Here is a 57,671-nt window from a genome sequence, read left to right on the forward strand (position 1 = left end):
CAATTGCGATTTGGTGCATAGGTTATCTCTTTTTATGGTTGCACCTTAGAGATAACCTTTTTTACTGAAAATTCCAAACTAGCACAATCGGTTGATGTACTATGTCCATATAAGGGTCTGGCACTAAGACAATCTGCTCTAAAATAGCTTGCCTCATTTTTATTTTTTCTTGCATTGCCAGATACGCTGCCTTTGCTGCTTCTAACTCATCATCCCAAAGTTGCTTTGCACCATTTTCAGTATAAAAAACATTTTTTTCTTCTACTAATCCCATAATCTTATCGTTTTTAAAGCTATTCCTAATTTTTGTATTAAGTTTTTGGGTACCTGCTCGTGATAAAGTTTATCTGACTGTATTTTAGAGATTTCATCTTGAAAATAAGCCATTTTGATAGGCTCTTTTTCTTGCTTTATCAGTTGAATAAGTTGTGGTTCATTCCACCCGTCCGAAGGTCTGTGCATTACATATACCTCTTTTTCAGTAACTACTCTCATTTCCTGTAAGTTTCAAGTATGAGCAAACTCTATATCTGTAAGAAAAAACCATTTTTAGGGTGATTATGAGTGAAATATTTGTTTCCAAGCAGGTTCAATTCTTCTTGTGTAAATCTGATAAAATTAACCTCTCCCTGTTTGCTGAATATGAGGTTCTTATCGCTATCAAAGACAAAGCAAACTTCATAAACAAAGGTTTGTATTTGACGTTCTACACTTAATAATAACTCTGGCAATGTCAATTGTTTGTCAATCTTTATTTCACTCATATTGATTGCTTTATTAAAGTAATTCACTCTACATCTAAGGTAAGCAAAAATATGATTCACAACTACTTGCTAATCTGACTTTTTGAAATTAAAATTTCTGTGGCAATGGTACTGTCCATTCCATTGATGCAAGCTACTATCATCTTTCACCACTTAAAAAGCATAATCCTCAAATCTTGCCTCAATTTCTTCATTTTTAATTCACAATCCATTTATTTTGCAGGGTTTTTTAAAAAACGCTACATTCACATTATCTAACTAAACAGCTAACCAAACAAAATGAAAGTATTAAAATTTGGAGGAACTTCCGTAGGGTCTGCGGAAAGAATGAAAGGAGTAAATCAACTCATTAATACAGAAGAACTTAAAAATCAAAAAAGAATCATTGTGCTTTCAGCGATGTCTGGCACGACCAATACCTTGGTGCAGATTTGTGAGCAACTCTATGCACGCAACTACCCCCAAGCGGCATTGATTATTACAGAAATGGAACTCAAATACCGCAAAGTCATAGACGAACTCTATAAAAACGATGAAACCAAAGAGAGGGCAAGTAGTCTTTTAGATAATCAATTCGGGCATATTCGCTCCTTAGCCAAAGAAAAAGAAAAATTTAGCAACTTGAAAGAACGCATTTTACTGGCAAAAGGGGAGCAGCTTTCTACTGCCATGTTCCAGCTATTTTTAGAAGAAAATGGCGTAAAATCTGTGCTGCTCGATGCCTTAGAATTTATGCGTATTGATGAAAACAGCGAGCCTGAATTGGACTTTATCACAGAAAACTTACAAATTGAACTCAGTAAATACCCTGATAATCTATTGTTTATTACACAAGGGTATATTTGCAAAAACTCCTTTGGAGAAATAGACAACCTCAAGCGAGGCGGTAGCGATTACTCCGCTTCTTTGATAGGAGCGGCGGTTGATGCAGAGGAGATTCAAATTTGGACGGATATAGACGGTATGCACAACAACGACCCACGCATAGTAGATAAAACTATTCCCGTAGCACAGCTTTCCTTTGACGAGGCGGCAGAGTTGGCGTATTTTGGGGCAAAAATCCTTCACCCTGCGACTATTACCCCTGCCAAAGCCAAGAATATCCCTGTAAGGTTGCTCAATACCATGGCACCGCAGCTCAAAGGAACGGTCATTGTAGGGGAATCCCAAGGGGCAGACATCAAAGCAGTAGCTGCAAAGGACAATATTACTATGGTCAATATTCGCTCTACGCGTATGTTCTTGGCGTATGGCTTTCTAAGAAAACTTTTTGAAGTGTTTGAAAAGTACAAAACTCCTATAGATATGATTACCACTTCGGAAGTTTGCGTATCTGTTACCATAGACAATACCGCTAACTTAGAGGCAATTACCCAAGAACTAAGCGAGTTTAGTAGCGTAGAAGTCGCACATAACTTAACTATTGTGTGCATTGTTGGCGATTTGATGGGAGAGAAAATAGGCTATGCAAGCAAAATTTTCAATAGCCTTTCTGAGATTTCGCTCAAAATGATTTCTTATGGCGGTAGCAAAAACAATGTTTCTATTTTGATAGATACCAAAGATAAGAAAGCCACTCTCCAAGCCCTTAACAAAGGCTTATTTAACTTGTAAGGGCAAAAGCCTGCTCAAAAGAAAACTCTAAGGATTTTTAAAATTCTTAGAGTTCACTTGCTTTTTTACAAAATCAGAAAACTTTAATCATTGGCGTAGCTTGAATGAGTAAAAACTAAGTTTTCCCCCTTCTCTTGTTGTACGCCGAGTACCCTCGCACCTACATTGTTGATAGGAGAAATATACACGTCGCAATCTATACCTATGACTTTGAGTTCTTTACGCATGGCAGAGGCAATTTCCCCAGCTATTGCCAAAGAATTGCTCAATGCAAAAATGGAAGGACCTGAGCCAGAGATGCTACACCCCAAAGCCCCACTTTCTAATGCTGCTTGCTTTACTTTATCAAAGTTTGGAATCAACAAGGAACGCACAGGCTCTATGATGACATCTTGTAGGGAACGTTTTATCAAATCATAATCTCCTTGAATCAGCCCTGCAATCAGCCCGCCTATGTTGCCCCACTGTTGAATAGCGTCTTTGAGTAAAATGGATTTTTTCAAAATGCTTCTGGCATCTTCGGTGCGAATCTCTATTTGTGGGTGTACTACCGTAGCCACCAAGTCTTTGGGGAAAGGAATACTTACTATATCCAAAGGGTTATAACTACGCACCAGCACAAAGCCTCCTAAAAGGGCAGGAGCGACGTTGTCGGCGTGAGCTGCCCCAGAGGCTATCCGCTCTCCCTCCATAGCAAAAGGTAGGAGTTCTGCTCGCGTCAGAGGTGAGCCTAATAACTCATTGACCGCAAACAAACCCGCTACTGCACTTGCCGCGCTTGACCCCAAGCCACTACCCAAAGGCATTCGCTTATGCAACTGAATGTCTATGCCTTGCCTACTCCCAATGTGTGCCAAGTAGTGCTTAATGACCGCTGCTGCCGTATTTTTACTAACATCGAGAGGGAGCTTTCCGCCGTCGCCTGTGATTTTGCTTAGAGTAACTTCATTGCTGTCAGTGGTTTGTAGTATTACCTCGTCGCCCGGTTCGTTCAGTGCAAACCCCAAGACATCAAATCCGCAAGCCACATTAGCTACAGTAGCAGGTGCAAAAACTTTGATTTGTTTGTTCATTTATAATCCTTCAAAGTTAAAATTATCCAAAAACTTAGTAGTAAACTTGCCAGCACGGAAATTAGGGTCGTCCATCAAGCGAATGTGGAAAGGAATGGTGGTTTTTACTCCTTCTATCACAAACTCTTGTAAAGCACGCTTCATTCTTACGATTACCTCCTCTCTTGTTTGTCCTGAAACGATGAGCTTAGCAATCATAGAATCATAGTTAGGAGGAATGACATAGCCCGCATAAATATGGCTATCTACTCTTACTCCTCTGCCACCGGGAATATGTAAGGTTGTAATCTTTCCGGGGCTTGGTCGGAAATCGCGTGCTGGGTCTTCAGCATTGATGCGACACTCCATAGAGTGAAGTTGGGGATAATAGTTTCTGCCAGAAATATTTTCTCCCATAGCGACTTTGATTTGCTCTTTTATCAAGTCAAAGTCTGTAACTTCTTCTGTGATAGGATGCTCTACTTGGATACGGGTATTCATTTCCATAAAATAGAAGTTCCCGTATTTATCTACTAAAAACTCTATTGTTCCAGCCCCCTCGTAGCCAATGGACTCAGCCCCTTTGATAGCGGCTTGCCCCATTTTATCTCTGAGTTCTTGCGAAACGATAGGAGAGGGTGTTTCCTCTACTAACTTTTGATGACGGCGTTGGATAGAGCAATCTCTTTCTGAAAGGTGGCAGACTTTTCCTCTTTGGTCGCCTACTACCTGAATCTCTACGTGTCGGGGTTCTTCTACAAATTTTTCCAGATACAAGCCATCATTACCAAATGCTGCACCTGCTTCCATTTTAGCATCTTCCCATGCTTTCATAAAACCTTTGTCATCATAGACGATGCGCATTCCTCGCCCTCCACCGCCTGCGGTTGCTTTCAAAATCACAGGGTAGCCAACCTCTTTGGCGATGCTGATGCCTTCTTCTACGCTGGAGAGCAAGCCCTCTGAACCGGGTATAGTAGGTACGCCTGCCGCTTTCATGGTGGCTTTGGCAGTAGCTTTGTCGCCCATAGCATTTATCATTTCAGGGGAAGCCCCTATAAATTTGATGCCATATTCTTGGCAGATGCTTGAAAATTCAGCATTTTCAGATAAAAAACCATATCCTGGGTGTATAGCATCTGCATTGGTAATTTCTGCGGCGGCGATAATTCTTGGAATATTCAAATAGGATTGCTTGCTGACAGGGGGACCGATACAAACTGCCTCGTCTGCAAACTTAACGTGCAGGCTTTCTCTGTCTGCGGTGGAATAGATTGCTACCGTTTTAATGCCCATCTCTCTGCAAGTGCGAATGATACGCAATGCAATTTCTCCTCTATTGGCTATTAATATTTTTCTAAACATCTTTTTAATTATAAATGATGAATTATAAATAATAAATTTTGAAAATGAATTATTTTAACTTGATAATCAAGTAATTCATAACTCATAATTCATAATTCATAATTTAGGCTACTTCTACTAAAAACAATTCTTGGTCGTACTCTACGGGGGAGGCGTTCTCAACTAAAACTTTGACTATTTTTCCAGAAACCTCTGACTCTATTTCATTAAATAGCTTCATGGCTTCTATGATACAAACTACCTTGCCAGCAGTAATCTCATCTCCTACGCTTACAAAAGGAGGCTTATCAGGAGAACTTGCCCTATAAAAAGTACCAATCATGGGCGATTTGATGGCGACTAACTTACTCGAGCCTGCGCTACTGTCTGCTGTTTTCTCTGTCTTAGTTTCTACGGGAGTAGTCACGGGAACAGAAGGAGTAACAGCTACCTGCTGTACAGGAGGCACCACAGGAGCAGTAATTACAGGCTGAGTAATTACTTGCTGTACGTTAGAATGTCTTTTTACCCTTATTTTAAAGTCATTGCCTTCGATGTTTACCTCATCTAAGCCTGAGTTTGCTATAAAGTTTAGCAAGTCTTGAAGTTCTTTTGCACTCATGTTTTTTTAATTATAAATTATCAATATATAATCTGGAATTTAAGAATCTGGAATGAGATATATTCAAATATTTTTAATTCCAAATTAAAATGATTCCAGATTGAAAGATTAGTATGCCCATTTCAAATATGCCGCTCCCCAAGTAAAGCCCCCACCAAAAGCGGCAAGAATAAGGTTATCTCCTTTTTTAAACTTATGCTCAAAATCCCAAAGCAAAAGTGGGATAGTGCCATTAGTCGTATTGCCGTACTTTTCTATATTCATCAGCACCTTGCTTTCGTCTGTGATGCCCATAGACTTTGCTGTAGCGTCTATGATACGCTTATTGGCTTGATGAGGCACGAGATAGTTTACATCGTCCCCTGTCAAATTGTTGCGTTTCATTACTTGCTCTGCGGCATACGCCATATTGGTAACGGCAAACTTAAATACAGTTTTGCCGTCTTGATAAACATAGTGTTGCTTTGCATCTACGGTTTCATGAGAGGCAGGACGCCGGCTTCCACCCGCCATCATGTGCAGGTAAGGCTCGCCGCTTCCGTCCGAACGCAACCAAAAATCTATTAAGCCATTGCCCTCTTCGTTAGCTTCCAATAAGACCGCTCCTGCTCCATCGCCAAAGATAATGCAAGTGGCTCGGTCTTTATAGTCTATGATAGAGGACATTTTGTCTGCTCCAATGACCAATACCTTTTTGAATCTACCTGATTCTATAAATTGACTACCTGTGGTCAGTCCATATAAAAAGCCAGAACAGGCAGCTTGAATATCATAGCCAAAAGCATTTACCGCCCCTACTTGGGTAGCTACGATATTGGCTGTGGCGGGAAAAATCAAGTCAGGGGTAGAGGTACAACAGATAACCATTTCTATCGTTGCGGGGTCGGTGTTAGTTTTTTCTATTAGTCCATTGACCGCTTTTACTACCATGTGCGAGGTGCCTAAACCTTCTCCTTTTAAAATTCTTCTTTCTTTGATGCCTGTGCGGGTTGTAATCCATTCATCATTGGTGTCCACCATTGTTTCTAACTCGGCGTTAGTAAGTACGTAATCGGGAACGTGTCCATGCACACCTTTGATGCTTGCTCTTATCTTGCTCATAAAAATAAATTTAATGACGAATCATTAATGACTAATAAAAAAATTACCAATTACCAATGAGTATTATCAAGGTAAGTTCCTCTAAATGAATGATTAAAAATTAGTAATTCGTAATTAGCTATCAGTGATTAAAAAAAACGTTGCAAGGTATAAAAGACTTAGGCAATTTTCAAATTAATGCAAGGATTTTCAATATTTACGATAAAGAGGGGATAGTTACAGTAAAAGTAGAACCTTTGCGTTCTTGGCTTTCTACTTGGATAGTGCCGTTTAGTTTTTCCAATACATTTTTTACAATATACAATCCTAATCCGCTACCATGATTGAGTTCACTACCTTTGAAAAACATATCAAAAATCTTTTCTTGGACTTCTTCTACCATTCCTTGCCCATTGTCGGAAATGCGAATAGTAACTTGCATAGGATTGCCAATAATAGATACGCCAATAATAGGAGAAATATTGCTACGGCGATAAACAAAAGCATTCTCAATCAAACGGAATAAAATATTGAAAATTAGGTTTTTATCACTAATAAAGTTGCCTTCAATACTTATTTCAGACTCAAAAGCCACTTTGCTAAACTCAGGATTAGAAGAAAGAAAAGTAACAATCTCATCAAGGATACTCTGAAAATCTACCTTAGTAGGTTGAGGCTTGCCTTGCTTTATCTTTGTGATTTCCAGCAAGTTTTCCAAAGTAATCATAAGTTGATTGGCACTTTGGGTAATCAGTCCTAAGTACTTGTTGGTTTCTGGGTGATTGTGTTTATTTTGTGCTTTTGCCAATACGAGTAAGCCATGAATAGATGCCAAAGGTCCCAACAAGTCATGTGAGGCTTTATACATGAAAGTTTCCAACTCCAAGTTCAGTCTTTGTGCTTCTTTGTCAGACTTTTCTAAGGCTTCGTATATCGCTTTGAGTTGTGCTTCTTCCTTTTTCCTTTCTGTAATATCTTTCATCGTACCTACAATGCCTGTCAAACCCCCATAAATATTGAAAAGAGGCTTGAAAAATAGCTGCACTACTATGGTTTCACCGCTTTTGTGGAGAAGTTTTAACTCTGTATCCACAGATTCCCTTTGAGCTATCGCTACATCTATGATTTCAGCAAACTTGGCAAGGTCGGTAGTATGCACAAATTGGAAAAATAATTTTTCCTTAGAGGCTTCTATGCTATACCCTGTTAGAGTAGTCCAGCCTTCGTTCAGATAGGTATAATTCAAATGCTCATCAGTCTGAAAAACTACATCTTTGATATGGCTCAGTATCTCAGCAACCTCAGCTTTGATGACTGAGAGATTTCCTGCACTTGTTGGAATGAATCGCTCTGAATCAAGTGCTTTTTTCTGATTCAATGAAGGATTTTTGGTTTTCAAAGTAACTGACATCTAATATAAAGTGTTAAAAAATTAAGGTAGAATCAATACATAATATTTTGTTTTTATCCTAACAAGTATAACGATAAAAAAAGTGCAAAATTATGAAAGTTGTTTATCTTTAAGTAAATAGTTAGACTTTTTGCATTTTTCGTATAGACAGATGGGTAAACAGAAAGTTAATGACTTAATTTGAAAACAAAAAAAATGTACTTTCTGTTTTCAAGATTAAGAGATATTTGCCTATTTTACAAAATATTTACATTTTTATTTGAGAAAAATAAAAAAAGTGCAATATTATAATTTTAAAATCCAATAAATTTTGTTTTTAACGCATATTTTAGCAAATTCAATCTAAAAATTTACAAGCCTTATGGAAATATTCATTAGCCTATTTCAGCAGATTTTGTTCGGAGCAGTGATTATTATTTTTGGGGTTTTGCTGACTGACCGCATCAATTTTATCAAGACCAATATTCAAATGGGCAAGCCCTTAGACCGCAATGACAGAAAAAGTGAGCGTTTGAAAGCTATGCTCCTGTTTGCGTTTGGGCAGAAAAAAATGTTTGACCGTCCTTTAGTAGGTTTGCTGCATTTTGTCATTTATGCAGGTTTTCTTATCATTAATATTGAGATTTTAGAAATCATCTTAGATGGCTTGTTGGGAACGCATCGCTTATTTGCACCTTTTTTAGGAGGTCTGTACCCTACATTGATTAATTTTTTTGAGTTGTTGGCTTTGGGCGTAGTGCTTACTTGCGTAGTCTTTCTAATTCGCCGCAACTCTCACCTCATTCCAAGATTCTGGTCAAGGGAAATGAAAGGCTTTCCTGTCTTGGACGGAAACTTGATATTGATTTTTGAGATTTTATTGATGTTTTTTCTCTTTACTATGAATGCTACAGACAGCATTCTGCAAACGAGAGGGGCTGAGAGCAAATACGTAAGTGAGCATTATCCTGCCGTAGGTAGTTTTTTAGTAAGTCAAATATTTATTCCTTTGTATAGGGATTGGGACACCACGAGTTTATTTTATTTAGAAAGGATTGCTTGGTGGGTACATATTTTAGGAATTATGGGCTTTGGGATTTATGTAACCTACTCTAAGCACTTGCACATAGCCCTTTCATTTCCCAACACCTATTTTTCTAATTTAGAACCCAAAGGCAAGTTAGAAAATATGCCCGTAGTTACTGCGGAAGTCAAGTCTATGTTAGGTATTGCGGAAGCCACCCCAGCAGCAGTAGAAAATTCAGGAAATATTGGCAGATTTGGGGCAAAAGATGTGGAAGACCTCACTTGGAAAAACTTGATGGAAGCCTACACTTGTACAGAGTGCGGAAGATGTACTTCGGTTTGCCCTGCGAATATTACAGGCAAACTCCTCTCTCCCAGAAAAATAATGATGGATACCAGAGATAGAATGGAGGAGAAAGGAAATAACTTACGCTTTCATGGGAAAGACTACCAAGACGACAAATCACTTTACGGAGATTACATAACCAAAGAAGAAATCATGGCTTGTACAACTTGTAATGCCTGTACGGAGGCTTGTCCTGTCAATATCAATCCTTTGGACATTATCATACAAGTTCGCCAATATATCGCTATGGAAGAATCGGGCACCCCAGCACAATGGAACTCTATGTTTGCCAATATTGAGAATAACTCTGCGCCTTGGGCTTTTTCCCCTTCCGATAGATTCAATTGGGCAGAGGAACTAAAAAGTAAGGAAGTTTAGCAGAAAAGTTTACTTTTTTGCATAATGTACTAATTTCCAAAAAGCAAAGCGATGATATTGGGTGGTATCAAACCACGCTTGGCTTTCTTTCAGAAAAAGAGCTTCCCTATGAGGCATAATAATAATCTGTTCTATGGTATTCTTATCTGCAATCTGTGCCATATCATTGCGGGCATTGGCGATTCGAGTTTGAGAAATTTCTGAATGTTGATACGGAATACTTATGGGGTAATGCTTGATATTTTTTCTTTGGTATAGATTGACAAGGAAACTCTCCAAACTCATAGGAGCAACCACATTCTCCACAGGGTCGCTGACTATCAAAATCAGACTATTAGCTTGGCTTTGGCTTACTACAGATTGCAAAAGCAGTTCAGTCTGTTCCGCAAAGCTCGCATAGTTCTTGGCATAACGAAAAGCTTGGTTTGGGTTATCTGAAATTTTGGGCGACATCTCTACGGCAATATAGAAAACAAGCATAGAAAAATAAAGTGCGTATGTACCATCTGGGGCATATTTTTTTAGGTAATCTAAAACCATAACACAAAAAAAGGCAACCCCTACAAAAGACGGTAAGTAGTACCGCGACTGCCAGCCCGTTTGCGTATAGACTACTGCTTGGGGAAGCAAAATAGCTAAGATAAAAAGGATAAGAATTAAGTTTTTATCAAGAAAAGTAAGCAGATTGCCAAGTATTTGCCCACCTGTTAGAAAAATAACTAAAAGCAAAGCACAAAATAGATAGACATAGACATCGTTGGCTAAGAATAAGGCAAAAAAGTTTTGGACGTAAGCCCATATACTTACGGAAGCAGAAACTCCTGCATACCCTCTGCCTCCTCCCTTCATCACTAACAATACATAAGCAATTTCTGCAATGAAAAGCAAGAAAATAGGAAGAGCAAAAGGCAAAGACTTTAAAAAACCTTTTTTAATATTTTGATTTTCAACAATATAGGAAAAATAAAATTTAAAAATGATGATGGCAGGTAGTACTAAGATGAAACTTTCTTTTGACAGGCTCATCAAAAAGCTACTCAAAATGGCTAATACATCAAAGATAAATCCTTTTTCTGAGGCAATAGCTATCAAATAAAGACTTAAAGACATAAAAAACAAGCCAATAGGTTCTTGACAGTGGATATTGTACCATACCCAGAACTGCTCTCCAAAGAAAGCAAGGGTAGGGAAAAGCAAACTTAGCCTTAGAGAAAAGCCCAACTTTCTGGCAGTGAGGAAAAACAAAAAAGAAGAAAAAATGCCTAAAAGTAAATAAATCAGGCGGGCAGGAAAAATATTAGCTCCGAAGAATTTAGCACAAACTAATTCATAAAATATGCCCACAGGCGCAAGCATATAGGTTTTCATCTGAGTCCACACAGTGAGTAGGTCTTCTGCAATAGGTTTTCCATTGTTGTAGTAGTGAAGCATTATACTGTAAGCATCTATGTCTAAGTGCAAACCTGCAAAAAGTACCCCTGTAAGGAGGAATAAAAGCAACCAAAAAAGGCTAACACCAAAAAATACAAATAGGTGATGCTTTGGCGAATTCATATTTGTTAGAATTTTACTATTTGATTTTCAATAGATTATTTTTTAGGCTTAGATGATTAATTCATCTAAATTGTTTATTAATGTTATGTATAGAACATAGATAATACTGATTTTACTGATAAAACACAGATTTTTGGTAATCTATCAGTGAAAATCCGTAGCATCTGTAAAATCTGTGTTCTAAGGTTATTATGTAAAAAAAGTTATTCAATTAGCTTACTGATTAGAAATAAGCAAAAACTCTATTTAATAAAGCAATGCATTTATGTTCACTTAATACAGTCAAATATAAAATCTTCTTATCGCAAATATTGTTCAGAAATTACTACTACGGATAAATCTAATTGATTTTTCTTTTAAACATTCAAGATTAAGTATAGCTATCAACGATTGATATATTTATGACTTTACTTACATAAATACAAATCTACTTTTATTTTTGTAAAACTTTTAGCCAAATGAAAGTTATTCACTCAACTTAAAAATAAATTTTAAAAACATGACTATCAGATATTTACAAAAAATAGTTTTATTTTTATGGATATTATTTGCTGGATTTGCTGCTTTTGCTCAGCAGAAAAAGTTACCTTCTAAGCAAAAGCCTAAAAAAGATTATTTGCTTACTATCACTACGGAGTTTGGTCAGATTTATCTGGTGCTTTATGATAAAACACCTAAGCACAAAGAAAATTTTATCAAGTTAGTAAAAAATAAATTTTACGACAGTTTGTTATTTCATAGGGTCATAGACGGATTTATGATTCAAGGCGGCGACCCTAACTCTAAAAATGCCCAAGAAGGTGAAATGCTGGGCATGGGAGATGTGGGGTATATGATAGATGCAGAGTTTAATCCTGAGATTTTTCATAAAAGAGGTTCTCTGGCAGCTGCAAGAAACAATAATCCTCAAAAAGCCTCAAGTGGTTGCCAGTTCTACATCGTGCAAAAGAAAGCACTCTCTGATGCAGAATTGGAACAGATAGAAGCAAATATTGGACGGCAAATTCCTGAAAATCAGAAAAAAGTCTATAGAGAAATAGGAGGAACACCTCACTTGGATATGGGCTATACAGTGTTTGGGGAAGTCATACAAGGCATGGAAGTAGTAGATAAAATAGCGAGTGTAGAAAGGGACGAGAACAATCGCCCTTTGAAAGATGTAAGAATGAGCATTAAAGTAGAGGAGCTACCTAAGCAAAAAATTACCCAGCGCTTTGGCTATCAATTCAAAGATTAGTACGTTTAAAGGCGTAGATTTTTAATTTGTCTAAATTGTTAGTGACTACTTGTGGAACACAGATAATACTGATTTTACTGATAAGACACAGATTCAGGATAATTCATCAGTGCAAATCTGCCTAATCAGTTAAATCCGTATTCCAAAATTATTGTAAAGTCATTAGATTAAGGTACTGATTATACATAACTTTGATAGAAGTCCCATAAAAAAATGCGTCTAAGCCAACTCCCTCAAATCCACAGGAACTACCGTAGAAACGCCTTGCTCTAACATCGTTACGCCATAGATTACGTCGGTTGTTGCCATAGTACGCTTGTTGTGTGTAACAATAATAAATTGCGAATAGTCTGCAAAGCGTTTAATGATGTTATTGAACTTGTCGATATTGGCATCATCAAGGGGAGCGTCCACCTCGTCAAAAATACAGAAAGGGGCAGGGCGCAAAAGGTAAATCGCAAAGAGCAGGGAAACTGCGGTTAGCGTTTTTTCTCCACCAGATAACTGATTGATAGTCAGCGGTCTTTTTCCTTTGGGTTTGGCAACGATGTCTATGTCTGCTTCCAAAGGGTTTTCGGGGTCAGAGAGTATGAGGTCGCAGGTATCCTCCTCTGTAAATAGGGAACGGAAAACCTCTATAAAGTTGGTTCTGATTTTTTGGAAAGCTTCTGTAAAGTTCTGCCTTGCTACCGTATCTATTTCTGTAATAGTCTGAATTAGAGAGTTTTTGGCATGTAATAAGTCCTCTTTTTGGCTAATGATGAAGTCATAACGTTGCTTGATTTCGTTGTATGCCTCCATAGCCATCGGGTTGACTTGCCCAATTTTTTCCAAGCGTTCTTTTGCCTTTTTTACTTCCTCTCGCAGATACTCTTCGGTCAGTGGGCTAATCTGCACATCTTCTGCTTGCATAATTGCCTCTAAATCAATTTCAAACTCTACGGATAGGCGTTCCTTTACGGCGGAGAGTTGCAAGCGACTTTCGCTGAGTTTGTTTTGCAGTTCGTTGAGCAGTGCATCGGCAATGTCCTTGCTTCGGCGTAGCTCACGAATTAGTTTTTCTATCTCTACTACCTCCCCTCTTGCATGGTAATAGGCTCGTTCTGATTCTTTTACGCCTGCTTCTATGCTGTCCCTTTCGTCATATAATCTAAGTAAATAATCGTCTTCTTCTGTGGAGAGTATGCTATCCTTCAACTGCAAAATTTCTTTCTCAAATTGGGAAAGTTCTTGGGAAAAAGTATCTATGCGTTTTTGCGTTTTTTCCAATTCTAATTCCTTGTATGCCAATTCTTTGCTAAAAGAATCAACTTTGTTTTTGAGTTGGTAAAAGGCAATATTTTTTTCGTTGTAAATGGTAGATTTTTGAGAAAGCAAGTCATTTTGAGCAAATAAAACTTGATTTTTTTCACTCAATTGATGTTCCATTTCGCTAAGTGCTTGCTGAGTTGCCGTTACCAAAGGCTCGCTGTCAATGATTTCATCTTTCAAAATTGCCAACTGTTCTTGCATTTCCTCTACTTTCATTTTTTGGCGTTTGGACTGCTCATATTGTTGTTCTTGGCGAATTTTGGCAGAAACTAAGGCTTGTTGCACTTTGGCAATTTCTGCTTGTAGCTTTGTAATTGCCTCGTTTTGAGTAGCTTCTTTGAGTTTTTGCAAGTGATAGACTTTGCGTTCTATACTCTGCTCGTGGTTTTGAATCAGTTTTTTGAGTTCACCAATTTCTTTGCTCAAATTTTCCAAATTTTTTACCCTGCCAATGCGCTTGCCTTCAAAAAGTCCAACAGAACCGCCTGAAACACTGTATTTTCTGCGAATGACTTTACCATTGAGGGAGATGAATACGCCCCCCTCTTTCCCCCCAAAGGGAGAGGTAAAATTATTTTCTGAGGAAACGTTCCCCCCCTCAGAAGGAGGGGGCAGGGGGGGGGCTTCATTCACAATATACACATTCTCCAATAACAAACTCATCAAAGGAAAATACTTGTCTTCGCACTCAATCAAGCGAATGGCAGGAATCATACTTCCCTCACTTTCAGCATTTAAAGCATAAAGGATTTTAGACGGATTGTTGTTAAAAATTTTTTCTGCATCTTCCAGCACGAAAAAGTTTGCTTTACCTTGCGAAGCCTCATTCAATAAATTCACTGCTTGGAAAGCCTGTTCTTGGGTTTCCACAATAAAATAGTTCATGCGGGACTGCAAGAAATTTTCAATTGCAATTTTGTACTTTTCCTCGCAAGTAAAAATATCAGAAAGAAAAGGAGCATTTTTGATGTAGCTTACATTTTGCTTTAAAAATTTTACGCCTTCTGGGAAACCTTCAAAGTTGTCTATCAAGGATTTAGTCAGATTATACTCATTTTGTAAGGCATCTAACTTGCGACTATTTTTGGCGAAATCTTCCCTAATTTCTTCTATTTCTGCTTGTAAATCAGTGATTTGCTCTTTGAGTTCTTCTTCCTTTTGCAAAAGATTATTTAATTCATTTTCTTTCTCACTGATTTCTTCTTTCAGTGCTACAATCTCATCAGTAAATCGGTCAATGTTGTCTTGAAACTCGCTGTCCCCTGAAAGGTTTTTTTCTAAGTCTATCCGCAGGCTATTGTATTGTATTTGCTTGATTTCTAAGACTTTTTTTACTTGAAAAACGTTTTCTTGCTTGCTTTTGATTTGTAAGTTTAGTTCGCTGACTTCTTTTTGAATTTCCTGAACTACTTGTTTTTGCTTCTCATAGTCCGCTTTTAAGTTTGCCAAGTGTGCCTCTGCTTCTGCTAATTGGCGATTGGCTGATTTTTCTTCTTGGGAAATTTGCTGAATCTGTAATTGTATTTTTTCAATATTGTCTTTTTCTGTTCTTTGCTGATTTTCTATGTTTTGCTTTCTGTCCTGCAAGTATTTTAATCGCTCTGACTTAATTTTTTTCTCACTTTCGTACTGTCTAATTCTGTTAATATGGTCATTCAGCGTCTTTTGGCGAGAAGAAAAAAGTTTTTCCTTGTTCAGAATATCCAACTGCAAAGCCTCAATTTCTGCTTCTTTGGCTTCTATCTGTATTTGCAAGGCTAATTTCTTATCACTTTCTTGGGTAATTTGCTGATTGAGTGAAATTAATCTTTCCCTTTGTTGGAAAACTACTTTCTTAGCAAGTTCTATGCTCAGATTTTTGTATTCCTCTTTGGTTTTAAAATAGCGTTCCGCCTGTTTTGCCTGTTTTTCAAGGGTTTTGAGGTTTTTGTCTATCTCAAAAAGTAGGTCTTCTACCCTCTCTAAGTCCGCATCTGCCTCTCCCAACTTTTTCATGGTTTCCTTTTTCCTGACCTTGAACTTGGAAATTCCTGCGGCTTCCTCAAACAAACTGCGGCGTTCTCCATGCGTATCGTTTAGGATTTCATCTACCATCTTCAGCTCAATAATTGCATAGCTGTCTGCCCCTATCCCTGTGTCTAAGAACAAGTTATTGATGTCTTTGAGGCGACAAGGTACGCCATTGAGTAGGTATTCACCCTCACCAGTGCGGTAGTAGCGGCGGGTAACAACGATTTCGGAGTATTGGTTGATGGTTGATGATTGTTGATTGTTAGTTGTTAATTGCTCATTGTTTGAGGTTGTTTGAGATTGTTTGAGATTGTTGTTAGTTGTTGGTTGTTGGTTGTTCTTGCCGTTGTCAGTATCTTCACTGACAACTCTTTCTTTATCAATACTATCCATTTTTTGCGTTTTATCACGCAAAAAACTGCCTTTATGATTATTATTAAAAGTTAGGGACACCTCTGCCATTTGGAGGGGTTTGCGATTTTTTGTGCCATTGAAAATGATGTTTTCCATTTTGTCGGAACGCAGGCTTTTGGTACTCTGTTCGCCCAATGCCCAACGGATAGCATCAACTACATTGGATTTGCCGCAACCGTTAGGACCCACAATGCCCGTTACGCCTTCCTCGAAATGAATAGTTACCTTGTCGCCAAAACTTTTGAATCCCCTGATTTCTAATTTGCTTAGTTGCATACGATTACAATACAATAGTTGGATAGTTAAATAGTTGAGTAGTCTGATAGTTATTTTTTTGTATCCAGCTATTTAGCTATTCTAACTATTAAAACTATTTATTTTGCGAAATTACACTTGTTTTGGGAGAAATGGAAATGAGAAAAGTTAGGATGGGGTGGAGTAGTTGAAAATGAGGGAGAAAAAATTTAAAGTTTATACAAGCTATTACGTTTGCTGATGAATTTGCTACATTTGTGCTGTTAAAATTTTTATTAAGTCTAAACAAAGTTTTTGTAGTGGGATTAAATATTTTATCAATACAAAACCTCTCTAAAAAATACTCTCAAAATCAAGTACTTGCTGTAAAAGATTTTAGTTTAGCAATTAAAAAAGGAGAAATTGTAGCGATTACAGGGGAAAGTGGTTGTGGAAAAACTACTTTGCTGAGGCTTATTGCAGGCTTGGAAATCCCTGATGAGGGTACTATTACTATCCACAACCAGATTGTAGCAGACAAAACCACTTGGATAAAACCCGAGAAACGTCATGTAGGCATGGTTTTCCAAGACTATGCGCTTTTCCCACATCTTGATATCAAAGAAAATATCGCTTTTGGACTGAATAGAGTACAAAATAAAAAAGAGATAATCCATGATATACTTGCTTTAGTAGGTTTACAAAGCTATGAAAACCGCTATCCGCATGAGCTTTCTGGCGGACAGCAACAACGTGTAGCTTTAGCAAGAGCTTTAGCCCCTCAACCTGCTTTATTGCTTTTAGATGAACCGTTTAGTAACTTGGACGAGATGCTCAAAGAGCAAGTGCGCGAAGACTTGTTGCGAATTATTCGCCAAACAGCGACCACTACCCTCCTTGTTACTCATGATGTCAAAGATGCACTAGCAATAGCTGATAGGATTGCAGTGATGCAGCAAGGTAAACTCCAGCAATGTAGCTACCCTAAGGATATTTACGAGTATCCTGTAAATACTTATGTTGCCCGTTTTTTTGGTAAAATGAATGTACTGACAGGGAGTATGCAAAATCAAACTTTGCAAACTGCCATAGGGAACTTTCCTGTAAGCAGGGCGCAAGCCAAATCCATAGGTATCAGACCAGAACACATTAATTTGATAGTAAAGAATCTGCAAGTAATTGAAAGTCATAAAGTTAAAGGAATTGTTAGCAAAATACATTTCTTTGGAGCATATTGTGAGGTAACTACTCGGGTAGGTGATGTGGAGATAGTAATTAGAACCGATAACTCTTTTGAGGGTAAAATTGGACAGGAGGTCGGTTTGGAAGTAAACAAGTATTGCGAGTGGTGAAGTTTCTTATGTCATACTCTTGCTCAGGGTTTATCTATTTTTTGTAATACATCAAAACATTTTCCTTAAACTGCATGAATAGCATAGTCTTTTTTTCAAATACAAAGAAGAACTTTCTTTGGGTTAGAGTATCTGGTTTTCTGAAAAAATCTTTTTCAAATAGATAGGGAATAAATATAAGTAAAAAAATAAATTTGTTTAATCTTTCCTTTCCTCTTCGCTATCCTCACTGATTTCTCCCCCTCTTTCCTTGAAAGGCTTGCTCTCATCAAGCATATCCCTGACTATGGCGTGGATGAAGTCCTCAATATAAGGCATAAACTCTTGAATACTTTGGGGTTCGTCTTTGAGTTCGTAGCCTACAAATCCCTTTTTCATTTTGCGGAAAAAATAATAGCCCGAAAGAATAGGAAATTTTACCAGAGCCTCTTTGCCCGAGAGTTTATCGGGTAATTTTTCATCAAAGCGTTTAGAATTTTCCATCTCTTTGATAAGCAAATATTTGTAAAGCATTAGCTGAACAACCTTATCTTTGTCAGGATTTTGGAGCAAGGTTTCTTTGTCCTCGGCTTTGAGGTCTGCTTCGTTAAATGTCCCTGTTTTATAATCTACGATACGGAACTGTTCTTTTACTATGTCTATCCTATCTGTTTTCCCTGTAAGGAATACTCGTACTTTTTTCCCAGAGGGCAGCTCAGTCCAAAGCGTAGTAGATAGGTGATTTTCTTGCTCTACAATGTATAAAGGTGTTTCTTTGTCTGCTTGTTGCTTTACAAAGTTCTTTATCAAATAATTAGCTATTCTTTTTAAAATATAATTCTTCCCTTTTTCTGTAACTATGCCACCTTTTTGGGTTTTGATGATTTCCTCTATGACTTGCAAAATTTGTTCATCTGACTGAATCAATACAATCAATTCCTTTTCCCCTACGCTTTTTCCTTTGAAATTTTCTAAATTTTTCTCTAAAAAATCGTGAATGACAGAGCCAAAAGTATTTGCCATCATCTCCTCCTCTATCTCATTGGGGTCGTTGAGTTGGAGAATTTTCTTTTGGAAAAATTCCAAAGGATTTCGCAAATACATATTAATCACGCTTGGGGTAAGTCCACCTTTTGGCTTTGCGCCCTTTTCATCTTTTTGGTAATTATTGGCTAAAAAGTCCTCAATTTTTTTGATGATTTCGGGGGTTTTCTTGATTTCTGTCTTTCGCTGTGCAGAATCTGGTAGGGAAAGTATCAACTGTTTTTCTTTGATTTCCAAGTTGCTCAACTGCGACATTTCTGCCTGAATCTGAGTGAGATAGCGACTGCGTTCTGCTCCTCCTAAACCTGTCCCAGAGGAAGTCGTATAAATCAAAAAAATCTCTTTGGCGTGGTGAAAAAGTCGGAAAAAGGTATAAGCATACGAAGCATCGCCCTCTATGTGCGTAGGAATCCCAAAACGCACCCGCACATCAAAGGGAATCACCGAGCCAATGAGCTTGCCTTTGGGCAAAATCCCCTCATTGCAGGAGGGAATAATGACCGTTTCAAAGTCCAAAGTACGTGATTCGAGCATACCCATGATTTGTACAGGACTAAGAGGCTCTCCCGTAAAAGGCACAGCTGCATTGCGTATATTTTCATATAAAAACTGCTTAAAAGTCCTGATAGTCAGCTCATTTTTCTTCTCACCCAAAATGTCATTAATCCTATTGAGTAGGGTATAAAACTGCAACAAATATTCATTTTCCAAGACATTGTGTTCGTCGTCAAACAAATCCACCAAGACCGATACCAAGTCGAAAAGGGCTTTGATAGCATTGCTTACCACTTTTTTATCTCCCTCTTTTTTCCAAAAAGTAAAAATCTTTTTGTAAAAAGGCAAAGACTGTCCCCATTCTTCTGTGAGTTCGTAAAGGGGAATATAAATTAGGTTGTCTTTTTGTATTTTTTCAAGATGCTCTTGAATTTGGTCATAATTCCCTTTTTCTACGGCTTGCTTGCTTTGCCGCTCTATTTCACCTACTTCTTTGTCTATTTCACTTAACCTTTCAGTTGTATCTTTGACTATTTCGTAGAGTTTGGCATCTTTACTCTTAGAGTATTGGATAAAAGGGTGGCGCAAAATTTTGATGATGTCTTTGTAATATACATTGACAAATTTTTCTCCATTTTGCTCTATGATTTGCAAATTTTCCTGAAAAGTGAACAGATTATCAATGAGATAGAACAAAGGTGTTTTGTCAATCGACAAGCCCATAGTTACGTTGAGGTGTTCTTTGAGAGAAATAGAATGGGCATTGTTAGGCTTATTTCTATCTACCACAGGGAGGGAGTGCAAAATAGGAAGGAGCATTGTTTCATCAGGAAGTACTATACCTATTTGATTTATAGAAGTTTTAAAGGTTCTCTCCTCTGCATTTTTGCTAATTTCTATGAGTTTTTTTTCTAAAATATCCCCTATTAGCTTGGCTTGAGTAACTTTGTTACTTACACTTAAAATATGAATTTGCTTAGGCTCTGTACTTAACCTTTTGTCCACCCATTTCAAGTTTTCTTCTCCTACCCACTCGGCATATTTTCGCAAGTAAAAACCCGCCTCATGCCCCTTATTTTCAAAGTAATAGCTATCTATCTCCCAGTAAAAATCAGCTCGCTTTTGCTTATAAAATTCCTTCATCAACGCTTCCTCTGCCTTAGTCAATTGGTTGAATCCAACAAAGATAGCTTGCTGAATATCGCTTTCTGTTACGTACTTGCTCACATTGTCAATCACCCTGCGAAATGCCAGCCCCTGATAAGCCATATTTTTGGCTAATAGCTTGTTTTTAAAGTCGTTGTAAGTGTCTTTCAAATATCCCCAAAAGGCGTAATAGTCATGGGCATTTTCGCTTTTAGCGTATTTTTCTTGGATTTTACTTTTGGCTTCCTCGAGTTTTTCCCAATCCTGAATCTCCTCCTCTTCTTCCCAGCCCAAACTTTCCTTTGCCCAGCGTTCTATTGCTTTTGCCTCTGCCAAGTAGTCAAAAAAAGCATCAGGATTGACCAAGTTCATGTCTATCATGTTGAAATCATTGAGCAAAGACGAGCCAAGCGGCACAAATTTTTCCAGATTTCCAGCTTCCTCAGCTTGCACAGTCTTAGAAAAACTTTCAAAAAGCTCGAAAAGCAAAATCACATTGTCAGCGACTTCTACGTCTGCAATTTTCCGCACAAAGTCGTTGATAGACATGATTTCAGGTGAGATAAAAGATGCTTGGGCAACCTCTGCTAAGTAGTGCTTCATATACAAACAAGAGCGGTTGGTAGGCAATACCAAATGGATAGAAGACAAAGTATTTTTATACTTTTCTAATATTTCGTAGGCAACTTTTTTGAGAAAGGGAATTTGCATAGAGCCAAATATGGTCAGTAAAAGTACACGCTTAGTGATGCTAATAATTTGTTATTCAAACGCATAGCATCACATAAGTAATTAAGCAAATTAGCTCGTTGATTACTCAGCATCGTCGTCAGCTTCGTTCTCCAGAGATTTAAGTTCACTCAGGGCAATGAGTTCTACTTCTGCCGCATCTCTAATAAGAGTTTGAATTTTTAAGACAGATTTAAAGGCTTCTTTGGCTAATTTGAGGTCGTTAGCCCCTTTAGCTGCCAGACCTTTCAAAAAGTAAAAACTACCTAAGATAGAAGCAGGAACAGGGATTTTCTTACTAAGGAAATCATCAATATCTGCTATGGCTTCCTTATGATTTCCAATTTTATACTGAGCCAAGCACATCAAAAACCATGTATCAGGGTCAGGACGGCTTGCTCTAATCTTGCCTGCTTTTAGTTTCATGGCTTCGTTAAGAGTATTCAAGCTACCATCATAATCGCCTGCTTCCATTTGGGTCTGGGCAATTTTATCATACCAAGCCAGCTTTTTTACAGGGTCGGGTTGATTATTAGCTGCCATTCTCATGTGTTCTATAGTCGCACTTACATCTTGATTGCGTTTGGAGAGTTCCGCTTTGAGGAGGTGTGCCTTCGTGAAGTCTTTATCTATTCTAAGGGCTTGGTCTAAGTACATCATGCTTATATTTTCCTCATGAAACTTTGCATAGGTGCTTGCTAAGTTATAAAAATATGGGGCGGAGAGTTTATCTACTTTTCTTTTGAAGGGTCCGAATTGGATTTTCTGTAAAATAGGCTTAGCTTCGTCAAATCGCTGGAGTTGGTATAAGGCATATCCCAGTTCATAGTAATACTTGGCACTTTCTCTTAAATCTTTTTTCTGCAAGTCTGGCTCTATTTTTCTTATGCTTTTTTGTGCTTCTTCGTACTGGTTGAAGAAATTACTCATTTTAGCATAGAAAAATGCCACATTATGGTTGGTAGGGGCTACAGCATAAATATCTTTGATTTTATTGTAGGCTTCCTGCATTTTTTTCTCCTTGATGAGTTTCATAATAATGAAACTCTTGTAATCTACTTTCTTATATACATCTTTCTCATACTGAGATGCAAGTTCATAACAAATGGCTGCACTGTCGTTTTTATTAGTAAGTTTCATAATTTTACCCATCAGCGCATAAGCTCCTGCATGAGTAGGTTGCAAGCGGATAGCCTGATGTAAAGAATAAACAGATAACTTAGGTCTTTTCAACAGAAACTCACAATTAGCTTTCCCAAACCAAGCATCTACATCATTCGGATTGTCTTTAATGAGTTTTTCATATTCTTCTAACAATATATCTGTGCGAGTACCAGAACGATTAAAAGCCATCTCTGAACTTGTTTTGGCTGGCTCAGGATTCGCTGGCTTGGGTTTTACACTTTTAGTTTGTGCATTTACGGATTGTAAACCACTAAAAACAAGCATAAATATCAGGTGAATAATCAAAGATTTTCTTTTCATGCGCAAAGAAAAATTCGTCAAACATTTCAAGTATTAAAATAGTAAGTCAAAGTAATTTAAAAAACAGTGTATGCCTCAATAGTATTTGCTTTATAATAATTCATTATCTAACTATAACCTCATCAGCTACAACTAACTGATTTACAATTTTTTTCGCAAAGAAATCTAAAAGTTTCAGCAATATAGAATATTTTTATCTAAAATTGTGATAATTTTAAAAAATATATTACTTGAAAGAAATGAATAATTTATTAAATTTTGAAAAGGCATCAGGACTTATGCCAGCCATCATTCAAGATGCCGCCACAAACAAAGTCCTTATGCTTGGTTATATGAATCAGGAGGCTTTTGAGAAAACCCAAAAAGAACAGATAGTTACCTTTTATAGCCGTTCTAAGCAAAGACTTTGGACAAAAGGCGAAACCTCAGGTAATTTTTTGAAAGTAAAGGAAATACTATTAGACTGCGACGGAGATACCTTGCTCATCAAGGTCAAGCCCACTGGAGTAGTTTGTCATACGGGTAGCGATACTTGCTTTAATGAAGTAAATCAAGGTAAAATTGCTTTCTTACAACACTTGCAAGAGGTGATTCGCGAAAGAAAATTACAACCTTCCGAAAATTCTTACACGAGCAAACTCTTTGGCAAAGGAATTAACAAGATTGCTCAAAAAGTGGGAGAGGAAGCTGTAGAGTTGGTTATAGAAGCGAAAGATGAAAATATGAACCTGTTTAACAACGAAGCGGCAGATTTGCTATTTCATTTCTTAGTACTTTTAGAAGCTAAAGGTAGTAGCTTAGATGAGGTAATTGATGTTTTGCAGGAAAGGCACAAATGAGGAGTTATTAATTAAAGGTTTACTTACTTATAAGCAATATGTTCATTAAATAACTTTTTCATGTAATAATAGTAGAACACGGATTTTACAGATTAGACAGATTTGCTCCGAAAAGTTACTTAAAAATCCGTGTTTTGTCAGTAAAATCAGTATTATCTGTGTTCTATACAATAGTCAGTAACTAATTTAGATGAATTAACCAACTAAGACGGGAAAAGTAGTCTGTTGATAATCAAGCAGTAAAATTCCACAACGAGTCATTAGTAAAAATATAAAAAATCAGATAATTAAAAAATATTCAATCATCAAGATATTTTCACTATTCTCTAACAACAAACTAAATAATGGTAATTATGAAAAAAATAACTATTTATCTTACTTTATTACTTTTTTGGTCAGATAATCAATCGTTTGCTAAGATTATCATGCCCAAGATTTTTGCTGATGGCATGGTTTTGCAGCGAGATATTCCCGTGCCTATCTGGGGGTGGGCTGATGCTAATGAAAAAATTACAGTTACTTTTTTGGGCAAACGCTACACTACTAAGGCAGACAATAATGGAAAATGGACACTCAAATTAGCTGAGATGAAGGCGGGGGGAGCATTTGAGATGACGATACAAGGTAAAGAAAAAGAAGCGATTACGATTAAAAATATCATGATAGGCGAAGTATGGATAGCAAGTGGACAGTCCAATATGGAATGGAAAATAGACTGGCTACCTTACAAAAATACAGAACCTTCCTTAGCTAATTTCTCTCAAATCAGAATGTTTACCGTTCCCAGAGAGTTAAGTGCCAAACCTGAAAAAGACATTACAGGCGGTACATGGCAAGAAGCCGTAGGAAATAATGTAAAAGATTTTTCTGCGGTGGCTTACTTTTTTGCCAAAGAATTATATAAGCATTATAAAATACCTATTGGAATCATCAATACGAGCTGGGGAGGAACTATCGCCGAAACATGGATAAGTGCAGGCGCAGCAAAGCAAATCCCTGATTTTAAGGCAGTAGTAGAAGATTTAGAGAGGACGCCTGATGCTATAGAAAAAGCAAAAAGAGAAGCAGAGGAAGCGAGAAAAAGGTTTGAGGAAATGGTGAATGTAAAAGAAATAGGTTTGGTAGAGAAATGGTGGCAAAACGACTTAAATACAAGTGATTGGAAAGAAATGAAACTCCCTACACTCTGGGAAAGTGCAGGTTTACCTAATTTAGATGGGGTAGTCTGGTTTAGAAAAGAAATAGAAATTCCTGAAAAGTATCTTGGTAAAGATTTAGTACTAAGTTTAGGAGCAGTAGATGATAGTGATGAAACCTACTTCAACGGCGAAAAAATAGGACAAACCATGCAAAAATATGCTGAGGCAAGAGTGTATAAAATTCCTGCTAATAAATTGAAAAACGGTAAAAATACACTTACTATCAGAGTAATAGACACAGGGGGTGGTGGAGGTATTTATGGTAAGTCAGAGGAAATGTTTGTAGGTTTGGGGACAGAAAGAATAGTTGAGTTAGCAGGAAATTGGAAGTACAAAGTAGGTTTAGGAGAAAACATTAGCCTGCCTCAAAGTTTCGGACCCAATAGCCGTCCTACTTTGCTTTACAATGCAATGATTTATCCGCTTGTACCTTATGCTATTCGCGGGGCGATTTGGTATCAAGGCGAGAGCAATGCTGGAAGGGCTTACCAATATCGCACCGTATTCCCAGCCCTTATTCAAGACTGGCGTAACCAGTGGAAACAAGGAGATTTTCCCTTCTTGTTTGTGCAGTTAGCTAATTTTATGAAGTTTGAGGACGAGCCAAAAGAAAGTGATTGGGCTGAGCTAAGAGAAGCACAAACCATGACGCTATCTTTACCCAATACAGGCATGGCTGTCATCACAGACATAGGAGAAGCCAATGACATACACCCTAAAAATAAGCACGATGTAGGGAAAAGATTAGCCTTAGCCGCTAAAAAAGTTGCCTATAAAGAGGACATTATCTATAGCAGCCCTATGTACGAATCTATGCAGGTCAATGGTAATAAAATCGTGATTAGTTTTAAAAACATAGGTTCAGGACTTATGGTCAAAGACCGCTACGGTTACATCAAGGGCTTTGCAATAGCAGGAGAAGATAAAAAATTTTATTGGGCAAAAGCCTATTTTGACGGAAATAAAGTCATTGTAGAAAATGAAAGTATAAACAAACCCGTTGCAGTCCGCTATGCTTGGGCAAACAATCCCGAAGATGCTAACTTATTCAGCAAAGAAGGATTACCCGTCTGTCCCTTCCGCACCGATGACTGGCAAGGTATTACCTACGGCAGAAAATAATTATCTTTTTTCACAAATCGTATCGTATTTTTTATTCTTCCTAAACCGTTTTTTGGCTTATGTTTTTATCGCAAAAGACGGTTTTATTCATTATTAAACCTTACCTTTAATCAAATTTTGTCTTATTTTTGCTTAGAATTAGTACTGTTCAGAATCTATATGTATCTTTTCCCAATACCTATTTATATGAAAGCCAATATCTTGCTTCTATTATTTACCCTTTTAATTAGTCTGAATGTTGTTGCTCAAAAGAAGGGAAAGCCCGATTTGAAACCCTACAAAGACGAAATGAAGCGTGCCAAAAAAGGCGATGTGCAAGCCATGATGAAGATTGCAGATGTATGCAAGGCAGAAATGATGCAGCATGACGAAATCAAAGACTATAAAAAAGCAGTAGAATGGTACATCAAAGTTGCTAACCAAAACAGCAACACTGACCTACAAACTTTGGCAAAATTTCGCCTTTTCCAACTGTACGTGTCAGGAGGATATGGCATAGGGCAGGATATTAATTTAGCTAAGAATTACTTAGAGCAGGTGCTTTCGCAAACAGACTTGCGCATGATTTATGATGACAAGCCCAATTTGGATTTGAAAAACTTTTTTGAAAACTACCTCAAAGCCCAAGAAAGTGGCAATGACCCTAAAATTATAGAGGCAAAAATATATGTAGCACGTTGCTATTTTGAGTACGAAATTAGCCATACTATTGCTTTACAGTGGCTTGCCAAAGTGATAGTAGAAGGAGAAAATCCAGATGCCAGCTTTTTAGAGGAGAAATGGCGCACTTTGTTTTCTGTTTATCGCTACTCGGGGGAAAAGGAAATGACCAAAAACCGCCTTTTTGACTTGTTGGAAAAATACGTACAAAAAAATAGTCTTTTAGCGAAAGTAGAACGCTTGGCAGAATCAGGAAAGACCTCTTTGGCAAATTATAAATATACCGCACAAGCCGCTAATCAATTAGTGGAAACAATCAATACAAGTACTCTTACGCCAGAGATGCGATTGAAAATCTACTACTGGTTGCAAAAGCACGAAAAAGGAATTCCTCATTACGTTACCTTGCGAAAGGTAGCTATTGGAGCGGGTAACTTAGATTCGCTGACTACTAACTTTGCCAAAGATGCTATTGAGGAGTTTAGGACATTTCACTCGAAAATTCAGACCTTCGAGGGCTTCATGCTTGCTTGTAACGAGTATCCTTCGCTCAAAGGTTTAGTAAACACCAACATAGACTTATATAAGGTTCATTTTGAAGGGAATGTGCAGCCCCTGATTGCTCTTTACAAAGAACTACAAAAACCTGAAATTAAAGAATTGGCAGGAGAAATCTTATATACTAAGTACAACAAAGAGTTTATGAACAAAGTAACCCAAGTGATAGATGCAGCAGAAACCCCTCGCAAATTGCTTGATATTCAGAAGGAAATAGACGCTAACGCTTGGCTAAAAGCAGAATATACCTTACAACAGCAAAAAATAGCTAAACGCTTAGAGAGCATGGGTATAGACAGTACTAACAAAGAATTTCTTTACGAAATGGCAACTATCGAGGAAACCAAATTCCGCACTTTTGAGCAGGGAAGATATTTTTTGAGCAGTTTAGAAAAAAAGTACAATGATATGCCTAATAACAGAACCAAAAAGAAAACCAATACACCGACCCCACCAACTAACATTCCCAATCGAGAAGAAATGAAAGCACGTCTTATCTCTCTGACTCGCAATAAAATCATTACTGATGTCGTAGGGGAAAATCCTAACCGAGAGCAGATTCAAAGACACCGACAAACTTTGTTAGAAACTTGGCTACAGCCAGAGGGAATGAGCAAGTATTTTTACTATACTTCTGACAGCAAGTTTTGGTTCTCTGGTGAGATAAAACGACATAATGTGCTTTATTTCTATGAAGTAGTCAAAGTTACAGGGACAGATACTTATACGCTTATTATTAAGTCAGTAGTAAATAATAACTCTTATTTGGCTTATAGTAGTACTTTGAAAGCCAACTTAGATGCTAAAAATGAAGTAATTACAGTAAGTATCTATTATGCCCGCTACAAAGGCTACCAGTGGCTCAGAAATGAGGGAGATGCCTTGAGAGTGATTTACGAAAAAAATGCACCTACCATTACTTGCCAACCTATAGGGGCAGTGAGCCAATTTGAAGATAAAAATCATGGATACAGTGCTGATTTCCCATTTAAAAAACTCAATGTTAGAGAGTTTTCTGAAAAAGCGGCAATCAAAACTGCCGTCCAATGCTTTATTTTGCAGTACAATCGTGCCTTGTTAAACAATTATAATTAGATAGATTTTATATAAGTAATTCGACAATTTTAATCATTCTTTTTATTTAACCTTGTAGAGGTTCTCGCTTTGTAAAATTATATTATGCCAAAGCATTGCATAGTCTTGTAGAAGCGACACAAATATTTGTTAGTAAATTAGTTACGTTTCTATGAAACTCAAAAAGCATTCATGCTATCTTACCTGTTACAAAGCGCAAGTCCTTATAGGACTGACAAATACAAGGATTTTTATTTTTGTCGAATTACTTAAATCGTACAAAACCTATCATTGAATCTCCCTCAATAAGTTCATCGCCCTTTCTATGCTTTTTACCTCCTCAATAATGAGAGTTGCTCCCTTGTTTGTTTCTTTTAACTTACAGATTTTGTTATGTTTTTGCACAAAAGCCAAAACCCTACCAAAAATTTCTGATTGGAAATAGAGGTCGTTTTGAGCAAAGTAACCCTTTAGGGTCTGGTTTTTCAAAACCAATTTCTCCAAGCCTATTTTCTTTGCCAACCAACGCAGTTTCACCGTTTTCAAGAGGTCTTCTACCTGCTCCGGCAATTTCCCAAAGCGGTCAGTCAGCATCTTTTTAAATTTTTCCATCTCTTCCTCATTTTCCAACTTATCTGCTTGTGTATAAAGCTGTAGGCGTTCGGAAATATTGGTAACGTAGCTATCAGGAATCAAAATTTCCAAGTCAGTTTCTATGGCACAGTCCTTCACAAAATCCTCTTTTTTTACTGCATTGACCACATTTTCTAACTCATTCTCAAAGAGGCTTTTAAACTCATTTTCTTTCAAATCTTGAATTGCTTCGTCCAAAATTTGATGATACATTTCAAAGCCCAAATCGCTGATGAATCCACTTTGCTCTGCCCCTAACAAATCTCCCGCTCCTCTGATGTCCAAGTCCCGCATGGAGATTCGGAAGCCATCACCTACCTCTGAAAACTCCTCTAAGGCACTCAAACGCTTACGAGAATCAGCAGTAAGTCCTTGTAACATAGGTGTTAGCAGATAGCAAAATGCCTTGCGATTGGAGCGACCTACCCGCCCTCGCATTTGGTGCAAATCTGCTAAGCCAAAGTGATGGGCATTATTAATGATAATCGTATTGGCATTAGGAATATCTAAACCTGACTCAATGATGTTGGTTGAAATGAGTATATCGTACTCTCCATCTATGAATTTGAGCATGGTTTTTTCTAACAAAGCCCCGTCCATTTGCCCATGTGCTATGCAAATCTTGGCATCAGGAACAAGCCGTAGAACGATATTGGCAATAGAATCTATGTCAGCCACTCGATTATGCACAAAGAAAACTTGCCCTCCTCGTTCCAACTCATAGCGAATAGCATCTCTAATCAACTCATCACTAAAAGTATGAATTTCCGTGCTTACAGGCTGGCGATTGGGTGGAGGGGTAGCGATAATCGACAAATCTCTTGCGCCCATAAGCGAGAAGTGCAAGGTGCGAGGGATTGGTGTAGCTGTCAAAGTCAAGGAATCTACATTCACTTTATGATGTTTGAGTTTTTCCTTTACTTTTACTCCAAACTTCTGCTCTTCGTCTATAATCATCAAGCCCAAATCCTTGAATACTACATCATCATTCACGATTCTATGCGTACCTATCAAAATATCTATTTTCCCTTCTTTTAAGTCTTTGAGAACCTGATTGATTTCTTTGGTTGTTCTAAAACGATTGATGTAGTCGACTTTGCAAGGTAAATCTTTTAAACGTTCTTTAAAAGTCTTGAAATGTTGTATCGCCAGAATCGTTGTAGGAACAAGCACAGCCACTTGCTTAGAATCACATACTGCTTTGAATGCGGCACGAATCGCTACTTCTGTTTTTCCGAAGCCCACATCGCCACATACTAATCTGTCCATAGGGTAGGGCTTTTCCATGTCCGTCTTTACCTCTGCTGTCGCTTTGGCTTGGTCAGGTGTGTCTTCGTAAAGAAAAGAGGATTCTAATTCTGCTTGTAAGTAATTGTCTTTGCTAAAAGCAAAACCTTTTGCCTCTCTGCGTTTGGCATATAAGCTAATCAGTTCTCTGGCAATATCTTGTACTTTCTTGCGAACTGCTTTTTTCTTGTTGTCCCATTCCTGCGAGCCTAATTTGTTCAGCGAAGGCACTGTTCCTTCTTTGCCCGTAAACTTAGCGATTTTGTGCAAGGAGTGGATATTGATATAAAGCAAGTCATCATCTCTGAAAACTAAGCGAATAGACTCCTGCATTTTCCCGTTGACTTCTACTTTTTCCAAACCAGCAAAACGCGCAATCCCATGGTCGACGTGGGTTACGAAATCTCCAATCTGCAAGCTACGCAACTCCTTCAAAGTCATCGCCTTAGACTTACTATAATTTTCCTTAGACTTGTAGCGGTGGAAGCGTTCAAAGAGTTGGTGGTCGGTATAGGCACAGAGATTCAGGTTTTTGTCAGAGAAGCCCTCTCTTAGCGAAGTCAAAACTTGTTCAAAATGGATATTGGGGTTAGTTTCCTCGAAAATAAAACTCAGCCTTTGCAACTGTTTTGCCGAATCAGAAAAAATAATTGCCTGATAACCATTGATTTGCATCTCGTCCAAATGCTCTCCAATTTTGTTAAAATCCTTGTGGAAAGAAGGCTGGGGCTTGGCTTCGAAGGAGAAAGTCTGCCCCACCCCAACCCCTGAGATAAACTTCTTTCCAAACTCTATCTGCACAAACTCACTTGCCAAAGTTGTAAAACTGTCTGCGGTTTCAAATAGGTCTTCGGGTTTAGAAATGAGTTGGATATTACCACCTGAAAGGGTAGTTTCAAATGCCTCCGTTGCCTTTTCAAAATATTTTTGGATAATCTCTTTGGTCAAGCCTAAGTCTTTGAACCACAGAAGCGTAGAAGGAGTAATGAATTTGAAAAATGATTCTCTGACCTCATAAAAAAGTTTTGCCCCTACATTAGGGATAATAATGATGTGTTCTAATACTTCTTCTGAAAGTTGGGAAATAGGGTCAAAAGTTCTGATGCTTTCTATCTCATTTCCAAAGAGTTCCAAGCGATACGGTTTTTCATTGGAATAGGAAAAAATGTCTATAATCCCTCCTCTAATCGCAAACTGTCCCGCTTCATACACAAAGTCAGTGCGCTCAAACTCATAGCTTTGCAAGACTTCTCCTAAAAACTCTAAGTCTAAACTATCTCCTACTTTCAAAGGATAAGTATTTTCCACCAAAGACTTTTTATTAATTACTTTCTCGGTCAATGCTTCTGGATAGCTCACTATCAAATCGCCTTTGCTACTGCCCAGCACGCGATTTTGATTGATACGACTTAGTACTTCTGCTCTCTGCAAGACATTGGCATTTTCAGTTTCCTCAAACTGGTAGGGACGTTTGTAAGAAGTGGGGAAAAACAAAATTTCCTTGTTGGGCAATAAGTTTTGCAAATCATTGGCAAAATAATAGGCTTCTTCCTTGTCGTGCAAGACAAAGATATGCGAAAAAGCAGGTTGGAGCAGGTACAAGGCACTTGCGACTACTGCATCTAAACTACCTACTAAGCCCTTTAATTTCAGGTGTTTATACTTTTCGCCTTTGAGTGTTTCGGCGATAGACTGCACTATTGTATCCTGAGTATATTTTTTTACAAAATCCTCGACTTTCATAAACCAATAAAGGGCTTATTCGCCGTTTTCTGACAAATAAGCCTGTTTAAAATTAAAACAAAGGCAAAGATAGTCTTGTTTTAAGAAAAAGAATAAGAAGATAGATAGAATAAATTTTGAGGATAGATAGTTTCATTTCCCTTTCCAGAAGGTAAAACCTAACGCTCCTACGCTCAGTAAAAGTACCAATACACAGCTAATCATCGTAATAGTACTTCCTGTTTCGTAGGCTTTGGAATGGAAGGTAAATGCTATTTTGTGCTTGCCTTGTGGCACTTCCATACCTCTTAAAATATAATTCACTCTTACAAATTTGGCAGGCTGCCCGTCTATAGTTGCTGTCCAACCTTCAGGATAATAGATTTCTGAAAATACAGCAAAGGATTCATTATCAGCAGTATATTCGTATTCCAAGCGGTTGGGTTGGTAAGCAGTCATTTTGATTTCCCCGACGGTAGCAAATTGTTTTTTGCTTACTTGGAACTTGCTAATGTCTATCACAGCCACGCTATCGGGTCGTAAGGTATCTAAGGCTTTCATCTCCTCGTCTGCATTTTTTACCTCTAAAATATTAGAAACAAACCAAGCGTTGCCGTAAGCATTCGGATTTCTAAGCACCCCATTTTCACTTTCATTTGCCTTAATATATCGGGTATTCAACATATTGATTATCCTATAATTAGCGAATTGTGGTCTGCCTTTTTGCAAATCTCCTATCATCATTTGCATTTCTTTGCTGAGTTGTCGCTCTATCAGGTCTTGGTAGCGGCGCAATTTGGCGGCAATGTATCCCCCAAGAGATTTGTGAAAGTAAGAAGTCTGGGCATCACTAAAAGGATTGTTCAGGTTCAATACTCTATAACTCAAATCCTTGTCTTTCAGTATTTTCTCATCGGCAGGCGTAGGCTGATGTACACTTGTTCTTCTACTTTTGCTAAAATCGCTTTCGCTTAGGTATCTTTTCCCTACTGTCCATAAGTCCACAGTTATCAGCAAGCCAATGATTAAGGTAGTGATTTGTAAAGAAATTTTCTTTTTGAGGAAAAAATAAATCGCTACTACTGACAAAGTAATAAAAAAGAAAGTTCGCAAGGCATCATTTCTTAGCATCATTGCTCTATCTTCTAATACTGCATCTCGCAATCCACCTAACTGCTCATCGGTAGGGCTTGACATATCCAAACTCCCCGCCACAAGCCATAGTAACAAAGCCAAGCCTCCCGTTGCGCCAAAGGCAATAAGTATTTTTTTGAAAATCATATTAAAATCTTGCTGATTCTGCCCTACTTCTATCAGGTTTTTTAATCCTAAAATTCCTACAATAACCATGAGCATTACAGCCAATGACAGAGCCATAGACACAGAGCGAAACTTGTTGAATCCGGGGAAATAGTCAAACATGGTATAGTTAAACCACTCCAAATTGCGTCCCCAAGAAATCATCATCATCATTACTACCCCAGCTAACAGCCAATACCGATAGCGGTCTTCTATGAGCAACAAACCTAAAATGAACAAGAAACATACGACAGCCCCAGCGTAAACAGGTGCTCCTGTGAAAGGTTGGTCGCCCCAATACATAAAAGGAGCGCGTTCAATGTATTGCTTAAATTCCTCAGGAGATAACTGACCTTGCTGTACTGCGTTTTGTAGGATTTGGTATGTTTCAAATTTTTTACTTAGTTTTTCATTACTTGAGCCTCCGTACAGATTGGGAATCAGCAAAGTAAGCGTTTCAAACTTGCCTTGGCTCCAGTTATAGGCATAGTCCCTATCCAAACCGTCTCCTGTGCCCTGTGCCTCAGCATCAAGCGGAGTAAGCTCAGCAGGACCTCTTTGAGAATACTTGCCATACTCCAGTGTGGTCAGAATCCTTCCTGCACTTGTCCCTACGGCTAAACTCGCTCCGACTATGAGCAAGGCAGTAGCTTTGGCAAAATCAGGAAGAGTTTTGTTTTTAAAAGCAAAAACCAACTCGCTAACCCCATAAAAAACGGCAATAAATGCCAAGTAATAAGTAATTTGTAAGTGATTGGCTCTAAGTTCTAAAGCAAGGGCTAAGGTAAAAAGCGCGAAACCCTGCCAAATTTTTTCTTTCTGAAAAGCTAAATACATTCCTGCCAAGACCAAAGGAGCATAAGCGATTGCCCAAGATTTGGTCATGTGTCCGACTTCTATAATGATAAGATTGTACGTACTGAGTCCAAAAGCTACCGCCCCAATAGCGGCAATCCAAGGTCTTACACCAAAGCACGCAAGGGCAAAAAAAGTGGTAATCAGGGTAAGTAAGAGTTGGTGTGCATTTTTATCTCTGAAAAATATCCCTTTGAAAGTCCAATCTATCATTGCCAAAGCGAGGTCAGGATAGTCGGCATGAATCAGATAAATCGGCATACCACCAAACATCGTCCCTGTCCATAGGGTCTTTTCTTCATGAGTTTTGTTAAAATCATTTGCCTCTTTTGATGCTCCTTCATACTGTACAATATCGCTCTGAAACAATGATTTACCATCAAAAAACTCAGGTTTGAAATAAATAATAGTAACTGCATAAAACAATACAATGCAAAGTATATACGGAAGTAGGGCATTCAGACTTAACTTTTTCATGAATATAGCATTTGGCGTTTTTATATTTTTAAGGGAACTTTTGAAGGCAAATCTATGATTTTTATTTCTTTGAAAACTTATTTTCTACCTAATTCTATCTACCGATTTGACTAATTTTTCATCTCTACGGATAAAGCGGTTTGCTAAGGAGTTCATAATCACTGCCACTGCAGGCATGAAGTATCCTAAGCCAAAGTTTCCCTGCGCAGGTTGCTTGAGCAAAGCCTCCCCTTTGACAGAAAAATATACAAAACAACCTAATATACCTATTAGTATCAGTATATTAAGCATGTTGTAAATCATCTGCCTCATACGATTTTTGTAGGTTAAAATAGAAATGAAGGCAAAACCTATACTTGCAAAAGCTAAAATAGCTATATAAATAGTAGTATGCTGTGCAACAACTACGTCTTTTTGCTTGTGAATCAGGCTCATAGGAGAAAGATAAACAATTTCATTGGTTTGTGTGTTCTCCTTTGTCCAGATGGGAGAGAACAACATCACCACCATTGCCACTATGCTAAGTAATAAAAATACAGTTTGAATTCTTTGAATCATACGAGTAAAAATTAATTTGGTCGTGCAAAATTAAAAATCATAATGGAATTTTAACTAATAGTAAAAAATTTGGGTTTATTTTTGCGAAATATGTTTTCATAAAAAGTTGGCGGCTTGTACTACCCCAAAATTTTATTTTTACAAATGCCAACAGTACACGGTTAATTTACGTTTAAAAGTTATGCTCAATATTTTTGTGAATAATAAGGTTCGTAATAAGAAATTAACTGATGTATTTTAATTATGATTACTTAGTGATTGTTGATGCACCTTTTTACATTTTAAATGTTACCTAACGAAATATTGTTTTTTGTTGCTTTTACCACTTTCATTCTTACAGTCCTCCTGTTAGACCTTGGAGTTTTTTCGAGAAAAAATCATATTGTTGGCTTCAAAGAGGCAGCAGCATGGAGTGCAGTATGGGTGATGTTTGCCCTCGTTTTTTATGTTATCTTAAATTTTTATGGAGAGAAGATTCACGGCATTACAAAAATGGAAGAGTTAGCCGCCGTAGTGAATCGATACGACCCGGGAGAGGTGGATATGTCTTCTGAGAATTTTGATGTGGCTATTCAGTTGTATAGAAACAATCTCGCTATAGAATTTATCACTGGTTATTTATTAGAGTATTCTCTTTCGGTAGATAATATCTTTGTTATTATTCTTATTTTTTCCTCTTTCGGTGTAAGGGAAAAGTATTACAAAAAAGTACTTTTTTGGGGGGTATTAGGGGCTATCCTTATGCGTTTTACTTTTATATTTGTAGGTTCTGCACTTATTTATAAGTTTAATTGGATTTTATATCTATTTGGGGCATTTCTCATTTTCACAGGAATTAAGATGTTTCTCAACAGAGATGACGAAGACGAGAAGATAGAAGTAGATAAGCACCCAGTAGTAAAAATAGTGTCCAAATATTTTCCTCTTTATCCTCGCTTTGTAAGAGAACGCTTTTTTGTTAGGAAAAATAATCAGTGGTTTTTAACTCCTTTATTTTTAGTTGTTTTAATTGTAGAGTTTACTGATTTGATTTTTGCGGTGGATTCCGTTCCTGCCGTATTTGCTGTAACCCAAGACCCTTATATAGTGTTTTTTTCCAATATTTTTGCTATCATGGGCTTGCGTTCTATGTTTTTCTTCCTATCCAATATTCTCCACTTTTTTCATTACTTAAAAGTTGGCTTATCTTTCTTGATGGTATTCATTGGCTTTAAAATGCTGGCTCACAAGTGGCTAAAAAGCATAGGCTTTGAAACGGTCTATTCGCTGTATATTATTTTGTTTATTTTATCTGTAAGTATTATTGCCTCGCTTATCTTCCCCCCGAGTAAGAAAGAAAAATCTGTATTAAATGGTCAGGACTACTCTTTGGCAAAGAAGAAAGCCAAAGAAAGTGTTACTGAGAAAACTCCGTAAGAATTTTTCTAATTAAGTCTTACACTGTTTTGGCTATGTAGAAAGCCTCCTCTTTTATTTAAACTATCCTATTTTTGTTTTATCAAAGGTGCTTTTTACTCTTGTAAAAAGATGTTTTTACTCTTTTAAAAGTATAATTTTAAGCAAATATGATTTTTTTATGAAATTTTATTATTTTTTTTAGTTAAAATTTTGTGTATTTCATTAACGTTTCTTACATTTGTAATGTAAAAATCGCTGTTTCACCAAAGATAAATAACTGACTTATGATTACTGCTAAGAGAAGTACTCAGACTACAAGTGATAAAAGTAAAGTTGCGTTGATTGTTGTTGTTGCTCTGATAGCACTCATCAACATCGTCAATGCTATATCCATAATCTTTGAATAAGGTTTCCTTGGGGAAAGTAATCTGAAAATAAGAAACACTTTTTAATTAAAAGTCAATTCAAGAAAGTGTTTTTTATTTTTTAGAAATAAGGCATTGGTGAATACTTCTGTTTTTATGAAAATGCGATAGCCAATATCCCTATTAAAAAACAATAGGCGGCAAAATAGATAAGTTTACCCCTTTTCACGATCTCTATCATCCATTTGCAAGCAATAAGCCCTGAAATAAAAGCGGCAAAAAAGCCCGCAATAAGTACTATACTGCTCAAATCTTGGTTTTCTGAGGCTTGCTCAAAATAATCCTTCATTTCTAAAATAGTTGCTCCCACTATTGGCAATAAAACCATTAGAAAAGAAAAGCGTGCCGCTTGAGGTCTGCCAGTTCCTACCAAAATTGCTGTACTAATAGTAGCCCCAGAGCGAGAAATACCAGGAAGGATAGCTACCGCTTGTGCAATGCCGATGGCGATTGCCCTGCCAAAAGTAACCTCACCTCCTTGCTTATGCCTTAAAAAATGAGTAAGCAATAGCAAGACTCCAGTCAAGCAAAGCATAAAACCTACTGAAACAATGTTTCCCTCAAAGAACTGTGCTACCTCACTCTTAAAAAATACGCCCACTACCCCAACGGGAATCATAGAAACTATGATTTTAGCCGCAAATTGGGTAGATTCATTCCATTCAAACTTAAATATATCCTTGATAATCTGCCAAATATCTTGATAAAAAACGACTACTGTACTCAACATTGTTGCGGCGTGAACAATGACTGAAAAAAGCAAATCATCGCTAATTTTTACACCTAATAATGCCTTCCCCAATTCCAAATGCCCGCTACTACTCACTGGCAGGAACTCAGTTAAACCTTGAACGATACCTAAAATAATTGATTCTATGATACTCATTATGTTTTTGATTTTTTATGAAGGCAAAACTATAAATAAAACGTTTTACTTTATCGGTTTAAAATGAAGTTTTAGTGAATTTCTTCTAATTTCAGCTTAAAATGGCATAAGATAGATATAGAGAAAATAAAAAATTTTGTAAGTTGCACCCGTTTCTCACTGAAATCACTAAACTAATATGGAAGCTATACGAATTGACATCTCAAAAACACTCAACTTTCTCTCTCAAAGTGAAATTGAAACTTATCAATCTTCTGTCAGTAAATCTCGCCAAGCCTTAGCACAGAAAACAGGGGCAGGAAACGATTTTTTAGGCTGGTTAGATTTGCCTAATCAGATAGACAGTGCCTATTTGGAAGAAATCAAGCAGACTGCACACCATCTCAAATCTATTTCTGAGGTAGTGGTGGTAGTAGGTATTGGGGGGTCTTACTTAGGGGCAAAAGCAGTTATTGATGCCCTTTCTCATCATTTTTCTCACTTGAAAATAGGTGGACAAACGCCTTTGGTGCTTTATGCAGGGCAAAATATCTGTGCGGACTACCATGCAGATTTGTTGGAAATAGTCAATGAGCGTGAATATTCCGTAGTGGTCATCTCCAAATCAGGGACTACCACCGAGCCAGCCATTGCTTTTCGCTTACTCAAACAAAACTTAGAGGAGCGATATGGCAAAGAGGGAGCAAAGGAACGCATCGTAGCCATTACTGACCCGCAAGGTGGGGCATTGAGGAAAATGGCAACAAACGAAGGATATAAAACTTTTTCCATTCCTCCTGATGTAGGTGGGCGTTATTCAGTACTTACTCCCGTGGGGCTATTGCCCATTGCGATTGCAGGTTTTGACATTGAGCAGTTGGTTACAGGCGCGAAAGACATGAAAAGACTTTCAGAAAGTACCCCTACTTTGCAAGAAAACCCTGTTTCCTTGTATGCAGTGGTTCGCAATATTTTATACAAAAAAGGGAAAAAAACAGAAATTTTGGTGAACTATCACCCACGTTTACAATACTTTGCTGAGTGGTGGAAACAACTCTACGGGGAAAGCGAAGGCAAAGATGGCAAGGGAATTTTTCCTGCAAGCGTGAACTTTACCTCTGACCTGCACTCTATGGGACAGTGGATTCAGGATGGCGAACGCACTATTTTTGAAACGATACTTTCTGTGAAAAACACAAAAAAACGCATAGATATTCCTTATGACAGTACTAACTTAGACAAAATGAACTACTTAGTAGGGAAAAGTTTACAAGAAGTAAATAAACAAGCAGAATTAGGAACTCTGCTCGCACACGTAGAGGGGGGCGTACCGAATGTATTGATAGAAATTCCTGTGATTAATGAATATTACATCGGACAACTGATTTATTTCTTTGAAAAAGCCTGTGCCATAAGTGGTTACATCTTAGAAGTCAATCCTTTTGACCAACCGGGCGTAGAGGCATACAAAAACAATATGTTTGCTTTGTTGGGCAAAGAAGGGTATGAAAAATTGGCAGAAGAACTCAAAGCAAAATTGTAATATTTCCTAACAGTGGTATAATAGGGTGTTACTATCTGATTTTCAATAGACTACTTTTAATGCCTTAGATTGTTCTAAATTGTTACTGACTATTTTATAGAACACAGATAATAATGATTTTACGGATAAAAAACAGAGTTTTGGTTAGTTCATCAGTGAAAATCTGCCTAATCTGTAAAACCTGTGTTCCAAAATTATTATCAAAAAAATCATCTATTTAACTCATTGAATATAAACAAGTAAAAAATCTAAGATAAAAATCAACAAACTAAAATCTAATCATGAAATACTTAAACGAATTTAATTTTAAAGGCAAAAAAGCCCTTATTCGCGTAGATTTCAACGTGCCTTTGGATAAGGAATACAATATTACTGACGATAACCGCATTCAAGCGGCCTTGCCTACTATTAAAAAAATCTTGGCAGACGGCGGTTCAGCTATCCTCATGTCGCACTTGGGCAGACCCAAAGGAGGCTATGAGGAGAAGTTTTCTCTCAAACACTTGGTCAAGCACCTTAGTAACCTACTCGGCATAGAGGTCAAATTTGCCGATGATTGCATAGGGGCGAGTGCGGTAGCCTTAGCCAAAGATTTGAAAGCTGGCGAGGTCTTGCTGTTGGAAAACTTACGCTTTTACAAAGAAGAAGAAAAAGGCGATGAGGAATTTTCTAAAAAATTAGCCGCTTTGGGTGATGTCTATGTAAACGATGCCTTTGGCACTGCTCACCGAGCACATGGCTCTACGACCATTGTTGCCAAATTTTTTGCAGACAAGATTTGTGGCTACCTCATGCAAGCTGAAGTAGAAAATGGCAATAAGGTTATGAGCAATCCTCAAAAACCATTTACGGCTATCATGGGCGGGGCAAAGATTTCTGATAAAATCCTCATCATTGAAAACCTATTGGACAAAGTGGATAATCTCATCATCGGCGGGGGCATGGCTTATACCTTTATGAAAGCGGCAGGTGGACAAATCGGCAAGTCTTTGGTAGAAGAAGACCGCTTAGAGCTGGCAAATGAACTGGTGCAAAAAGCTAAAGAAAAAGGCGTAAAACTGCTTTTGCCTGTGGATTCTATCATTGCTGACAATTTTGCCAATGATGCCAACAGCAAAGAAGCCAAAAGCATGGAAATTCCAGAAGGCTGGATGGGCTTAGACATTGGTACGGAAGCCATAAAAGAATATAGCCAAGTCATAGAAAACTCTAAAACTATCCTTTGGAACGGTCCTATGGGCGTTTTTGAGATGCCTAATTTTGCCAAAGGCACGATAGAAGTTGCCAAAGCTGTAGTAAAAGCGACGGAAAATGGAGGGTTTTCTCTCATAGGAGGGGGCGATTCTGCCGCCGCAGTCAATCAATTAGGTTTTGCTAACGATGTTTCTTATGTTTCTACAGGAGGCGGTGCGTTGTTAGAACTCATGGAAGGAAAAATACTACCAGGGGTAGCAGCATTGGAAAATTAAGTAATTAGTTCAATAATTCTAAAGATTCTTCTGCCCTAATCATAAATCTTTCCTTACAAGGGAAAGATTTATGATTATCAATACTTTAACCTTCTTTCCAGAAGGGACGCAATCGGAACGGCAAACTGTGCAATTCGAGGATTGGGAGTAGGGCGATTATTTTTGCTTACTTACTTGACTGACAAAAGGCATCTGGTACAGAAAACTGTCGTCCTCTACTTGCTTCAAGATAAAATCTGCCAAATCTGCCCTTGCTATTTGGGTACTTGCATTCACGCCTACCCACCCAACTCTGTAAACACCTTTCTTAGCCTCGTTGGTAAGTCTGGGTCCTCTGACAATAATCCACTTTAACCCACTGCTTGCTAAGACTTTATGATGTTCAATGGCATCATTCAGTATTTTAGGAACAGCTATTTTCATAATCGTCCTGATAAGTTTATCTGCAAACTTGGGCTGGTCTTTCTCAGGATAGGGAAGTCCTCCTCCCGAAAGTGAAATGATTTTTTCTACCCCAAACTGCCTCATTGCAGAGATAATATGCTTTGTACCATTCGTTTGTAACCACGCAGGCGAGCCCTTCACGTGTCCAAACAAACTAACGACTACCTCACAATCTTCTATCACATTACATACGTCTTGGAAATGCAAGACATCGCCTTTCACTACTTGTAAGTTTATGTGTTGAAAATCCAACTTCTCAGGATTGCGCACTAACGCTTTTACAGCATAGCCTTTGTCAAGAGCTAATTTTAAAAACTCTTTGCCTGTCTGTCCTGTTGCACCCAAAAGAGCAATTTTTTTCATTGTTCTAAGATTTTTTTAATTCCTTTAAATTTTTCACAAATCTATGTATTTTTGCAGTACGTAACTAAAAAGTCTGTACTTACCTTTTTGTGTGTATGAAAGATGATAAAATCTATATTACTGTGCGATGCCCTATCCGCACTACTTTAGAGTTGTTAGGAGGAAAATGGAAATTGCTTATTTTGCACCAACTCTATGATAAGACTCTACGTCTAAGCGAGTTAAAAAATCTTATTCCTGACATAAGCGAAAAAATGTTGATTCAAGAGTTAAAAAATTTAGCAGACAGCGGACTTGTTATTAGAAATAATTTTGGTGAAGTACCACCAAGGGTAGAGTACTCGCTCACCGAAAAAGGCAGAAATGTAAAGCCTCTCATAGAACAAATGATAGCTTTTGCAAAACATTATGAAGCATAAGTATAACAAAGGTTTTCCAAAGTTTATAAAGATAGAATAAATATTTCATAAACTTAGATAAATCCTTGCAATTCCTTATACTTGCAAAACTAAGTAAATATGCAAATGGAAAACTTCACAACCTTGGAGAAACCCCGCCTTTCTTTTTGGCAAATTTGGAACATGAGTTTTGGCTTCATGGGTATCCAGTTTGGCTTTGCCTTGCAAAATGCGAATGTAAGCCGTATTTTTCAAACCTTAAATGCAAATATTGATGATATTCCTATTCTTTGGATTGCTGCACCCACTACGGGCTTGATAGTACAGCCTATCATTGGCTACATGAGCGATAGGACTTGGAACAGATTGGGGAGGCGACGACCTTTTTTTCTGGTAGGGGCTATTTTAGCCTCTTTGGCATTGATAGCCATGCCCAACTCACCCGCCCTTTGGGTTGCAGCAGGAATGTTGTGGATTTTGGACGCTTCTATCAATATTTCTATGGAACCATTCAGGGCTTTGGTTGCCGATATGTTACCCAACCAACAACGCACTTTGGGGTTCGCTGTACAGACTTTTTTCATAGGTATTGGGGCTGTTGTTGCTTCTGCCTTGCCGTATCTGCTTGACATGGCAGGCGTAAACAATACGGCAGAGGCAGGGAAAATTCCTGCTACTGTGCAGTGGTCTTTTTACTTGGGAGCAGTTGCCTTTTTAGGAGCGGTAAGTTGGACTGTCCTCAAAACAAAAGAGTATCCACCAGAGGACTTTAAAAAATTTTATCCTAAAATCAATGAGAAAAAATCCGTCAATGGATTTTCAGAAGTACTCAACGATTTTATCAATATGCCTAAGACTATGGTGCAGTTGGCAGTAGTGCAGTTTTTTTCTTGGTTTGCCTTATTTGCGATGTGGATTTATAGCACCCAAGCCGTTACCAGCCATATCTACCGCACCAATGACCCTCAGTCTGCTGCCTACAATGAGGGCGCAAATTGGGTGGGAATATGCTTTGCGGCTTATAGCTTGTTTTCCGCAGGCTATGCCTTCCTTTTACCTGAGTTAGCCAAAAAAATCGGAAGGAAAAAGGTACACTCTATTTGCTTAGTAGGCGGCGCCTTAGGTTTAGCCTCTTTTTACATCATAGAAAATCCCTCCTTGTTGTTGGTTTCTATGCTCGGCATAGGTTTAGCATGGGCAGGTATTTTGACCATGCCTTACAGTATTTTATCTGGTGCTTTACCTGCTGAGAAAATGGGGGTTTACATGGGCATTTTCAACTTTTTTATCGTTATTCCTCAGATTGTAGCAGCAGGAATTTTAGGATTTTTTGCCAACTTATTTGGCGGACAAACTATCTACGTAATTTTAATAGGTGCGGTTTCTATGCTCATCGCCGCCTTAGTAGTACCCCTTGTCAAAGATATTGATGAAAAAGGAGGGGAGAATAAATAAGGATGAGATAGGTAATTTCAAAATTATATATGCTTTTTTGCATTTTTTAAAAAAACAGCTATCTTTGCACCGTACATCTATCACAAAATCACCTATTTTGATAGATTTTAGGCTTTATTACTAATCTAAACTACAAAAGTATGACAGCAAGTGAACAAATAGAAAATGCTTGTCGTGAGGCTCACGAAAAGTTTTTAAAGTTAGATGCTGAGGTGTACAAAGACATCATCGAGAAGTTGCAGTTTGTCATTGTAAGCTACAATGCAGACAAAAATCCTATCGGTTTGTACCACATAGGAGCGATGGCATTGGACTTACTTAAAAAGCACAAAGAGCAAAAACCAAGACAAGTTTCTAAAGATTTGATAGAAACTTTGGAGAAAGCTCTGGCAAGAGAAAAAGAATAATGAGAAATTAACCATAGTAAATATAGGAAATGTAAAACCCAAAGTTTATTGCTTTGGGTTTTTACTTGCTTAGGTTCTTTGATGCTTGGTCATGCCTCCCATGACAAGCTGCATAATTCTCACTTTTCCCCAGCGAGGTACTGTCCGCAATGAATAAACCAAAAATTTCGTTAGAAAACCGGGGAGTACGGTAGTTTTGCGACCTAAGGCTTTTAAGATAGGTATGCCTACTTGAGCAGGTGTTAGGCTCATATCCATTTTCATATTTGCTCTACTCTCAAACCCACTTTTGACAGGTCCGGGTGCTGCCGCCAGTACATCTACCTTGTAAGGTTTTAGTTCTAATCGCAAAGCTTCGGCTAAAGATTGTACGTAGGCTTTGGTGGCAGCATAGTTGGCTGCGTAAGGCACACCTTGGAAACCTACCATTGAACTCATCAGTATAATGCCACCTCTTTTATTTTTGGCAAAAATCTTACTGAAATGATGAGTCAAGAGGAGCAGGGCTTCGCAGTTTACTCTGAGCATTTCTACCTCATTCTCGATAGAAGATTCTAAAAATAAACCAGAAGTACCAAAACCTGCTGAGGCAACTAACAAGCCTATATTTAAGTCTTTGGTGGCTTGTATTAGATGTTCAACGGCTTCATTATGAGCCATATCAGCAGGGACAGTCTTGACCTTTATATGGTACGTATTTCTTAGCCTCTCCGCTAATTTTTCCAACTCTTCCTGCTTTCTTGCATTGATAACTAAGTGCAAACCTGCTTCTGCCAGTCTTTCTGTTAGTTCTAAGCCAATTCCCGAGGAAGCCCCTGTTACCAAAGCCCATTCTCCATACTTTTGCTTTAATCTATTTTTTTCTGCTTTTGAAATTTCCATGATTTTTAAAGTTTTTAAAATTTGTAAAAAGGCTTTCCCTGCAAAGCCTGCCAAAGAGTAAAAAATGCCAATAACCCGTAAAATAGCCCTACAATAAAGGTTAATTTGACATTTCTGAGTAGATAATAGGACAGCAAAGGAAGTACTTGCAAGGCGTGCATTCCTATAAAATGTGCAACTCTTGGGTCACCATATTTAGTATTCCAATTGAGCAAAGGCAAACCCTGCCCCCCATCTGCCCCTCCGATAGTATGCGTCATGCGAGAACCCATAACAAAACCCTCGAGAGAAAAAATTACAAAAAAAATAATGCCTATGCGTATCGCCCAAAGGTAATAGGCAGGTAACTCAGGGAATTGGTATAGGAAAAAAAGTATGCCTATATAAGCCGTCCACAAGGTTACGATAGTTGCTGCCAAAGCCATCAAAAAATACAAAAAGCTATACAGAGGACTGCTGACATTGTAATGAGAAAGTTGTCCTCTGCCAGCCTGCAAAGCAATATAGATAAGTTCAAAACCTAATAGCACTACTACTGACCAATTGAATAGGCGAGCATTAAAAGAAGCAGGGAGATACGCTACGAACCAAGCTATTGTCCATGCGTAAATCGCAATAGAAAGAGCAAATTTGAACGGTTTGAACCACGCATTTACCCCCATAACCTGCGTCTGTGTAGTCTTAGTCAGATAAAAAAATAGTAAAGATGCAAGCAAACAAACTAACCCAAAGATAAATAGGGTTTCATTTCTCGATTTCAGTGTTTCTAAAAAATACCTCATAAGATTTGATGGATTATTTTTTTGTTGGAAAGGACTTGTATGCCTTGATTTCTTCTATCTGTGCTAAGTGACGCTCCAAATGAGCAGACATCAACACCATAGTTTGGTACAAATCCACTACTCCTGTAGCGGGGTGCCTCCAAAAATGATTTCGCAAGTCATCGTTTGTAGTAAGCACATAATTGATGGTTTGCAATCTTTGATTTCTAAATGTATTCTTTGCATCTTCTATGGTAGCAAATCGTCCACTTGGTGTAAAAATCTCTGGTGCTTTGGCTCTCCACCTTCTATTAGTCAAGCGGCGAATAATCTGTTCGTTATTAACTTTTATTTTTTTCCTGCGTGCTGGTTCGGCGGGTTTTTGCAACTCCTCGCCTACGATTTGTGGAAATCGCAACTCTGCCAAGCAAATATGCTCTATACATTCTGCAATTGTCCACTGATTCTTAGCAGGGCGAAAGGCAAGCTGCTCCTCCGTCAAATCCGCCACACATCTTTCAAACTTTGTCAGAGAGTTCTCCAACAAGTTCACCAAAAATGTACGCTCTTCCGAAGTAAGTACGCTTTGTTTCCCTTTTCGCAACAAGAAAGATGAGCCTATAAAAGCCAAAGACAATAAAAGTATCAGTATAAATATGAAGTTTCTACTCATTGCCTTGTTATTTTAGATTAATCGTAAGCATCAAAGTTTTTCCTTCTTCTACTTTCACTTTTGCATCGTCAAAAGCAGGAGGTCCGAATTTAATTTTTGCATCATTAGAAAAACCTATTGGCTCAGTGGGGAAACCTACAAAATTGGTTTTGAGGTCTTTATTTTTGTCTATGTCTTGGAAAGCAACGACCCCGTAATAACCTGTTGGGACATTTTCAAAAACAATCTGCATTTGGTTATCTGTAATGGCTTTCTGAATGCCTACAAGTTGTTTTCCTACTTTGGGGAAGTTCTCCTTTACAAAAATTCCTGCTGAAATCTCACCTCCCTTAGAGGTTTGAATACCCTGTACATTTAGTACAACCGTGCCTGTCTGAGCCATACAATTCATTGATAGCCCGATGATTAACAATGTTGGGAATAAAATAAACTTTGCCATATATTTTAGTTTTTATATAAGACAAAGTTAAATTCAAAACTGCTCTCGAGTCGATAACAAATGTTTATACTTTTTTAAAGTCCAATTTTTTCAAACGGCTAAGGTGAACAGAGGTAATCCCTAAATAAGAAGCAATCATGTGTTGGGGAACTCGGTTATGGATATTAGGGAATACTTCTGTAATTGTATCATATCTCTCCTTTGGGGTACGAGCATAAAGATTTTTGATTCTATTGTCTTGGTAGATAAAGTAATATTCTGCTATTAAGCGTCCTAACTTATCCCCTTGTCTAAGATGCTGATAGCCCCAGTCAATCGCACTGCGCGGTAAAACAACTACCTGAGTTTCCTCTATCGCTTGCAAAGTATAGAGAGAGGGTTGCCTAAGCATAAAACTTGAATAGTCTGCGATAAACTGATTTTCTAAAGCAAAGTGAACCGTATGCTCTATGCCCTCTCTATCTGTAATCGTAACCCTAAGTATGCCCAAAACAATAAAAAAAACTTCATTAGGAACAAAATCAGGCTGGCTAAGTACCTCATTTCGCTTAAAAGTTTTGACATAACAATAATTCAGAAACTCATTCAGTTCGCTTTCCGAAATTTGTATCATCTGACTAATTACTTGGATAAACTGCTCCATAAGCCTAAATTATATTTTAGCATAAATTTGCTAATTTTTTTTTGGATTTTATCTAAATCCAAAAATACTCAATAAGTAATACTCTCAAATGAAAGCCTTTTTAATTAGCTTTGTTCTCTGATTATATCTGAAAATTGCAAGATTTTAAAATAAAAGCCTTAAATAAAAAAATATAAATATATGAAAAGCAATCGTTTAATTAATGAGAATAGCCCTTATCTGCTCCAACATGCCCATAATCCTGTGGATTGGTATCCTTGGGGGGAGGAGGCTCTGCAAAAAGCTAAGCAAGATGATAAACCGATTATTCTAAGCATTGGCTACTCAGCGTGCCACTGGTGTCATGTAATGGAGCGAGAGAGCTTTGAAAATGAAGCGATTGGCAAATTTATGAGTGATAACTTTGTTTGTATTAAGGTGGACAGAGAAGAACGACCTGATATAGACCAAATTTATATGGACGCTATCCACACTATGGGGCTAAATGGTGGGTGGCCTCTCAATGTGTTTCTCACTCCTGATGGGCGTCCTTTCTATGGGGGAACTTATTTCCCCCCGCAGAATTGGGGGAATCTCATTCAGCAAGTTGCCCATGCCTTTAAGCATAATCGCAAAGAATTAGAAGAATCCGCAGAAGGTTTCAAGCAAGCACTTAACGAAAGTGAATTGGAAAAGTATGGGCTTATTCACCAAAATAATAATTTTTCTCTCCGAGACTTAGAAATTATTTATCAGACGATAGAGAAAAAATTTGACAAAGAACATGGAGGGGTAGGCAATGCTCCTAAGTTTCCTATGCCAAGTATTTACTTGTTTCTTTTACGTTATTATCATTTGACAAAAAATGAAAATGCTTTAAAACAAGTAGAACTGACCTTGCAGAGCATGGCTTATGGAGGTATTTACGACCAAATAGGTGGAGGCTTTGCTCGCTATTCTGTTGATGGAGAGTGGTTTGCACCGCACTTTGAGAAGATGCTTTATGACAACGGGCAGTTAGTTAGCTTGTATGCAGAGGCTTATAGTTTGACCCAAAAAGACTTGTATAAAAATGTAGTTTATCAAACCATTGCTTTTGTACAAAGAGAGTTAATGAGTGAGGAATTTGGCTTTTACTCTTCCTTAGATGCAGATAGCGAAGGCGTAGAAGGAAAGTTTTACGTTTGGACAGAGAAAGAATTTGACGAAGTTTTTGAAAATGAAGAAGATAGAGAGTTAGCTAAAGAATACTTTAACATCACTGCTGAAGGGAATTGGGAACATGGATACAATATTCTGCACATCAATCCGCAATCTCTATTAGTATCCTCAACCACTAATAAGGTTAGGGAGTGGAAAGAAAAACTTTTCAAAGCGAGAGAGCCAAGAATCCGTCCAAGTTTAGACGATAAAATTTTATGTAGTTGGAATGCGCTTATGCTCAAAGGATTATGCGATGCTTATGCAGCTTTTGGAGAAAGCGAGTTTTTGGACTTGGCTTTAAAAAATGCTCAGTTTATCCAAGAAAAAATGACCTCTGGTAGTAGGCTTTTCAGAAATTATAAAAATGGGAAGGCTACTATCCCTGCTTATTTAGAGGACTATTCTCTTGTGATTCAAGCATATATTTCCCTATATCAAGTCAGTTTTGAGGAAAAATGGCTTTACCAAGCCAATGCCCTTGCCCAATACGCTATTCAGCACTTCTACGACCATACAGAAGAGCTATTTTTTTATACAGATGACTCCGCAGAACAGTTGATTGCTCGCAAAAAAGAGATTTTTGATAACGTTATCTCCTCTTCTAACTCTATCATGGCAAGTAATCTTTATTTTCTTGGTATTTTACTTGATAATAGGGCTTACAAAGCCATGTCAGAAACTATGCTTGCCAAAATTAGCCCTTTACTCAAAAAAGAAGTGCGTTATTTGGCAAATTGGGCTTGTCTATACACTTATTTTTTAACACCTACTGTAGAAATTGCGATTAGTGGAGAACAGCTTTTCTCTTTTGCTCAACAAATACATAAGCGATATTTTCCTAATAAAGTGATGGTTGGCACGCTTCACCAAAGTAAACTTCCTTTGTTGGAAATGAGAGAAGCAAAGCAAGAAAAAACGCTCATTTATGTTTGTAGGAATAAAACCTGCTTACTGCCTGTATCTACCGCTAACGAAGCATGGGAACAGATGGTAAGTAACTAAAATACTTGCTTTTAGTAAACAAAATAAAAAAACCTGAGCAAATGTACTCAGGCTTTTTTATTATTAGCCTCTCTCCTAATCTGTTAGAAAGAGGACTTTCTGCTAAAATTACTCTTTGATAATCTTAATATGGTCGTAGGACGCACCAGACTTAGCCACTGTCTTAATGATATACATACCATTGGCATAGTTGCTGATGTCAAGTTCTGTCTTGTTACCACCGATGCTCAAATTCATTTGTCTTACAGTCATCAACTCACCAAGTGTGCTATATACGTGGATTTCAACTACATCACTTTCCATTACAGATGTCAAATCAATCGTTAAGCGACCGTTAGAAGGATTAGGATAAGCTACCATTGCTACGTCTCCAGATTCTACTGCGGCGTTTGGTTCTCTATTGAAATAATCTAAACTGAATGAGAAACCAGCTTCTGAACGACCACGAGAGATTTTGCGGCTATCGTAAGAACCTGTTTTGATGATTTCCTCTACAGTAGCAGGGCAAGCAATCACACCATCTACGTCATAGCCATCATCTACACTTGTGAAGAGCGACTTATCAGAGATGTCCACAATTCTCAGATATTTTACGTATTTCTGACCTGCTTTTTCTATGTTAGCTACATCTACGAAAGATACTCGGCAACCTTCTCCTAACAATACCCAAGGCTGTTCTGGACATTCTCTACCAAAGAATCTTGCTCTTTCTGGGTATCTGATGTCTTGATTAGGACCGCAGTTAGTACCAGACCTTCCGTAGCTTGTTTCCACTACTATCAAATCTCCATAAGAAATCTCACCGGGTACTTGTGCGTATTTAGCTACTACTGGCACTCCTGTTTTATTCCAATTATACACAGGCGTTGCTAATTCCAAATCAATAGAACCTCCAAACCCTAAGGAAACATAGTTAATTGGGCTTGCTGTATTATCATCATTTTGAGGCATGAAAAGTGCATTGTTAGGATTGCTACGAGATGCAACAACATTATTACCGTCATGACGCTTCCCTTGCTTAAAGTCTGTTACTTTGATAGCGAAGGCTTCTTGAGTACTGCAAATGTCTTGTGGTGCAGGGCAGATGTCTTTAATATCTACCACCTCATCGTCGCTATTGTCATCTGTAGTAGTTTCTTCGGTATCAGTAGTTACAGTAGCTGTGTTTTTCACTCCGTCTTTTGCAGTAATTGCTTTTACTGTTACTGTGATAGTTTGAGTAGTGCTTGGTGCTACTGTGCCTAAGTTCCAAGTTAAGCTATTGCCTACATGAGTGGTCGGAACTGGTACTGATGAAACAAACTCTACTTCTGCTGGTAAGTCATCGCTTACTACTGTATTGACTGCATCTATTTCGCCTTCGTTCTTTACTTTCAGTGTATAAGTGAAGGTTTCACCTACTGTCATAGAAGTCTTAGAAGCTGTCTTAGTAATGCTGATGTTAGTTTTCCTTACTCTCACCTCAGTAGTACAAGAGGCTTCAGTCTGCTGGCTTAGGTTAGTCTTAGCTGTGATGACCTTCGCAGTATTCTTTTGGCTGCCTACTTGCGTTGCGGTTACTTCTACGGTCAAGGTAACTGCGTTTCCTGCTCCTACCCCTACAGAAATGCCTGTCCAAGTAACTACGCCTGCACTATGAGTTCCACCAGCGGAAGCACTTACAAAAGTAACTCCACTTGGTAAGAAATCTTTTACATCTACTATTTCTGTCTTATTTCCTGTGTTAGTTACTGTCAAAGTATAGGTAATGTTCTCACCTTGTTTTACAGATTCTACACAATTCTTAGTGATAGACACATTAGCAGGTCTTACCGGACCAACGCAACTTGCCATATCTCCCCAACCAAACTTCATGTCTATGTGTTTATTAACCGCACCGTTGCTTGGATTGATTACTTTGAATCCGATGCTATTGATAGAGGCTACCAAGTCGCCGTCTCCGTTGTCTGTCATTGCAAGACCTGTAATTTCACCAAGTGGCTCGGTTACAATCTCTGCATTTAAGTTGCCACCAGACGCACCTGTAATTTTGAAGATGCGGTCATCAGCATCGCCTTTTAGCTTACCAGCCATGTACCAAGAACCGTCAGAAGCAAAGACTTGGTCGCCACCGTCAGTATTTACATTTACGCTACCTACTTTCACGTTGCCCAAAGAAGTGGCTACCAACGTTACTAAATTTACTTTGTAAATCTTACCTGCTCCTATATAAAGTTCACCAGAGAAATTGAATGCTGCTTGTGTATTTCCTTTGATAACTTTGTCAGAAGTATCTTTGATAATACCCAAAGAGTTCAAACTGCCGTCTGATAACTTCATGGTAAATAGTTCTCCTGTGCTTTCATTGATTGCATAGATAAAACCATCTTTTACTGCGAAGTGTACTTTGCCAGGTAATACTCTTACGATAGTAGTATCGCCTGTGGTAACATCTAAGGTATAGAGTTCAGAACCACCGCTTACGTGCTTCACATGGAAAACTGCACAATCTTCTGGTGCTTTGTAGAATACCACAGTAGAGCAGTTAGCTTTATTGTTTTCTTTATTTACATCATCGGAAGTAGTTTCATCTACTTCTACAGATACCTCATTGGGATAGCTACCTGTTTCTTGTGCATTGACGGTTACATTGAAAGTTACTGTTTTGTTATCGCCAAGTGAAGGAATAATCCAAGTGATAGTGTGAGTATCTTCGTCATAAGTGTAACCGTCTTTCGGCGTTGCGGATACGAAAGTTACTCCTGCTGGCAATACATCTGTTACAACTAAATTAGTGGCAGTGTTTGCAGGTGTACCTTTTACTAATCTATTGTTTTTCACTACAATTTTGTAAGAGAAGTTACGTCCAAGTATCACGGAAGTAGGTTTGCACTCTTTGGTAATGCTTACATCTAATTTGATAGGCGTTACAGTAGTAGTACAAGCGTCAGCATTATTGCTTGCATTTGCATCATGCTTGTAGGTCAGTTTAGCATTGTTTTGCTTAACTCCTACTGTCAAGGCTTTTGCTCTGAATGTCAAAGTAATGGAAGATTCAGCAGATATGCTAAGCCCTGTCCAAGTTACTTTGCCGTCATCAAAAGTTCCTCCATTATCAGCAGAACCAGCTACGTATTCTACACCTGTAGGAAGTATATCTTCTACGCTTACTCCTGTTACGTTATCTTTTCCTGTATTGGTTACTACTATGGTATAAGTAATTTCCTGACCTACTACTACGCTTTGAGTACATCTCTTAACCAAAGTCAAATCTACTCTGCATACAGGCTCACAAATTACTTTCAATTCTCTAAGCAAGTAATCGCTGTTATCTGGTACGGTTTCAGTTCTTGCAGAAGAAACGGTAGTATAAGGACCTGCACTAAACTCTAAGTAGCGGAAAGGCTTGCAAGTACGAATTTCTAAATTGAAGTATCCCGGATTGTCGCCAGACAAAGGCTGAGTAGCCACAAACTCTCCACTTCCTACGATATTGCCATCTGCGTCTTTAGCTTCCCAGAAACCTTGTTCTGCTTTAGTTTTATTTGGCTCGTTAGAATAGAATCTTGATAATAACACATCTGCTCCTGTAATATTCTTAGTTACGTAGTCTGTTCCAAAATCTACTCTTAATACTTCAGAAGCATTTTCTTCTGCACGATAGTTAATCTCCTCGAGGAAAGTAGGACCTGTTTCACCTATCTTTTTCACACCTACCCCTGCACTACCTGTTTTCCAGCCTGCATCAGTAACAAAGTTTACAGGAATATTAGTGAAGCTAACATCTCCTATTGCTTTCGCAGTCAAAGTTACTTTGCTCAACCAGCTACTCATCAATCCTGCTAAGCCACCATCATTTACGGCTATATCTTTAGCAGTTCCCATGACATCTTCGCACTTTACTTCTGGATTCCATTCTTTGATGTCAATAGTGCAAGAAGCTATATCATTCTTATCATTGCTATCTACAGGTTTTTCAATAGATACAGAAGCAGAATTTAACACCGCAGTACCCGCAGTAATAGCTTTTACAGTTACTTTCACGGTTTCAGATTTCCCAGCTTCCAAAGAAGGAATCACCCATGTTACTTTACCGTCTGCATAAGTACCTCCCTTGTTTGCAGAAACAAAGACTACATTCGCAGGAAGTTCATCTACAATCGTAACGTTAGTGGCATCATTGCCTCCTTCGTCTGCCTTAGCGTTGGTAACTGTTATAGTATAGTCAAAAGTATAACCTACATAAATCTCTCCATTAGGGCAGTTTTTCTTGATAGAAACATCAGTAGTTCTTCGCTTAATATCCACAGAGCAAGAAGACTGATTGTTTTGATTATTTATATCTTTTGGACTTTCAAATACCACTGAGGCTTGGTTTACTATGCCTGTTCCTGCGGTCAATGCTTTTACTTTCACTTTTAAGGTAATAGAAGCACCTTTTGCCAAAGAAGCCAATGTCCATTTTACTGTACCTGCGGGAGCCTCTACTCCGCCGTTGTCTGCTAAAACAAATTGCACGTTGCTTGGCAATACATCAGTTACAGTAACATTAGTTGCATCTACTTTGCCTAAGTTGCTTACTTGCAAAGTGTACCAAAACTCATCATCTGTCAAAATTTCACCTGTGGGGCAGGTCTTAGTAATTGCTAAGTCTGTGTCGCACTGAGGTTCGCAAACGACCGTTAATTCTCTCACAGCGTAATCACTATTGTCGGGTTGTTCTGTCCTTGCAGTAATGTCTGTATAAGGTCCTGCACAGAACTCTAAGTAACGGAAAGGTTTGCAAGTACGAATCTTTAAGTTGTAGTGTCCGGGGTTGTCGCCTGTTAGGGGAGCTGTGGCTACAAATCCACCACTTCCTACTACGTTGCCACTGCCATCTTTGGCTGTCCAGTGACCTTGCTCTGCTTTGCCGTTCTCAGAAGTATAAAACCTTGACAGTAAAACATCAGCCCCTGTTATTTCTTTTGTAGCATAATCAGCACCAAAATCTACCCTCAATACTTCTGAGGCATTATGTTCGGCAAAATAATTAATTTCTCTAAGAAAATTAGGACTTCCACCTTCGCTTGCTTTCATTACCCCTACCCCTGCGCTATTAGCTTTCCAATCTGCATCAGTAGAAAAATGTATTGGAGTAGTAGTAAAACTTACATCTCCTATGCTCTTGGCGGTCAATGTAACCTTATCTAACCAGTTCTCTTCGTTCCCATCTTTACCTACCAAATCTCCGCAATTAACTTCAGGGTCTTTTCTTTTTACCTCAGTCGTTGCTTCACTATTATTATTACTTGTGTTACTTTCATAAGTAGTGGTAGTCACGCTGGCTTTATTTTTAGGATTACCTACAGTTTTTGCTTTTACTACTACTGTCAAAGTGATAGAAGCATCTTTTGCTAATGTGCCTAAGTTCCAAGTAATCACCCCACTACTGTACGAACCGCTATTGTCTGCACTTACAAAATCTACATCTGCTGGTAAGTTATCTTTTACTACTACATTTGCTGCAGAAGAAGGTCCGTCATTAGTTACTACCAATGTATAAGTGATATTTTCTCCTACAAAAACTGTGGCAGTGGCTGTTTTTACAATTTTTACATCTGCTTTGGGTAGTATAGTAATCGTACAGTCATCTTTGTTATCGTTTGAGTTGGTGTCTTTGGTAGTAGTAGCTACACTTGCCTTGTTTTTAATCGCTCCGCTTACAGTTGCTTTTACTGTTACTTTTACGGTTTTATTGCTATTTTTATTCAATGTGCCCAAATTCCAAGTTACTACCCCAGCAGTATGAGTTCCACCGTTGTCTGCGGAAACAAATGTAACACCTAAAGGTAACTCATCAGTAATCACTACATTTTCTGCATTTGCTCCATTGCCATTAGTAACTTTGATTTCATAAATGAAAGTATCATCTACATAGAATGTTCCATTGGGGCATTTCTTATCTATAGAAAGGTTAGTTTCTGGTGGGCATATTAAGTAACCTTTGTTGGTAGTCCCATCTACAAAGTTTTCATTGATTTTAGATACTGCATCATTCAAGCCACTTGGAATAGGTTTGCAAGCCCCCAAAGCCTTGTTTGCTTCTTCTAAAATTTGCTTTACTGTCCAACCTTTGAAAGGAGAACCATTTACATCGTATATCAGATTTTCCAACTTCTCAGTAGAAGGGCTAAAAGAAGGAATAGCATTATCAAAGCCTACAGAAATAGAAAGAGCCAGTACCTGTCCTGCAAAAACATTATTGAGGTCTTGCACAGGATTGCCCGCTCCACCCATTACATAGCTTGCTGTAAGTTGTGAAGGACTTCCACCTTGTGGCAAAAAATCTTTGATAGCAGCAGAGGTATTGAACTTGATAGTAAATCCTGTACTGCACCCAATAGTTAATCCATTAGGGAAGGCAGTGGCAAAATTAGCATCTCTATAAGCACCTGGGTTATTCCCATTGGCTGTACTCCCCCAGCCTCCTTGTGTTTGTGTACGGAATTTTCCACAAGGTAGGTCGCCTCCTGTGAACCTCTCCGCATACGCAAAATTGGTTACTAAGCTCAAGAGAAAGAGCCAGCAACCAATTATGGTAGTTATACTTTTATTTGGTTTGATTTGGTTCATAAAACTTTTTAGTTTAAAAATGAAAATTCTAAAAGATTGTAAGTTATGTTTCAAGTACAGCTCGTTTTGGAAAAAATAGAGATAGGCAAAACTTATCTATATCGTTTATTGATTTTGCTGTTATTATTTGATTTTTATTTTACAAACGTAATAAGTTTTGCGTAATTAAAAAAAAAAATGTTAAACTTTTTTTTCAAACACAAGAAGATTCTTTGAAAAATCCTATTTATAGTGAATACCACTATTGACTATATTAGTTTTTTATGAAAAACAATATATTTATTATCAAATACTTATAATGCAAAAATAAAATAGTTATATTTTTTATTTGATTAGTACAATTTGAAATTATATGCAAAATACCTATTTAGGAATTTGTTTATCAAAAATAAATAAAGCATAAAAAATGGTGTAAGTTTTTGAATTAAATTAAATATTAACGCCTTAAAATTATTTCATTACTATTTAATGTTAGTTAAACACAATAAAAACTTGTTTTTTTTATATTTCATAATTATTTCTTTTCCAAACACCTTGCATTGTTATCAAATCACCTATATTTGCCCTTAGATAAGTACAATTTAATTCAAATAATATGAATCCAATCTTAGAAATGTTTAAGGCACACATAGACAAACCTATGTCCGATATAGCCCCACCACTTACGCAATGGCTCAATGGTACGCTACTCAAAGCAGAATTAGGCAGCTTTGAGATGTCTTTTAAGGTACGAAAAGAAATGACCAATCCTGCGGGATTATTGCACGGAGGGATTCATGCTTCTATCTTAGACGATATTATAGGCATGACCGTAGCGGCTTTGGGCTTGCCTAACTTGTATGTATCTATCAATCTGCATATTGACTTTCTCCACCCTGCAAGGATAGGGGAAACAGTCATCGCCAAATCTACTGTTATCCGCTCAGGAAAAACCATCGTCAATGCAGCCGCAGAGATTTATAACGAAAAGGGACAATTGCTCAGCAAGGCAACTTCTAACTTGGCAAATACAGGTATGCCTGCGGTACTATAAACTTTGCTAAAAAATATGCCATTTTGTCATTAGCAACCTTTTGGCAGTATAATTGTTAAAATAATAAAGGTTTTAGAAAACAACAATTTAATCATCTAAACAAATTTTCTAATTAAAATTGTCTGACATGGAAAACCACAATGACGATACAATCAAAGACCAAACAAACAATCAAGAGGTAGAAAATGTAACTATTGAGGAAGTTTCTGCTGATACTCAACAAGAAAACCAACAAGAAGTGAAAGTACATAATACAGAAAACGAGGCAGAGAAGTGGAAAAAAGAGTTCGCAGAAATGAAAGAAAAATATGTGAGGTTGTATGCTGACTTTGAGAACTATAGAAAAAGAACAGCAAAAGAAAAGTTGGACTTTATGACTACTGCCAATGAGGGTTTGATGGTAAGTCTGCTTCCAGTCTTAGATGATTTTGAAAGAGCGCAGAAAAACTTTGACAATCAAGACATAGAAAGCCTGAAACAAGGGATGGTCTTGATACACGACAAGTTATTTAAAATATTGGAACAGAAGGGTTTGAAACCTATGGTAGATGTAAAAGGTTCAGACTTCAATGCAGATTATCACGAAGCGATTACCCAAATTCCTATGCCAGAAATGCAAGGGAAGGTAGTAGATGAGTTGGAAAAAGGCTACTTCTTGGGGGAAAAAGTAGTGCGTTATGCGAAAGTAGTAGTAGGAAGCTAAACTAATCGATATACATTATTCTTTATCAATCATATAATTACATCAATACAATATAAAGTCATCTACAAATGGCAAAGCGAGATTATTACGAGGTTTTAGGAGT

Annotated in this window: 40 protein-coding genes (1 of these 40 running past the window's edge); 17 read left to right on the top strand and 23 right to left on the bottom strand. The window is 37.8% G+C overall.

The features are described 5' to 3' along the window. Positions 1-61: 61 nt before the first annotated feature. Genes BM141_RS08505 through BM141_RS08515 form a run of 3 tightly spaced genes read right to left on the bottom strand, consistent with a single transcriptional unit; the run spans position 62 to position 764 of the window. A complete protein-coding gene (locus BM141_RS08505) occupies positions 62-274 on the bottom strand; it encodes a hypothetical protein (protein ID WP_091543906.1) in 213 nt (70 codons plus the stop codon). Continuing rightward, a complete protein-coding gene (locus BM141_RS08510; RefSeq protein ID WP_091543908.1) occupies positions 265-495 on the bottom strand; it encodes a hypothetical protein in 231 nt (76 codons plus the stop codon). The genes BM141_RS08505 and BM141_RS08510 overlap by 10 nt, the downstream gene beginning before the upstream one ends. 29 nt (positions 496-524) lie before the next feature. Further along, complete coding sequence (locus BM141_RS08515) at positions 525-764, bottom strand: hypothetical protein (protein WP_143090855.1); 240 nt, start codon at positions 762-764, stop codon at positions 525-527. A 279-nt stretch (positions 765-1,043) separates the two neighbouring features. On the opposite strand from BM141_RS08515, the gene BM141_RS08520 reads away from it, so the two are divergent. Then, positions 1,044-2,378, top strand: a complete 1,335-nt coding sequence (locus tag BM141_RS08520; protein WP_091543914.1) for an aspartate kinase — start codon at positions 1,044-1,046, stop codon at positions 2,376-2,378. An 83-nt stretch (positions 2,379-2,461) separates the two neighbouring features. Here the strand turns inward: BM141_RS08520 and BM141_RS08525 are convergent, their stop codons facing one another. The 5 genes from BM141_RS08525 to BM141_RS08545 form a co-directional block, all read right to left on the bottom strand. Next, a complete protein-coding gene (locus BM141_RS08525; RefSeq protein WP_091543917.1) occupies positions 2,462-3,451 on the bottom strand; it encodes a homoserine kinase in 990 nt (329 codons plus the stop codon). Then, complete coding sequence (gene accC / locus BM141_RS08530; protein ID WP_091543920.1) at positions 3,452-4,795, bottom strand: acetyl-CoA carboxylase biotin carboxylase subunit; 1,344 nt, start codon at positions 4,793-4,795, stop codon at positions 3,452-3,454. It lies immediately after the preceding gene. Positions 4,796-4,898: 103 nt separating this feature from the next. Beyond that, positions 4,899-5,396, bottom strand: coding sequence for an acetyl-CoA carboxylase biotin carboxyl carrier protein (gene accB, locus BM141_RS08535; protein ID WP_091543924.1), 498 nt, complete (start codon positions 5,394-5,396; stop codon positions 4,899-4,901). A gap of 108 nt (positions 5,397-5,504) precedes the next feature. Beyond that, the gene (locus tag BM141_RS08540; RefSeq protein ID WP_091543928.1) at positions 5,505-6,497 is read right to left on the bottom strand and encodes a beta-ketoacyl-ACP synthase III; all 993 of its coding nucleotides are present in this window, start codon (positions 6,495-6,497) and stop codon (positions 5,505-5,507) included. 196 nt (positions 6,498-6,693) lie between these two features. Next, positions 6,694-7,887 carry a PAS domain-containing sensor histidine kinase gene (locus BM141_RS08545; protein WP_091543930.1) on the bottom strand — a complete coding sequence of 398 codons (1,194 nt, stop codon included), beginning with the start codon at positions 7,885-7,887 and terminating at the stop codon, positions 6,694-6,696. 373 nt (positions 7,888-8,260) lie between these two features. Between BM141_RS08545 and BM141_RS08550 the strand changes: the two genes are divergently transcribed. Beyond that, entirely contained in the window at positions 8,261-9,616 is a 1,356-nt protein-coding gene (locus tag BM141_RS08550; protein WP_091544156.1) for a 4Fe-4S dicluster domain-containing protein, read from the top strand. Between the two features lie 9 nt (positions 9,617-9,625). On the opposite strand, the gene BM141_RS08555 is transcribed toward BM141_RS08550, so the two are convergent. Continuing rightward, positions 9,626-11,170, bottom strand: coding sequence for a glycosyltransferase family 39 protein (locus tag BM141_RS08555; RefSeq protein ID WP_143090856.1), 1,545 nt, complete (start codon positions 11,168-11,170; stop codon positions 9,626-9,628). Positions 11,171-11,669: 499 nt separating this feature from the next. Here BM141_RS08555 and BM141_RS08560 point away from each other — a divergent pair, with 499 nt between their 5' ends. Further along, entirely contained in the window at positions 11,670-12,407 is a 738-nt protein-coding gene (locus BM141_RS08560; protein WP_091543936.1) for a peptidylprolyl isomerase, read from the top strand. 219 nt (positions 12,408-12,626) lie between these two features. On the opposite strand, the gene smc is transcribed toward BM141_RS08560, so the two are convergent. Beyond that, entirely contained in the window at positions 12,627-16,418 is a 3,792-nt protein-coding gene (smc, locus tag BM141_RS08565) for a chromosome segregation protein SMC (protein WP_091543938.1), read from the bottom strand. Between the two features lie 278 nt (positions 16,419-16,696). On the opposite strand from smc, the gene BM141_RS08570 reads away from it, so the two are divergent. Next, positions 16,697-17,728, top strand: coding sequence for an ABC transporter ATP-binding protein (locus BM141_RS08570; protein WP_091544159.1), 1,032 nt, complete (start codon positions 16,697-16,699; stop codon positions 17,726-17,728). Positions 17,729-17,926: 198 nt separating this feature from the next. Here the strand turns inward: BM141_RS08570 and BM141_RS08575 are convergent, their stop codons facing one another. Both BM141_RS08575 and BM141_RS08580 read right to left on the bottom strand, forming a co-directional pair. Then, positions 17,927-21,103: a PD-(D/E)XK nuclease family protein gene (locus tag BM141_RS08575; RefSeq protein ID WP_091543941.1), complete on the bottom strand. Its 3,177-nt coding sequence runs from the start codon at positions 21,101-21,103 to the stop codon at positions 17,927-17,929. 102 nt (positions 21,104-21,205) lie between these two features. After that, positions 21,206-22,606 carry a tetratricopeptide repeat protein gene (locus BM141_RS08580; protein ID WP_091543945.1) on the bottom strand — a complete coding sequence of 467 codons (1,401 nt, stop codon included), beginning with the start codon at positions 22,604-22,606 and terminating at the stop codon, positions 21,206-21,208. A 239-nt stretch (positions 22,607-22,845) separates the two neighbouring features. On the opposite strand from BM141_RS08580, the gene hisIE reads away from it, so the two are divergent. The 3 genes from hisIE (at position 22,846) to BM141_RS08595 (ending at position 28,079) form a co-directional block, all read left to right on the top strand. Beyond that, positions 22,846-23,445 (top strand): bifunctional phosphoribosyl-AMP cyclohydrolase/phosphoribosyl-ATP diphosphatase HisIE, encoded by a 600-nt coding sequence (hisIE, locus tag BM141_RS08585; RefSeq protein ID WP_091544162.1) that lies wholly within the window; start codon positions 22,846-22,848, stop codon positions 23,443-23,445. Between the two features lie 353 nt (positions 23,446-23,798). After that, positions 23,799-25,766 carry a sialate O-acetylesterase gene (locus BM141_RS08590; RefSeq protein WP_091543948.1) on the top strand — a complete coding sequence of 656 codons (1,968 nt, stop codon included), beginning with the start codon at positions 23,799-23,801 and terminating at the stop codon, positions 25,764-25,766. Between the two features lie 186 nt (positions 25,767-25,952). After that, positions 25,953-28,079 (top strand): SEL1-like repeat protein, encoded by a 2,127-nt coding sequence (locus BM141_RS08595; RefSeq protein WP_091543949.1) that lies wholly within the window; start codon positions 25,953-25,955, stop codon positions 28,077-28,079. Positions 28,080-28,346: 267 nt separating this feature from the next. Here BM141_RS08595 and mfd read toward each other — a convergent pair whose 3' ends face one another. The 3 genes from mfd to BM141_RS08610 form a co-directional block, all read right to left on the bottom strand. Next, on the bottom strand, positions 28,347-31,721 hold the full coding sequence (gene mfd / locus BM141_RS08600; protein WP_091543951.1) for a transcription-repair coupling factor: 3,375 nt from the start codon (positions 31,719-31,721) through the stop codon (positions 28,347-28,349). Positions 31,722-31,853: 132 nt separating this feature from the next. Beyond that, positions 31,854-34,331 carry a YfhO family protein gene (locus tag BM141_RS08605; protein ID WP_091543954.1) on the bottom strand — a complete coding sequence of 826 codons (2,478 nt, stop codon included), beginning with the start codon at positions 34,329-34,331 and terminating at the stop codon, positions 31,854-31,856. An 84-nt stretch (positions 34,332-34,415) separates the two neighbouring features. Then, a complete protein-coding gene (locus tag BM141_RS08610) occupies positions 34,416-34,889 on the bottom strand; it encodes a DUF4293 domain-containing protein (RefSeq protein WP_091543957.1) in 474 nt (157 codons plus the stop codon). A 285-nt stretch (positions 34,890-35,174) separates the two neighbouring features. On the opposite strand from BM141_RS08610, the gene BM141_RS08615 reads away from it, so the two are divergent. Next, positions 35,175-36,305: a TerC/Alx family metal homeostasis membrane protein gene (locus BM141_RS08615; RefSeq protein WP_091543965.1), complete on the top strand. Its 1,131-nt coding sequence runs from the start codon at positions 35,175-35,177 to the stop codon at positions 36,303-36,305. 501 nt (positions 36,306-36,806) lie between these two features. On the opposite strand, the gene BM141_RS08620 is transcribed toward BM141_RS08615, so the two are convergent. Further along, positions 36,807-37,598, bottom strand: a complete 792-nt coding sequence (locus BM141_RS08620; protein ID WP_091543969.1) for an undecaprenyl-diphosphate phosphatase — start codon at positions 37,596-37,598, stop codon at positions 36,807-36,809. Between the two features lie 178 nt (positions 37,599-37,776). On the opposite strand from BM141_RS08620, the gene BM141_RS08625 reads away from it, so the two are divergent. Together BM141_RS08625 and BM141_RS08630 are read left to right on the top strand one after the other, a co-directional pair. After that, positions 37,777-39,120 carry a glucose-6-phosphate isomerase gene (locus BM141_RS08625; RefSeq protein ID WP_091543972.1) on the top strand — a complete coding sequence of 448 codons (1,344 nt, stop codon included), beginning with the start codon at positions 37,777-37,779 and terminating at the stop codon, positions 39,118-39,120. Positions 39,121-39,401: 281 nt separating this feature from the next. Then, a complete protein-coding gene (locus BM141_RS08630; protein WP_091543988.1) occupies positions 39,402-40,589 on the top strand; it encodes a phosphoglycerate kinase in 1,188 nt (395 codons plus the stop codon). Positions 40,590-40,745: 156 nt separating this feature from the next. Here the strand turns inward: BM141_RS08630 and BM141_RS08635 are convergent, their stop codons facing one another. After that, positions 40,746-41,396 (bottom strand): NAD(P)-dependent oxidoreductase, encoded by a 651-nt coding sequence (locus tag BM141_RS08635; protein WP_091543991.1) that lies wholly within the window; start codon positions 41,394-41,396, stop codon positions 40,746-40,748. A gap of 95 nt (positions 41,397-41,491) precedes the next feature. Here BM141_RS08635 and BM141_RS08640 point away from each other — a divergent pair, with 95 nt between their 5' ends. The 3 genes from BM141_RS08640 to BM141_RS08650 all read left to right on the top strand — a co-directional run bounded on the left by BM141_RS08640 (position 41,492) and on the right by BM141_RS08650 (position 43,656). Continuing rightward, on the top strand, positions 41,492-41,815 hold the full coding sequence (locus tag BM141_RS08640; RefSeq protein ID WP_091543994.1) for a winged helix-turn-helix transcriptional regulator: 324 nt from the start codon (positions 41,492-41,494) through the stop codon (positions 41,813-41,815). Between the two features lie 105 nt (positions 41,816-41,920). After that, positions 41,921-43,249, top strand: coding sequence for an MFS transporter (locus BM141_RS08645; protein WP_245764022.1), 1,329 nt, complete (start codon positions 41,921-41,923; stop codon positions 43,247-43,249). Positions 43,250-43,389: 140 nt separating this feature from the next. Then, entirely contained in the window at positions 43,390-43,656 is a 267-nt protein-coding gene (locus tag BM141_RS08650; RefSeq protein ID WP_091543998.1) for a hypothetical protein, read from the top strand. 69 nt (positions 43,657-43,725) lie between these two features. Here the strand turns inward: BM141_RS08650 and BM141_RS08655 are convergent, their stop codons facing one another. The 5 genes from BM141_RS08655 to BM141_RS08675 all read right to left on the bottom strand — a co-directional run bounded on the left by BM141_RS08655 (position 43,726) and on the right by BM141_RS08675 (position 47,054). Beyond that, on the bottom strand, positions 43,726-44,538 hold the full coding sequence (locus tag BM141_RS08655) for an SDR family NAD(P)-dependent oxidoreductase (RefSeq protein ID WP_091544167.1): 813 nt from the start codon (positions 44,536-44,538) through the stop codon (positions 43,726-43,728). A gap of 14 nt (positions 44,539-44,552) precedes the next feature. Further along, complete coding sequence (locus BM141_RS08660; RefSeq protein WP_091544001.1) at positions 44,553-45,320, bottom strand: hypothetical protein; 768 nt, start codon at positions 45,318-45,320, stop codon at positions 44,553-44,555. A gap of 13 nt (positions 45,321-45,333) precedes the next feature. Continuing rightward, complete coding sequence (locus tag BM141_RS08665; protein WP_091544004.1) at positions 45,334-45,972, bottom strand: DinB family protein; 639 nt, start codon at positions 45,970-45,972, stop codon at positions 45,334-45,336. Positions 45,973-45,979: 7 nt separating this feature from the next. Beyond that, the gene (locus BM141_RS08670; protein ID WP_091544009.1) at positions 45,980-46,411 is read right to left on the bottom strand and encodes a DUF2141 domain-containing protein; all 432 of its coding nucleotides are present in this window, start codon (positions 46,409-46,411) and stop codon (positions 45,980-45,982) included. Positions 46,412-46,475: 64 nt separating this feature from the next. Beyond that, positions 46,476-47,054 (bottom strand): Crp/Fnr family transcriptional regulator, encoded by a 579-nt coding sequence (locus BM141_RS08675; protein ID WP_091544012.1) that lies wholly within the window; start codon positions 47,052-47,054, stop codon positions 46,476-46,478. 180 nt (positions 47,055-47,234) lie between these two features. On the opposite strand from BM141_RS08675, the gene BM141_RS08680 reads away from it, so the two are divergent. Further along, a complete protein-coding gene (locus tag BM141_RS08680) occupies positions 47,235-49,238 on the top strand; it encodes a thioredoxin domain-containing protein (protein WP_091544016.1) in 2,004 nt (667 codons plus the stop codon). A gap of 108 nt (positions 49,239-49,346) precedes the next feature. Here BM141_RS08680 and BM141_RS08685 read toward each other — a convergent pair whose 3' ends face one another. After that, a complete protein-coding gene (locus BM141_RS08685) occupies positions 49,347-55,832 on the bottom strand; it encodes a T9SS type A sorting domain-containing protein (RefSeq protein ID WP_091544020.1) in 6,486 nt (2,161 codons plus the stop codon). Positions 55,833-56,427: 595 nt separating this feature from the next. Here BM141_RS08685 and BM141_RS08690 point away from each other — a divergent pair. The 3 genes from BM141_RS08690 to dnaJ form a co-directional block, all read left to right on the top strand. After that, positions 56,428-56,865 (top strand): PaaI family thioesterase, encoded by a 438-nt coding sequence (locus BM141_RS08690; RefSeq protein ID WP_091544026.1) that lies wholly within the window; start codon positions 56,428-56,430, stop codon positions 56,863-56,865. Positions 56,866-56,992: 127 nt separating this feature from the next. Beyond that, positions 56,993-57,568, top strand: a complete 576-nt coding sequence (locus BM141_RS08695) for a nucleotide exchange factor GrpE (RefSeq protein WP_091544028.1) — start codon at positions 56,993-56,995, stop codon at positions 57,566-57,568. Positions 57,569-57,636: 68 nt separating this feature from the next. Further along, positions 57,637-57,671 carry the beginning of a molecular chaperone DnaJ gene (gene dnaJ / locus BM141_RS08700; protein ID WP_091544031.1) on the top strand. 1,105 nt of this gene lie beyond the right edge of the window, so the window shows 35 of its 1,140 coding nt (coding positions 1-35); its start codon is at positions 57,637-57,639; the stop codon falls past the right edge of the window.

Source organism: Thermoflexibacter ruber, from assembly GCF_900113045.1.
In the GTDB taxonomy this organism is placed as follows: domain Bacteria; phylum Bacteroidota; class Bacteroidia; order Cytophagales; family Thermoflexibacteraceae; genus Thermoflexibacter; species Thermoflexibacter ruber.

Coding starts and splice junctions, on each gene's coding strand:
- BM141_RS08645 (WP_245764022.1), top strand. CDS start 41,921: ATGGAAAACTTCACAACCTTGGAGAAACCCCGCCTTTCTTTTTGGCAA.
- BM141_RS08675 (WP_091544012.1), bottom strand. CDS start 47,054: ATGGAGCAGTTTATCCAAGTAATTAGTCAGATGATACAAATTTCGGAA.
- BM141_RS08580 (WP_091543945.1), bottom strand. CDS start 22,606: ATGAAAAGAAAATCTTTGATTATTCACCTGATATTTATGCTTGTTTTT.
- BM141_RS08560 (WP_091543936.1), top strand. CDS start 11,670: ATGACTATCAGATATTTACAAAAAATAGTTTTATTTTTATGGATATTA.
- BM141_RS08540 (WP_091543928.1), bottom strand. CDS start 6,497: ATGAGCAAGATAAGAGCAAGCATCAAAGGTGTGCATGGACACGTTCCC.
- BM141_RS08620 (WP_091543969.1), bottom strand. CDS start 37,598: ATGAGTATCATAGAATCAATTATTTTAGGTATCGTTCAAGGTTTAACT.
- BM141_RS08525 (WP_091543917.1), bottom strand. CDS start 3,451: ATGAACAAACAAATCAAAGTTTTTGCACCTGCTACTGTAGCTAATGTG.
- BM141_RS08670 (WP_091544009.1), bottom strand. CDS start 46,411: ATGGCAAAGTTTATTTTATTCCCAACATTGTTAATCATCGGGCTATCA.
- BM141_RS08510 (WP_091543908.1), bottom strand. CDS start 495: ATGAGAGTAGTTACTGAAAAAGAGGTATATGTAATGCACAGACCTTCG.
- BM141_RS08615 (WP_091543965.1), top strand. CDS start 35,175: ATGTTACCTAACGAAATATTGTTTTTTGTTGCTTTTACCACTTTCATT.
- mfd (WP_091543951.1), bottom strand. CDS start 31,721: ATGAAAGTCGAGGATTTTGTAAAAAAATATACTCAGGATACAATAGTG.
- accB (WP_091543924.1), bottom strand. CDS start 5,396: ATGAGTGCAAAAGAACTTCAAGACTTGCTAAACTTTATAGCAAACTCA.
- BM141_RS08505 (WP_091543906.1), bottom strand. CDS start 274: ATGGGATTAGTAGAAGAAAAAAATGTTTTTTATACTGAAAATGGTGCA.
- BM141_RS08680 (WP_091544016.1), top strand. CDS start 47,235: ATGAAAAGCAATCGTTTAATTAATGAGAATAGCCCTTATCTGCTCCAA.
- BM141_RS08545 (WP_091543930.1), bottom strand. CDS start 7,887: ATGTCAGTTACTTTGAAAACCAAAAATCCTTCATTGAATCAGAAAAAA.
- BM141_RS08625 (WP_091543972.1), top strand. CDS start 37,777: ATGGAAGCTATACGAATTGACATCTCAAAAACACTCAACTTTCTCTCT.
- BM141_RS08630 (WP_091543988.1), top strand. CDS start 39,402: ATGAAATACTTAAACGAATTTAATTTTAAAGGCAAAAAAGCCCTTATT.
- hisIE (WP_091544162.1), top strand. CDS start 22,846: ATGAATAATTTATTAAATTTTGAAAAGGCATCAGGACTTATGCCAGCC.
- BM141_RS08655 (WP_091544167.1), bottom strand. CDS start 44,538: ATGGAAATTTCAAAAGCAGAAAAAAATAGATTAAAGCAAAAGTATGGA.
- BM141_RS08685 (WP_091544020.1), bottom strand. CDS start 55,832: ATGAACCAAATCAAACCAAATAAAAGTATAACTACCATAATTGGTTGC.
- smc (WP_091543938.1), bottom strand. CDS start 16,418: ATGCAACTAAGCAAATTAGAAATCAGGGGATTCAAAAGTTTTGGCGAC.
- BM141_RS08575 (WP_091543941.1), bottom strand. CDS start 21,103: ATGCAAATTCCCTTTCTCAAAAAAGTTGCCTACGAAATATTAGAAAAG.
- BM141_RS08635 (WP_091543991.1), bottom strand. CDS start 41,396: ATGAAAAAAATTGCTCTTTTGGGTGCAACAGGACAGACAGGCAAAGAG.
- BM141_RS08595 (WP_091543949.1), top strand. CDS start 25,953: ATGAAAGCCAATATCTTGCTTCTATTATTTACCCTTTTAATTAGTCTG.
- BM141_RS08640 (WP_091543994.1), top strand. CDS start 41,492: ATGAAAGATGATAAAATCTATATTACTGTGCGATGCCCTATCCGCACT.
- BM141_RS08695 (WP_091544028.1), top strand. CDS start 56,993: ATGGAAAACCACAATGACGATACAATCAAAGACCAAACAAACAATCAA.
- accC (WP_091543920.1), bottom strand. CDS start 4,795: ATGTTTAGAAAAATATTAATAGCCAATAGAGGAGAAATTGCATTGCGT.
- BM141_RS08650 (WP_091543998.1), top strand. CDS start 43,390: ATGACAGCAAGTGAACAAATAGAAAATGCTTGTCGTGAGGCTCACGAA.
- BM141_RS08665 (WP_091544004.1), bottom strand. CDS start 45,972: ATGAGTAGAAACTTCATATTTATACTGATACTTTTATTGTCTTTGGCT.
- BM141_RS08660 (WP_091544001.1), bottom strand. CDS start 45,320: ATGAGGTATTTTTTAGAAACACTGAAATCGAGAAATGAAACCCTATTT.
- BM141_RS08590 (WP_091543948.1), top strand. CDS start 23,799: ATGAAAAAAATAACTATTTATCTTACTTTATTACTTTTTTGGTCAGAT.
- BM141_RS08555 (WP_143090856.1), bottom strand. CDS start 11,170: ATGAATTCGCCAAAGCATCACCTATTTGTATTTTTTGGTGTTAGCCTT.
- BM141_RS08605 (WP_091543954.1), bottom strand. CDS start 34,331: ATGAAAAAGTTAAGTCTGAATGCCCTACTTCCGTATATACTTTGCATT.
- BM141_RS08690 (WP_091544026.1), top strand. CDS start 56,428: ATGAATCCAATCTTAGAAATGTTTAAGGCACACATAGACAAACCTATG.
- BM141_RS08515 (WP_143090855.1), bottom strand. CDS start 764: ATGAGTGAAATAAAGATTGACAAACAATTGACATTGCCAGAGTTATTA.
- BM141_RS08610 (WP_091543957.1), bottom strand. CDS start 34,889: ATGATTCAAAGAATTCAAACTGTATTTTTATTACTTAGCATAGTGGCA.
- BM141_RS08520 (WP_091543914.1), top strand. CDS start 1,044: ATGAAAGTATTAAAATTTGGAGGAACTTCCGTAGGGTCTGCGGAAAGA.